The organism is Photobacterium alginatilyticum, assembly GCF_009910675.1.
Classification (GTDB): Bacteria; Pseudomonadota; Gammaproteobacteria; order Enterobacterales; family Vibrionaceae; genus Photobacterium; species Photobacterium alginatilyticum.
The window spans coordinates 1-57,671 of record NZ_RSEJ01000032.1 but is presented as its reverse complement, the minus strand read 5'-3'; the positions used below and the strand labels follow the sequence as shown (position 1 = coordinate 57,671).

Genomic DNA, 57,671 nt, shown 5'->3' with positions numbered 1-57,671 from the left:
CCAAATATACTTACCATCGGCCTCGCCCTGTTAAATGGCTGCTATTACGATCCCGCAATGCCGCTGTACTGGCGTCTGACGTTTAAGGACAAAACACGATTGAGGCAGTCTTTACAGGAAATCCTGACCTGGCCGTTTGATCGGATCATTCTTTCACATGGCCAACTGATTACTGAAAACGGCAAAGCCCGATTCTACGACGCCTTTAAATGGGCGCTTTGAATCCGTTGCACTCCGTCTTGTACCCCCGTCACATTTTGCTCTAAATCAATTTTGCCGCATTCATGCATACAGCAATTATATTTGTATGACATATCTCACAATATTATGCATACCAAGGAGTATATTCAAAGCGTGAAAAATGCGAGGGAACAAACATGAAAGCATCAAAACTTTATTTCAGAGATCTACTTGGCTTGACCTTGGTAGTCTCGGCTATTCTAGTTATGTTAGGTGGTATTTTTGGTGTTCTGGCTGTGCTTAATTACTTCTCCCATGAGGAAGCGCTGGCCAATACCTACATCCATGAATCAATACCTCTATTTATTTTCCTAATTCCCTCCTACTTGCTCGGCAAATTCATCAACCGTCCAAAGTGGGTATCAGAGGTTGAGGAATATCAGCTAGAGGCGGCCAAGAAAGCCAGCCATTAAAGCAAAGTCAGCCACTCTTTTAGAGTGGCTGACTTGCGTATGCCCGTCCTCTTGACGAGCCTGAATGGCTCTGCGAACAAATCGAAGCCTTTTATCAGCAACAAACACATTGAGGACTTACTCAATTGCATGAACATAAGATGAACTAACCTCTCACATCCTATTCAGTCCCTTCAAAGCATAATTCTCTCATCAATTAAGCCAGTTACGAATTTGAGAGGTAATTATGAATCCGATTAGTATTGTTGTGATCACCCTAAACGAAGAGAAACGTATCGGCCGTTTACTGGAAGATCTAAGCAAACAAAGCCACCAAAACTTCGAAGTTATCGTGGTGGATTCCAACAGCGATGACAACACCTGTGAGGTTGCGCAAGGATTCGATAAAGCCTTGCCAGCCCTGACTGTTCATAAAATGGAAAGTAGAGGAACCAGCCTCGGCCGTAATACCGGTGCCAAGCTTGCCTCCCATGAACGTCTGTTATTTCTCGATGCTGATGTGCGTCTCGAACCAACGTTCCTGACTAATGCCCTCCACCAGCTCGAAAAGCGCAAGCTCGAAGTGGCCGGTGTCTATATGAGTGCCGAAGAGCTGTCTCTTGGCTACCGCCTTGGCTACGGGCTGTTCAATGCCGGGCTGTACGCTACATCCTTTTTCTTCCCGACATCAGTCGGTGCCTGCCTGTTTTCAACCAAACGGGCCCATGAGGAAATAAACGGCTTCGATGAAGAAATCGTACTTTGCGAAGACTGTGACTACGTACGCAGGGCATCCGAAACCTGGCGCTACCGAATGCTGCCTGTCAGTTTCTGGTTTGATCCTCGCCGACTTGAACAGGATGGCTTTTTCAAGATGGGACTAACCTACCTGAAAGCCAATGTGCGCCGCTTTTTTTTCGGAGAAATGCGCAATAACGAAATGAGTTATGAGTTCGGCCATTACAAGGACGCAGATAACAAATGCTAAATGCCAGCTGGTGGTGGTTCTTCGGCGGTAGCTTTCTCGATGCACTGATAGGGCCCAACCTCTTTTTTCCCGGAGAGCCCTTCTTGCTTGCAGCAGGCTACCTGCTAAGCAGCGGCGCAATGTACGGTGTCATATCCGTACTCCTCGGCGGCCTTATTGGCGATCAGCTCAGCTATTTCATCGGCCGACGTTATGGCGTTAACGGACGCCGCAGGCTCTGTCAGCGTGTTCCTAAAACCCGAAGACCCATTGCCAGAGCCCGGCTGGTACTGAGAAAACGCGGCCCCTTGGTGGTCGCTATTGCCCGCTTGCTGGGACCGGTAGCCTGGATAATGCCCTTCCTGGCCGGCAGCTACGCACTGCCCTGGCTGACCTTTACGGCATACTCATTAATCGGTCTTTTTCTCGGTGTCGGACAGTTTGTATTTGCCGGTTATTTACTGGCGCAAGGAATCGAGTTAATGCCAGATCTCACCACTATTACCCTGTTCCTGAAAGAACATAGCTTATTAGTCGTGGCTATTTTTATTGCTTCAGTGATCAGTCTGATGCTCTACCGAACCAAGAGCTGGAAAAGGTGGTTGAACATCTGTCTGTGCTGGCTCGCGGTGATGGCCGGGGCGAATTATTATCACTTTTTTGCCAGCGATGCGTATGCATTTGAAACAAAAGAAATAAACAATACCCAACAATCACTGCATGAACTGGATTATACCGTTTATCCGGGTTTGGCTCCTGTATACCAGGCGCAACCAATCAATATCGTTGTTGTGGGAAATACACCGCAACAGCTCATGGGTGAATTAGGCTGGATTGAGAATGAAACATTCTCACGAGATGACCTGACACTGAGTCGCTATTTAAAGCTGCTTTCCAAAGAGCTACCGCCTATCTCCGATCTTTACTGGAATCAACAGCCTCAATGGTATGCCTACCAACTTGCCGGCGATCTGGTTAACAGGAAGCATATTCGCTGGTGGTACGCCGGTAATGAGGAGCAATCAGGAAAGCCCATATGGGTGGGCGCCGTTAGCTACGACAACGAACTAAAACTAGCTCACTATAAAGGGATAATTACCATCTTGCACGGTATCGACCCTGATATCGATGTAGAAAGGGATGAACTGGCAGAAAAAGCCAAAGGCTCTGGGTGGAATGTTGAATACCAACAATTTGGCAAGCCTGTTGCCTATTCAAAAAGCCGCCACTATTTCAGTGACGGCCAGATCGTAATACTCTCAAAAGACAAGAGCACAACATGATTGAACCGCCGCAGTATGAAAAGCGTTCAAGCAGCGGCGACTCGATCATTAGCAAATGCCAACAAAATTAACGAGGTCGGGCGAATACCTGAGTCCAGTAGATGCTATATTGCGCACTTGAATTAGTCACTGACGAAGCGCCCATCTGAGTGTAGTTCGCACTCATAATGTTCTTACAGTGGCCAGGGCTTTTTAGCCAGCTATCCATTACCGAAGCGAGATCTTTCTGACCCGCTGCAATGTTTTCGCCCACTGTGCTCCAGCTATAACCCTGATCGGAAACACGATCACTTGGCTGGTCGCCATTTAAACCGGTATGGCTGAAGAAATTGTAGTTTGCCATGTTGCTTGAATGAACAAAGGCCGCCTGCTCCAGGCTATAATCCCATGTTAATGCAGGTACTGCCGGCATCATCTGCCCACCACAGTCACGAGCCTGTGCACGTGCCGCATTCACTGCCGCTAACATCTGGTCAGCAAAATCACCACTCTGCGGATCGCCGTTGCTTCCGCTATCGCCGCCGTTATTTCCGGAGTTGCCACCATTGTCAGAACTACCACCATTATTGGAACCACTGCTGCCGTCACCAGATATGACTGTTCCGCTCCCTGAATTTGAATCTCCGCCTGTTGCGGCACCGTCATCAGAACCACCGCCAGAACCACAGCCTGTAACCAATAACGTAGAAAGAATTAATAATGATAGTGTGCGCATGGGTACATCCAGTATATGTTTAATTGAATTTATGATTTCCAAATAGACTTATATCGTATCCAAACAACAAAAAAGTATATTAAGAAAACTAAGATTTGTATCTCAGCCAATTCCTGACCAGCCTTAATGTGGTGAACAATATACTGACTCAGAGCTGAACAGTTCAATATGCAACGGTTATATTTCAAACATCCTGACACACTTTTAACAATACAAACAATACAGAAACGCTGTGCACAATCAAATATTTCCCTCTATATTCAGTGATATAAAGCCAGGCAAAAGTGTAACCCACTTTTGTCTAACCTTTATTACAATGATGTACAGAATAACCTATCAATTTAATCGACGGCTGAACTAATACAACGGAAATAAATTTTAGCACTGATTTTATTTTGTGAAAAATGGATAAAAAAGACCACAAACAATCACCAACATTAACTTTATTGTCAGCATTATTTTGTGGTCCATTACTAACCTAGCCAGTAAAACTTTTATTACAGAGTAAGTGCTCGTTTTCTAATTAATTACACCCAGTCATCTTGAGTCACACTCACACCTTTTATTTGAGCAAACACCTCATCCCCAACTTTGATATTCAGCTCATCTGCTGCCCATAGTGTAAGGTTCGCCCATATCTGAGCTTCTCCGACTCGAAGTCTTACAGCGACTTTTTCTTCTTCATCAACAGAAAGCAGCTTGTCCACCCTTGCCGTCAATATATTACGGATACTTGTCTTTTCAGGCTTTGCCTTAGTTATCGAAACGTCATTGGAGTGAATCCGTACTCTTACCCACTCCCCTCGCTGCCTGTTAAGTTTGCTTACCCATAGGCATGCGTCGTGATTTAACATTACCTGAGTCAAAGCATAGTCCGGATGGGTGTGATTTACCCGTGCGTTAATCAAAGAACTTTGCTCCTTGGGCGGTAACCACGGACGCATTTCCGGCGAGCCCCAAACACTGTTTACATTTCCGGCAACAACCACTTTGCCCTGATTAATCATCACCATATGATCGGCAAGTCGCAAAATTTCATCGAGGCTATGGGTAACATAAAGAATGGGGGTATTGACCTGCTTGGCCAGCTTCTCCAAATAAGGCATCAACTCGTGCTTGCGCGGCAGATCCAGTGACGCCAGAGGCTCATCCATCAGCAACATATCGGGCTTTGTCAGTAATGCCCTGCCAATAGCAACTCGCTGCTTCTCACCGCCCGATAGAGATGACGGATAACGCTGTAACAAGCTTTCGATACCAAGTAGCTTCACGACAGCCTCAAAGTGCGCTTGATCCTTCTCTCGGCAGCCATAGGTAAGGTTTCCAGAAACGGTATAATGCGGAAACAAGCGCGCATCCTGAAACACATAACCGATTTTCCTTTTCTCGGGAGGGAGGAAAATCCCTGCGTCACTATCACACAATACACGCTCACCGAGCTTTATCGCCCCTTTATCAGGCTGACTTAAACCACTGAGTACATTGATCAGCGATGTTTTCCCGGTACCTGATCGGCCAAAGATTGCAGTGATCCCCTGCATTGGCAACTCAAGCTTGATATCAAGGTCTAGGTTACCGAGTGTTTTCTGAACATTAATAGCTAGCATTGGGTCTCCAACCGGTTTCGTGCCATTCTCGCCATCCATTCAGAAACCAGCAGCGAGGCCAAAGCGATAGCAATTGCAATTATACAAAGGCGGGCCGCTTCGCTCTCGGCTCCCGGTGTTTCGATAAAGGAAAACATAGCCAACGGGATTGTCTGCGTCTCGCCGGGAATGTTCGAAACAAACGTAATCGTGGCACCAAACTCACCCAACGCACGAGCAAAGGCCAGAATGGTCCCCGTCAAAATACCCGGAGCTGTAAGTGGCAACGTAATGGTCAAAAAGACTTTCAGCGGACTAGCCCCAAGTGTGCGGGCTGCCTGCTCCAATTTAGGGTCAACACTTTCCAGTGCCAGACGAATTGAACGAACCATAAGGGGAAATGAAACCACAGCAACGGCGATGACGGCTCCGCGCCAACTAAAGCTAAACGTCAGTCCGAACCAGTCATAAAGTGCCTTGCCGATCACACCATTTCGCCCCATCAGGGTTAGCAGCAAATAGCCAATAACAACCGGGGGAAGTACCAAGGGCAGATGCACAATACCGTCCAAGATGGCCTTGCCATAGAACCGACATCGCGCCAGCAGCCAGGCACACAAGATCCCCAGAGGCAGGCTAACCACCACTGCCACACCCGATATTTTTAAACTAAGCAGCAGTGCCTGCAGCTCATAATCTGTCAGCACGCTTAGTTAACTCCAAAGCCGTATTTTTCGAAAATCTCGCGAGCCTGATCTGACTGCAAAAACTGATAATAATCTTCGACTTGACCATTCGCCTTATCTTTCACAACTGCAACAGGATAGGTAATTGCCGTATGGCTGTTGTTTGGCAGCTCGGCAACCACTTTTACCTTGTTTGAAATCAGGGCATCTGTTTTATAAACAATCCCAAGCATGGCTTCTTGTTTCTCTACCAGCAACAGCGCCGAGCGGACACTACTCGCACGGGCAAGCAAAGGCGAAGCCTTCTGCCACAAACCTATATTTTCCAACGCCTCTTTAGCATAGATACCCGCTGGTACATGTTTCGGATCACCAGTCGCTAAACGCGTGCCGTCTAACGCCTGTGCCAAGTCCCACGAAGCACTGATAGCAATACTATCGGTTGGGTAAGAATCCGGAGCCACTAACACCAGACTATTGTTTAACAAAATTTTACGCGACTTCGGTTCAATCGCATGTTGCTGCTCAACATAATCCATCCACTTTTCATTGGCAGAAAGATAGATATCAGCCGGTGCGCCTTGCGCAATCTGCCTGGCAAGTGCTGCAGAAGAGGCAAACGAAAGCGTCGATTGAGTACCCGTTTTTTCTTTGTATACCGCCGCCACTTCATTCATGGCATTGGTCAACGACGAAGCGGCAAAGACCGTCACCTTCTCTGACGCCAGCGCCGAACTCGATGCTCCCAGCCCACAACCTATGGAAAACAGATACATAAACAAACGCTTGTTCATACTTTACCTCTAATGTCAGCATGCTCAGTTATCGTTATATAGTAAAGTATATAACGACAACTGAAAACCACTCCAGGTCTCATTTATTCATGGGAAAGAAGGCATAAAACCGGAAACGCACAAAGAAAGCTGGAAGGACTTCCAGATGGCCATTTCACCTTAAAAGGAAATAATATATTTATAATCAGCAGCTTATGGAGGTGAAAATCTGGCAACTCATCAATATGCCAAAAAGCCTTTTTCAAATCCGTCAATTTATACCGTGTGGATGACACATTGTTAAAAATAAGAGATATGGCATTATTACGCGGTCATAAATAGATGTGGCTTACATAACGAAAGACTGAACCATTGAACCATTGAACCATTGAACCAAAAACATTAACTCAGGGCCTGATAGTTGTTGCTAGCTCAGTCATGGACAATTCTGAGTTAAGACCTTTGGGGCACTGTAACTTTTCGGATTACTTCAAGTATTGCAAGTATGCGGCCAGCCTACGTGCAACTAGCCAAGTTCCCTTATCCACTGCAGTGGCTACGATCTTAGTTATGCCAGCGATTCACTAGCAGGAGTGCAGGCAAACCCTCAAGTAAATGGGCAGCTCATCATGGGCTGCCTATCTGATCTAAACCGCTATTTTAGGCTTGGCTCATGGAGAAAGTGGCACAGATGCGTTAAATTATAATGAACCCCCAAACACTAAGCGTTCCATGAAAAAGTACCAAGAACTTGTTCAAGATATAATCAGTAAGATTTGCCAAAATATTATTGATGTTAAATTGCCTTCAGAAAGAGAATTAGCTGAAAAATACGATATTTCCCGTTTCTCGGTGAGAAAGGCAATGTCTAAACTTGAAGCAATTGGTATGGTTAAATCCAAAGCAGGATCGGGATATTATGTTAATACTTCGAGCGTTGACTCACCATTAATATATAATTCAGTAACAGAAAATAAATTTGGTGAGATTTCTTATAAGAAAATAAAACTGAATAAGAGATTACCAACTACTCATGAAATGCAAGTATTCTCTATTGAAGACGATGAATATATTTGGAATGTGAAACGCTTAAGGTTAATTCAAGGTAAAGTTACTCAGATTGAAGAAGCGAGGCTGCCCGTTAAATTATTCCCTATGGTGAACGATACCATTATTGAGAACTCACTTCAGAAGCACGCGCTTTCTCTGGGGTTGGAAATCGATAGCTACCTCACTACCTACCAGGCGATCAGTGTTTCAAAAGAAGATGCGGATTTATTAGGGTGTAAGCGTTCGAGTTCAGCAATGAACATCACTAACCGTGGTTTCCTCACTTCTGGTGAGGTGTTTGTCGTCAGTGACATCATTGATATCAACTACCAGTGTACTTACCACTCCAAGTTTAACCCTGAGAGTTTAAATTACCGAGATCAAAACGACCGTGATTAGCGGTCGTTTTTCTATTTAGATGAAGTGAGCCATAGTGCTATGGCGTATGAATAGTGCCATCAGGCAATCGGCTTTGAGTCCACTCATGTGGACGGTAAGTGACAGGGAAATCTTGTGCAACATCTTGGTTCATTTCAACCCCGATCCCCGGCAGCTCTGACGCATACAAATAACCATTGATAGGCTCGGCAGCATTAGGGAATACTGCTTGGGTATTAGCCTGATACTCGACGTGTTCTTGAATCGCCGCGTTGTGTAGGTGCACGTTTAAGTGAGTATTCACTGCTGCGCTAATCGGCGTCATATCAGGCGGGCAGTGCCACGCAATGCGAACGCCAAAGCTTTGGCATAAGTGACCTAGCTTCAATGCTGGAGTAATACCTCCAATCTGAGATACATGGCATCGAATAAAGTCGATGCGGCGATTAATGATCAGCTGTTTCCACTCTTCTGGGTTGTTGAATAGCTCACCCAATGCTAGCGAAACACTGGTTTGACTGCGAAGGTTATCCAACCACTCCGTTTGGTTTGGCGGCAAGATATCTTCAATAAAATATGGGGTGTATTGCTCTACTCGTTTGGCAAATTGAATCGCTTGATTTGGGAACAGGCGTTCATGGACATCGTGAAGAATGTGGAACTGATTGCCATACTTTTCACGCAAACATTTGAACATCTCAACCGTGTTTTCCATATATTGGTCTTGGTCGTAGTAAGACCCTTCGGTTGGGTTATTTGCCGTGTGGATATTCTCTGGTACACCACCATAAAAACCCAACTGACAGCGAATATGTTTGTAGCCCTGCGCTAGGAATTTTTCTACCTGCTCATACAGGCCTTCCATTGTCTCGCTTGTCGCATGGGTATAGACCTGAATAGCATCACGAGCTTTACCACCAAATAATTGATGCAGAGGCATATTGGCTAATTTCGCTTTAATATCCCACAGCGCCATATCAACACCTGAAATAGCATTATTGATCACCGGTCCATTACGCCAATAAGCGTTAACCATCATCATTTGCCATAGGTCTTCAATATTATTGGCGTCTTTGCCAATTAATAACGGTTTGAGATATTCATCAACCATTGTTTTTACCGCCAATGGTCGTTGCTGGAAAGTCGCACAACCGAAACCTTTCATCCCTGACTCCGTTTCTACAATAACGGTAATCAGGTTATGTCGGTCTGGTTTGGTAATCATGCATTCAATATTTGAAATGATATTTTTATTCACTTTAAAACTAGCTCGGTCAACAGGATTTATTTTATATAAGCGTGAAAGAATGCAGATTTCAAGCGATAAATTATACTGAAAATTAACTGGTTCGTTCCTGTTTCGAATTAGGAGAAAAAAACGAACCAGTTGCTAAAAAACGGCCAAAATTAAATTTTTAGCTGTTTTAATGTGAGTTTTGTCACTGTTTTGTCGATTGGATAAAAACGCTCAACCGCTAAGATTACCGCAGTAAATGAGCAGACAAGCATATAGGAATGTATGATGCAATTGACAGAAATTAACATGGCTATCGGCGATAATGCGCCAGGGAAAGCAGACAGCTTTAGCATGAAATTACAAGAATTGGTCGCTGCCCTCGGTGGTAACGAAAACATCGCAAACATCACTCACTGTATGACTCGACTACGTTTTAAATTGGTCGATGAGTCAAAAGCGAATAAAGGAAAACTCGAAGCCATTCAAGGTGTTAAAGGTGTGGTTCTCGCACAAGGTCAAACTCAGGTGATCATCGGCGTTGAAGTCGAGAAATGGTACTTAGCGCTATCAGGTGCAAGTGCAGCGCCAGAAGACGCAGAGATCGAACAAGAGAAAGGTAAATTGTTCCAAAACGCAATGCGCATTGTCGCTGGCATCTTTGGTCCGGTCGTTCCTGCCATTGCCGGTGCAGGTATGTTGATGGGTCTATTGTCAGGGCTTATTGCGACCAACGTGATTTCGGAATCTTCCGACACCGTATTCTTCTACCGTTCTATCTCAGTGGCTGTGTTCTTCTTTTTGCCTATGTTGGTTTCGTTCTCAGCAGCCAAAGTGTTCAAAGTGAATGAGTACATTGCATTGGCGGTTGCTGCGGCAATGATGTCTCCAAAGCTAGTAGAAAAAGCCGCTTTATTGTCTGATGCAGGCAGCAAAGCCGAGCTTAACGTGTTTGGAGTGGTGCCGATTGAGCTAATGAACTACGGCGGTGCGATTGTGCCAGCGATCCTTGCGGTCTGGGTGCTATCAAAGATAACTCCGATGGTGGATAAGTTTGTTCCGAGTTCTGCCAAACCTGTATTTACGCCACTATTAGCCTTTACCGTAACATCAACCGTTGTGCTTTCACTGGTTGCGCCTGCTGGTATGTGGGTGAGTAATGGTGCTGGCTGGGTGGTTAGCTCTCTACTAGAAATCTCACCAACCCTAACCGGTTTTGTGTTCGGCTTAACTCGTCCAATTACGATTGTGTTTGGTATTCATCACAGCATGACGCCAATCAGCCTGAACAACTTTGCGCTTTATGGAAAAGACCTGCTAATGCCAATCATGTGTCTGGGTAACCTAGCAATCGCAGGTGCGACGATGGCGATTTGGTACAAGCAGCGTAACAGTGTGTCTAAAGAGCAATCATCAATGACAGTGGGTTCAGGTGTGACAGCGATTCTGGGTATTACTGAACCAGCGCTATTCGGTACGCTGACTAAGTACACCAAAGCGTTGTTCATGGCGAGTTTAGCGACCGGTATTATGGGTGCTATCTCAGTGACCATTGATACGCACTTAACAAGCTACATCCTATCGTCAGTATTCAGTCTTCCTGCGTACTTAGCGAGCGGCACTCAGAACTTTGTTCAAGCGGTGTTGGGTGTGACTGGCGTGTTTACTCTGTCATTTATCTTGACCATGATGTTTGTTCGCTTAGACAACAAATAATTCCTCAATAAAACATCAGGCCTGCTCAGCGTAAGTTGGCAGGCCTGATTTGCGACTTAAAGAAACAGTGCGATGAAGACAATTGCCATCATTGGGGAATGCATGATAGAACTGAACGGAAAACCGTTTGGGGAGATGCAGCAGACGTTCGGTGGAGACACCTTAAATGCAGCGATTTACTTATGCCGAAGTCAGCGAGACTCAGCCCCTGATCTGTCGGTGAAGTATGTTACGGCCATGGGAAGTGAGCCTCTTAGCCAAGAAATGACGGCTCGCTGGAAGCAAGAGGGCGTTGATACCAGCTTAGTTCTGAACGATACCAAGCGCTCGCCGGGGCTGTATCTGATTCAGCTAGACGAGCAGGGTGAAAGAACTTTTCTGTATTGGCGAGATCAATCTGCGGCCAAATACCTAGTTCAGCACCCTGTATTTGCGCAGGTGACATATGCTTTAAAAAGCGCTGACATGGTATTTGTCAGCGGCATCAGTTTGGCGATCTTACCTAAGCAAGATAGAGCGCAGATGCTAGCGCTATTGGCGCAGTTAAGAGACTCAGGAGTCGAAATTGCTTTTGATAGCAATTATCGACCAGCACTTTGGCCTGATGACAATCATCAAACCGTCCAGTCTGCCTATCGCCTTATGTATCGAACTACCGATTTAGCCCTAGTGACGTTTGAGGATGAGCAAGCGATTTGGGGAGATGACACGCCTCTTCAAACTTGCGAACGGCTCGCTTCTTTTGGGGTGAAAACGGTAGTCGTCAAACTTGGTGCTAACGGGTGTTTAGTCTCGGAATTGGGCGCAAATGAACTCTACAATGTATCAACAACTGTGGTTGAGAATGTGGTCGATACGACGTCCGCTGGCGATTCATTTAATGGCGGGTTTTTAGCAACTTACCTTGAAACCAGCGACATCAAACAAGCTTGCCATAATGGTAATGTGCTGGCTGGTGAAGTAATTCAGCATAAAGGCGCCATCATCTCAAAGGCGTACACTGACGCCGCAAAGAATAAATTCAAATAGGAACAAAACAATGCTTAACTTAAACGAGCAGCTACAAGCGCTGAAAGTTATCCCTGTTATTGCGATTGATAATGCTCAAGATATTATCCCACTGGGTAAAGTGTTGGCGGAAAACGGCTTGCCAGCAGCAGAAATTACCTTTCGCTCAGAAGCGGCAGTAGAAGCGATTCGTCTGCTACGTGAAGCCCAACCTGACATGCTGATCGGCGCAGGTACAGTGCTTAATAAAGAACAGGCGATGGCGGCAAAAGAAGCGGGCGCAACGTTTATTGTGTCGCCGGGTTTTAACCCAAATACCGTGAAAGCGTGCCAAGAGATTGGTATTGATATCGTGCCGGGCGTAAACAATCCAAGTACCATTGAAGCGGCATTAGAAATGGGCCTAACAACACTCAAGTTCTTCCCAGCGGAAGCGTCAGGTGGCGTAAACATGGTTAAGGCACTGCTGGCGCCATACACGGACGTGAGCTTAATGCCAACGGGCGGAATTAATCCTGCCAACATCAAAGACTACTTAGTGGTACCACGAGTGCTGGCGTGCGGTGGCACATGGATGGTTGATAAAAAACTGATTGAAGCTGGCCAATGGGATGAGCTGGCTAAGCTAACTCGTGAGGCGGTTGCCCTCGTTTCCGAGTAATCAGAATACCCCCACAGCTCCTTCAAGCGCCTCCATTCTGCTCAAGAGGGAGGCGTTTTTGCATCTTATTGACAGTGAAAGTTAGTTTTACCATCGAGTTAATTTCTTAAGCATCTGAATAGTAGAGAGTAACCGAATACCTGGTTGTTCTTAGCATTCTGCTATTAGGGCGTGTTGATCTTTGCTGTACATTTTATACTCAGTAATACACCGACAGCCACATTAACATGAATGCCAGCGATAACATGCTGGCATAGTTTCTTTCTATCTTGTCATATCTACTTGAAATAGCTCGATAATGCTTGATTCTAATGAAAGCATTTTCAACCAAGTGACGGTACTTATATGAGCACCAGTCCAAATCACGTCCAATGAGCGAACTCGCTTGGCCGTAGGTTTATTAGGGTATCTTTGCCAAAGTCTTCCAGTAGGTAGCGGAGAATGTCGTAACGATAACGTATTAATAACGGGGTCAGGTCATTGCCTTTTGCCACTTATTACTTTTTGTATATCAAAATTGCTTGAACATCTTTGTTCGAACGCCGAGGCGTAGCCCATAAAGGGGCAGATCTGCGTTACGACGATCTACCCAGGCAGCACAGAATTGGACATTTATGAGTTATCGTTTTTTCTAATTTAGAAAATCATGAATAACTAGAGGTATAGGAAAGTCACTTCGCTTAGTGTCCAGTATTGATGGTGCGGATCAAACTGCGTTACGATCATCCATCTCACACTTGGCGTGAAATGGGCTGATCGCAAGCATTAGATTATCTGTGATCTCGTTAAAGCTGTTCAAGAAAAGTTCGCCAACCGCCTGTCTCGGTAATGTCGGTTGCTCCTTCAACCCCAATGCTTTCACAGATGAACCCCTTGACCCATTCACCCGAGTCAATTTCAACGCTACCCAACCCCAACGGATGTGGAATTTGCACTAATAAGGCACCTAGCTGATTTTTAGGCACGCGCCAAATCTCAACTTCGATTTTTTGGCCTTGATTTGGACTGCGTACTAGCCCAGGTCTTAAGGGTGGCCCGCCCGCGAGGCAATAAAGAGAATAGTTTTCTGAAGTAGTCGTTTTCTGTTTAAAGTTCGCACCTAACGCAATGAGTTGATGGTTGAGCGCTAAATCTTTCATGTGAGCGCCACAAACCAGCAAATCAACACTCTCGCTACTCTCGAGTTCAACTTGTGTTGCCCCCAGTGGCAAGTTCATCGCTTGCTGCCACTCTTTACCTAACGCAATCAAGGCTTCATCTTGGAAGGCTTGGGCAAATAAGGTGACACCAAACGGCAATCCAGCTTCGGTGAAGCCAGCGGGCATTGCTATCGCGCTGTAGTCGAGCAGGTTCATGAAATTGGTGTAGTAGCCAAGGTTGCTGTTTAGGGCAATCGGGTCGTTGCTCACCTCATCAATCGTGTAGATCGTGCCTGCGGTTGGCGTCAGCACAACATCAACATCGTCCATCAACTGATCGCACTGAACTTTAAATGCTTGCAGTTGGTACATGGCTTTAAACGTATCGGCAGCAGAAAGCTCCTTAGCTCCGCCAACGATGGTTTGAATCACATCCAAGCACTCTTGCTGGTTACTATTGAAGAAGGATTCAATCGCAGCGTATCTTTCAGCAACCCAAGGGCCTTGGTAAAGGAGATTCGCCGCCTCTATGAACGGCGACAAATCAAAGGGAATGACCTCTGCACCCAGAGATTCTAGGCGGGCAACCGACTGAGCATAAAGCTTACGGTACTCTTCATTTCCAAAGAACTTAAGTTGCTCGTCAGATGGCACACCAACTCTCAATCCAGAAAACTGAGTGGTTGCTGCAAGCCCTTGTTCGATAGCATAGCGAGCGTAACAATCGCTCTCATCGTAGCTCGCACCCACTTGATAGAGTGTGCTCAGGTCTTCTGCGCTTTTGGTAAAGAATGTCACGCAATCTAATGTGCGGCATGCGGGTACGATACCACTGCAGCTTAACAGCCCCTTACTTGGTTTGAGACCAAATAGATTATTAAACGCTGCGGGTACACGACCAGAGCCTGCAGTATCAGTTCCTAGTGCAAAACAGACTTGATTAGTCGCTACTGCAACTGCACTACCAGAGCTGGACCCACCGGAGATAGACTGCGGATCAAAGCTGTTGTTTACCGCTCCCCAAGGACTGCGTGTGCCCACTAGCCCAGTTGCAAACTGATCAAGGCTCGTTTTACCCAAAGGCACGGCGCCAGCTTTAATCAACTGCTTAACCACATAGGCTGATTCAGTTGGTTGATAGCGATAGGCTTCGCAACCAGCAGTCGTATCTAAACCTTGCAGATCAATATTGTCTTTGATGGCAAAAGGGACGCCAAACAGGGGTAACTGATCAATGTCCTGTTCTGCAAGCTCGGTTATATACGCGTCAAGTTGTTGGTCGGAAATCACTGACAACCAAGCGTTGGATTGATCAGCTCTAACTTGTTCAAGCTTGCCACGCAGAAACTGCTCTACATTAAGTTCACCATTGCGGTAGGCCTCGCGTAGGCCACTGATGGTTAGTGGTTCTGTCGCTGTTTGAAGCGTTGAATTTAAATTTGTCATTGTTCTATCCTCAAACTGCTACGCTGAACACGTATTGACAACCAGTAGTGGCTCACCAGCGTGCACTTGAGCACCGGCCTCATGGCATATAGAGTCAATGACGCCTGAGACACTCGCGATTACTTCAAGCTCCATTTTCATCGCCTCAAGAATCATCACTACATCATTCTCTTTCACGGTTTGACCAGGCTCTACCAGCACTTGCCAAATATTGCCCGCCACATGGCTTTCAATCGCTTCCTGACCTTCTTCGAGCTCGGTTTGTACGCTCGACTGCTCTATTTCAGTTGCAACAAAATTCGCTTGTCCCGTCTCTTCCCAACGTTGACGCTCCTCTTCGAATGCCTTTTGTTGGCGAGCTTTCGCATGCTTAATCTCATCGGCATGTTCATCCAGAAGTGATTGATAATCTGCTAGTGAAAATTCGGTTTCCTCAATCTTGACTGGGTAATGCCCTTGCGGGTGTTTCTCACGAATATCGAGTAGCTCTTCCGCACTAACTTCATAAAACTTAATCTGGTCAAAGAAACGCAGCAGCCAAGGCTTGCTGAAGGCTTCAGTTTGACGGTAGCGATTCCACATCTGCAGAGTTCGGCCTACAAACTGATACCCACCAGGGCCTTCCATGCCATAAACACACATGTATGCACCACCAATACCAACGGCATTTTCAGGCGTCCAAGTACGTGCTGGGTTGTATTTGGTGGTCACCAAACGGTGGCGTGGATCCATTGGTGTTGCCACTGGCGCGCCAAGATACACATCCCCTAGCCCCATAACCAGATAGCTAGCATCAAACACAATGCGCTTAACGTCTTCTACGGAATCAAGTCCATTGATGCGGCGGATGAACTCAATGTTATCTGGGCACCACGGCGCGTCTTTACGCACTACTTCATCGTATTTGCGGATCGCTAGTCGAGTCGCTTCGTCATCCCAAGACAGCGGTAGGTGCACTACGCGTGCTGGAACGGTCAGCTCATCAATGTTATCGAGTGTTGCTTCAATCGCTTCTAGCTCTTCAAGCAACTGCTCTCTTGGCAATAAGAGGTTATCGTAATGAATTTGTAGGGAACGAATACCCGGGGTGAGTTCCTCGACACCCACCAAACTTCGCTCTTGAAGGCTAAGCATCAGCGCATGAACTCGGAAACGAAGGCGAATATCGAGTACCTGAGGGCCATACTCCACCAGTAGGTAATCTTCACCACTTGGTCGATAAACAACTTGTTCACCATACTCGCTTGCTGGAATAGTCTTGATGATGGGTGAATCGAGCTCTGCACTCGGCAGCGCCATTTCATTGATTGTACCCGTCTCAATTTGAGCAAGCTGTGTGCGCTCTGCAATCTCCGCATCTTCTACTGTGACCGGAGTAAAACGAATTTTATCCCCTGCTTTGAGCTGTCCCATCTTCCAAAGGTCAGCTTTGATGATAGTGGCAGGGCACACGAAACCGCCCAAGCTTGGGCCATCTGGGCCTAAGATAACTGGCATGTCACCCGTGAAATCGATGGTACCAACCGCATACGCGTTATCGTGAATATTGGATGGATGCAGCCCTGCTTCGCCACCATCCGCGCGTGCCCAGTTAGGTTTAGGTCCGATTAAACGAACGCCCGTGCGACTTGAGTTAAAGTGCACCTTCCACTCGGCATCAAAGAAGGCATCAATGTCTTCTTGAGTGAAGAAATCTGGTGCACCATGCGGGCCATAGATCACTCGGATCTGCCATTCGCCATTAAACTCCGGCTGAGTGATGGTGCTGATTTCTGGGGCAATACATAGTTCTACTTGGTTGATATGAAGTACATCGCCCGCTAGCAATGCACGGCCAGCGTGGCCACCAAATTGACCAAGAGTGAAGGTTGAGCGACTACCCAGGTACTCTGGGCAATCAATGCCACCCTGAATGGCTAAGTAGGTTCGAGCGCCATCGAACACTTTGCCCAGCTTGAGGGTTTGCCCTGCTTGAATCTCGACAGCTTTGTTCATTGCAACCGATTCACCATCCAATGTCGCTTGAATGCTTGCACCTGTCAGAGCGATTCGAGTTTGTTGGTTAAATTTAAGCGTTGGGCCAGAAACAATGATCTCCAACCCTGCACATGACCCTTTATTCGCAAGCAGTGTGTTGGCTAAACGGAAGCTCAGTGCATCCATCGGGCCTGAAGGTGGCACGCCAATGTCCCAATAGCCAGTTCGCGCCGGGTAATCTTGTATGGTGGTTTGTGTCCCACCACTGATAACGTCTAAGGTGTTGGGTTTGAACTCGAAAGTATTGAGGGATTGCGTTAGCACCTCGCCTTTCTTCACCAATTCGCTGACCAATAGCTGGCTCAAATACGCTTTGTTATGTTCTATGCCGTAAATTGTACTGTTATCGAGGCTATGCTTGAGCTCTGCTAGTGCTGTGTCTCTGTCATCCGCATGCACGATCACTTTGGCCAACATCGGGTCAAAGAATGGCGATACTTCCACACCCGCTTCAATCCAGTGTTCAATGCGTAAATTCTCTTGTTCTGCCCACTCAACATGGCTTAATAGGCCAGCACACGGCTGGAAATTCTTATTGGCGTCTTCGGCGTAAAGGCGAACCTGAATCGCATGGCCTTGTGATTTGAGATTGGCACCCAGTGCCTCTAGCTCTAGCTGCTCTGCCCCTTGGCGAATCATCCACTCGACGAGATCGACACCAAACACTTCTTCAGTGACGCCATGCTCTACCTGTAGGCGGGTGTTCACCTCTAAGAAATAGAACGCTTGTGTTTGTTGATCTAATACGAACTCAACAGTACCGGCATTTCGATAATTAACCTCACTGGCTAATCTTACAGCTGTATCCAGCAGCTTGGTTCGGGTTTCATCACTGAGGTTAGGCGCAGGTGTCTCTTCGATAACTTTCTGGTTTCGGCGCTGCGCAGAGCAATCACGCTCACCCAAGGCAACCACATGACCTTGCCCATCACCGAAGATCTGCACTTCGATATGACGCGCTTGTTGAATAAACTTCTCGATGAACACGCCGCTGTTACTGAAGTTGTTCTCACTTAGTCGCTTAACGCTGTCATAAGCCTCATCGAGTTCTTGGCTTGTAAAGCAGCACTGCATACCGATGCCACCGCCACCAGCGGTACTTTTGAGCATCACTGGGTAGCCGATTTTCTCTGCTTCCTGCAGTGCTTGTTGTTTGTCATTAAGTAGGTCTGTACCAGGAAGAAGCGGCACGTTTGCTTGAGTGGCAATGTTGCGCGCAGAGTGTTTAAGGCCAAACGATCGCATTTGTTCTGCTGTTGGTCCTAAAAAGACCAATCCTTCTTGTTCGCATCGCTCAACAAACTCTGGGTTTTCACTCAAGAAGCCGTAGCCAGGGTGAATTGCTTGTGCGCCCGACTCTTTGGCTATTGTGATAATTTTGTCTTGATCAAGATAGGTCTCGGTTGCCCCACCTTGGCCTAAAGAGTACGCCTCATCAGCACCGACAACGTGTAAGCTCTGAGAGTCAGCTTCACTGTAAATAGCAACGCTGCCAATATTGAGTTGTTTTAGTGTGCGGATAACTCGGCAGGCAATGGCTCCACGGTTAGCAATTAATACCTTACTAAACATATTTTCGTCCCTAAAATCCGGGTCGTCCCGGAAAAAGTAAGAGCATTCACTAGGGTCGTCCCTTGCTCATTTTTCTCAGCTATTGTGCTGATGTTATTGCCAAATAATTATTCCCAGACAATGACTTCAACCGGGGTTGGGTTATAGGCATTACATGGGTTATTCAGTTGTGGGCAGTTCGACATAAGAACGATGGTGTCCATATGAGCTTTGAGCTCTACGTATTTACCTACACCACTGATGCCATCGGCAAAACTTAAACCGCCTTCTTGCGTGATTGGCACATTCATGAAGAAGTTGATGTTGTGGGTAATATCGCGCTTCGACATACCAAACTCTTCATTCTCCGCAACAGCCAATAGCCAGCTATCACGACATGCGTGCATGCATTTTTTATCTAATGAATAGCGCACAGTATTACTTTCGGTTGCACATGCGCCGCCTAGCGTATCGTGTCGACCACATGTGTCTGCGACGATTTCTAACATCACATTGCCTTGGTCAGATAAGATCTTGGTGCCTGCGGTTAGGTAGACGTTACCCTGCTCGCGAATGGTGTCGATGGCGCTGTAACGCTCTGATGGGTCGTCAGCGTTGTAAAACAGTGTGTCTGCCGCTTGGTTACCCTCGATATCGAGAATGCGAAACGTCTGCCCTTTTTTTACCACCTTCATATAGTAATCTCCGGCTGAGACGACATCACGATACAGTGCTTCACTTGGCTGTAATGGGCTTTCTACGATCATGCTGTACTCCTTTAGCAATGATGATGGTGGTGAGAGGAAGTATCGAAGCCTTGCTGGGTCGACGATGTATAACGGCGATTGTTCTCAAAACCTCGCGCGTTCTCTTTGCGGTGATTCAGACAGATATCACTTTCAAGCATTGGCTCTGATTCAAACACCGTGACCTCAACAGGCTGGTATGGGTAAGCCTCTGCGGGGTTAAGGGGATGCGGGCAGGTCGTCATCACAACTAACGTATCCATTTCAAAGCGCAGCTCAATGCAGTCGTCTGCTTTGCTGTGCTGTGGGTCATAACTCAGGTTGCCAGCTTCATCGGTAGAGACCTTGCTAAATAGATTTAAGTTCGCCGCCAAATCACGCTTACCTAAACCATACTTAGCTACCTCGACCAGCAGCGCATCATAGCCGTTCTGTTTCCATTGGTTACGCTCGGTTTGGTAGTCACGCTCGCCCCACTTTTCAGCGACCTTTTTCTTATTGGCAACGCCACATACTGTATCTATCCAGCCGGTATCATCGCGAACAATTGAGCAGAAGATACGTCCCATATCTGAATACAAACAGTTACCCTCAGTCAGCTTAAAGGTGTGCTGGCATTTGAGTGTATCTGGCGCGTTGTAACGCTCTAATGGGTTCGCTGGGTTGTAAAACAGCACACTTAGGTTTGCGCCGCCTTCTAGGTCTTTGAACCGAACGGTTCGACCTTTGGGCACCACCATAGACCAGTGCGCGGCCCCAGGCAGAGTGTCTGAAAATATCACTTCCTGTTTTGCTGACATGTTTCATTCCTTATGCAATTTTTTGGAGAAGTTGTTCTGGTTGGGTGTGTTCCAACTGTTCGGTTGGAATATCAAACGTCACCTGCGCACCAAAACGCTCTGAAGCTTGCTCATCCTGGCGAGTGTGGTCAAACACCCATAGTCGGTTGCCTAAATGGAAGCCTTCGCTGAGATCGTGCGTGATCATGAATACCGTCAGGTTCTGCTCTTTCCAAAGGGATTTCACTAACACGTGCATGTCTTTGCGAATGCCCGGATCAAGTGCACCAAACGGCTCATCAAGAAGCAAAATTCTTGGCTTCTTAATTAACGCCTGGGCAATAGAGAGGCGCTGCCTCATACCACCGGATAACTCATGTGGGTATTTATCTTTAGCGGCCAGCAAGCCGACCTGTTCCAGCATTTTAAGTGCCTGCTCTTTGGCTTGTTGCTTCTTGGCGCCAAACAGTCGACCCAATAAGGTGCTAGAAACGCTTTTTTCCTCAAACTCATAGCCGAGCATCACGTTCTCAAGTGCCGTCAGATGGGGAAACACTGAGTATTTCTGGAACACGATGCCTCGCTCCACACCCGGCTCTTGCGTCAATGGTTCACCATCCAATAGCAGCTCGCCTCTTGATGGTGTTTCCGTACCTAACAGCATATTGAGAAAGGTGGTTTTACCACAGCCCGACGCACCTACGATGCTGACGAAATCACCTTCATTGGCGGTCAGGTTCAAACGCTCAAGTACGATGTTGTCGCCATACTCTTTCCACACCTGTTTCACTTGGATGATTGGCTGCTTTGTGTCGTTAGTAGCAAGCGAGTTAACCATTGTTCTCTCCCTGAGACTGATGATACCAAGGGCTTAGCTTTTTCGAGGCTAAACGCAGTAGCCAATCCATGCTGTAGGCCAAGATGGTGATCCACAATACGTAAGGTAGAATCACGTCCATGGATAGGTAACGACGTACCAAGAAAATGCGGTAGCCCAAACCTTCGGTTGCCACAATCGCTTCAGCGGCAATCAGGAACAGCCATGCGCTACCCAACGTAAGGCGAACTGCTTCAATGAGTTTTGGCATAATCTGTGGAAGGATTACTCGCATGATGATCTGCCAACTGTTAGCTCCCAACGTCTGAGCCTTGATTAGCTGCTCATCCGGTAAGCTCTGTACCCTAAGTTGAATGTCTCGAATGATGATTGGACACACACCAATCACAATCAACACCACCTTGGATAGCTCGCCAACGCCAAATGAAATAAACAAAATCGGCAAGATAGCCATCGGTGGAATCAAAGACACGGCGGTGATTACCGGTGACAACGAAGAGCGCACCAATGGAATGATCCCAGTGGCAATACCAAGGGATAAACCAATCAAGGCACTGATACCAATCCCCCAGCCCAATCTTGCTAGGCTGGCGAAGGTATCTGTCCACATCAGGTATTCACCGGTTCTTCGGCTTGGGGTAAACGCCATTCTGTCGATAGCGTCGGCAAAACTGCTGAATGCGGGAAGCAACTTATCAGCGGAGTTAGCGGCCAGTCTGGTATCTGATGCCGTCACATAGACGGCAAGCAGGATCAGAAATGGCATCACACCGAGCATCACTCGTCCCAACTTAGACGGATGGCGGTTAATTACTTTGGTCATAACGACTCCATTTACAACGACTGAAGAGTGAGATTACAGCTTGTTATCCGCTGCCATCTGCATGTATTCAGAAGTGAATCGGAGCTTGATGTTGCTTGGGTCACCATAAACGCCAGTCGGTGTCTCTACGCCAATGAAGCCCGCATCAGGCGCACCTTCACCTAGCAGACCATGCTCGAATGAGAACTCACTCACTTTCTGCATGGTTGCCGCTAGTTTAGGGCTTTGCGTGAAGCTCACTGCTTCATCCGCTGAGTAGAACATGTTGGTCGCTTCTAACTGAGACTTATAGCCATCAAGGTCAGTACCTGATGCTTGCGCCATGTAGGATTTGGCTTCATCACCCTGCTCTGATGATTGCATGATAGACATGATTTCATACCAAGCCCCTGTCAATGCCTTACCTAGAGCGGGATTACTTTCTAACGTTTCGGTATTTACAACCAATAGGTCAATGATTTCACCAGGGATATCAGAAGAGTTGAAAACAAAAGATGTGTCTGGCTGAGAGGTGATTTCGCTCAGTAGCGGGTTCCAAGTGACAACCGAAGTGACTTGGTTAGTGCTGAACGCTGCAACAAGGTCAGCATCCGACGTGTTCACCACTCTCACGTCACGTTCACTCATGCCCACACTTTCAAGTGCGCGCGCCATCAAGTAATGAGACACACTCAGCTCGACAAGGTTAATCGACTGCCCTTTCAGGTCTTCTAGCTTCTTGTCCCCTTTAAGGACAATGCCGTCGTTACCATTTGAGAAATCACCGACCACGAGAGCGGTAGAGTCAACACCGCTCGCTGCAGGAATGGTCAATGCATCCATGTTGGTCATTACAGTGGCATCGAACTGACCTGTAGTGAACTGGTTGATGGACTCAATGTAGTCATTAACCTGAACAACGTCTATTTCAATGCCGTACTTGTCTGCCCATTTATCCAAGATTCCAGAGTGGTCTGCATAGTCCCATGGCATCCATCCGACATAGATAGACCAAGCAAGAGTGAACTTCTCTTTCTCTTGAGCTAGTGCGATTGGGGAAAAAACGGATGCGAGTAGGGTAGTACCAACAACAGATGCGAGTAGGCTTTTTTTGATTTGAGCTTTCATTGGAATCTCCTCCATGAGGTCACTAAAACTAAATATCAACACAAGAGACGCAACCAATTGGTTTGGTTTAATCTCCCGGGCTTCTATCCCTCCGTGTGACCTCTCGCGAGGTTGACAACTCTCGACCCAGACACTGCTTACACAGCCGGAACCCTAGATGTCTATTTCCCAAATTGTGAGTTAGCCAGACAATGATGCCAACTAACTTTGCGTTCTTGTAGGTTCACAACACTCACAGCAATCTTCATGCCACCTATAAAAACACCTTAAAATCAATAATTAAAATAAATATGGATTTACTTCTTGCCCTATATGTATGGCCATCTTGGTGCAAAAGCGCTAGTTGGGTGCAACAAAAGTCCTCCAAGTAATTAGGTGTACTTGAGGTATAAGGAAAACTAAGTCAATGACAGCTTTTAGAAGTAAGGTGCGAGTTGGGCTTAACTTCGAATGGGGCAAACATGTGCCAGCTTGAAGACCTTGCACACAACTGGACAAAAGCTTTTAGGAGAGGAACATTAACTATCAAACTATATTGTCTACCGATAATTGAGTTCATAACATGACGAAGACCTCCATGGAGAAGTTCTTGTTCTCTTATTGTCCCATTGTCTCAACCTCAAACGCAACACGTTGACTATAAACAGATGAGCATATATACCCATAAAGCACTATGTCTATGGAGTATATTATGTCGATTGAAAGCGTTGTTGGTTGGGCCAACAATTTGAAGAGAAATCTCTGGTGGCGTCACGCGCTCAGACTAGCCGCAGAGAAAGGCGAACTGGGTGGAGATGATTTACGATTACTCCTGAATGTTGCCAAAATGGAATGTGGTCTTGAAGAAAGAGATGAATCTTTCGAGTCTTATATTGCCCCCCTTGTTCTAACAGGATTTGGTGAAGAAAAGTATGCGGTAAAACTGACTAGTATTAGTCATGTTAATAATGTATCTGCTCTTGTATCTAATGCCTCACTTCAGTTTCAGGATGAGGGTTTAACTGCCGTCTATGGTGACAATGGCTCAGGTAAATCGAGCTATGCGAAAATTTTGAAAAATGCATGTCTTACTCGTGGTAGCACACCAAGGATTCTACCAAATATTTATAGTGACCAAACTGGCACAGCAAGTGCTGAGATTGCGATTACGATTGTTGATAGTCGACAAAATATTGCTTGGGAGTCGACCGATGCTCCTCATGAAGATCTGAAGGCTATTCGTATTTTCGATAACACTTCTGCGGCTCATTACATTTCCGATGAAGACTCGATTGATTACAAACCTGCAGGAATGAAATTGCTATCTCAACTAATGCGAACCTGTGAGTTTGTAAGAAGTGAAAGTGAACGTGAGAAAAGACCATACTTAGAAGCAAACCCACTACCTAAATTCAAACCTGGTGGTTGCGCTTTGGCTTTAGTATCTAGCCTATCCGATAAGACCGAGCAACAAGCTATTGATGCTATTTGCCTGTCTAAAGAAGAGGAAAAATCAATACCTGTTCTTAAAGAGGAACTCATCAAATTAAAGACAAGTACACCAGAGCAACTTAGAAAAAGCTATAGAGACAACTACAAAGAACTTCAGCCGTTATTTGGTCATATAAACAAGCTAAAAGGGAAATTAGGTCAAGAGCGTTTTGATGCCATTAAAAGCGCATATGACGACTTTAAAACGAAGCAAGGGGCTGCTGAGATAGCTCGTAAGCAAGCAATTGAAGGGAGTGACATTTCAGGCATTTGCTCACCTGAATGGAGAGTTATGTGGGCTCATGTTCAGAAGTTTGTGCAAGCACACAACTTTGCCCTTGCATTTCCACCAGCAGAGGGGGAGCCATGCCCTACTTGTTTGCAGCCAATATCCGAAGAATCTGCTGAGAAGCTGAAGTCTTTCAATGACTACTTACAAGACAAAACTCAAATTGAAGCCAACAAGGCAAAACGCATATTTGACACTTATATTGCTGACCTAAAACGATTGTCATTTGACTTGAAGCCATATGAGTTCATTTTGGGCAAGATTGGTGACTTCAAAAAAGAAATCGCTGATGGCATTAAGGAACTAAACTCATCATTTGAAATTATTCGCAATAACCTCATCAAAGAAGAACCTGACTTTTCCCAAATCAAAGTTGAGTTTAATGCGCTTGAATGGATTGGTGGTCAAATTGTTTCCTTGAAACTAAAAGAAGAAAGCGTAAAAACAAACGCAGACCTAGAGAAACAAGTCGCCGAACTTACCAATAAGATTGAAGAGCTTGAAGAAAGAAAAATATTTACTGCATCCAAGCAGAATGTGTTGAAAGAGATTGAACGTCTAAAAATGGTCGCTCTGTTCGGTGCGCTAACACAGACTTGTCAATCAGGCACTATCACAACTCAAACAAGTGCGATTGCGAAAATTGGAGCTATTGGTAACATTGAAGAAGCATTTCATGCTGAATTGCAGAAGCTCGGGTTCAGAAACTTCAATGTAAGCACGGAAACTCGTGGTTCTCGCGGCAAACAAATGCTTAGATTCAGCCTCACAGACAAGACGAACGGCATTGTCGACGTAGCTAGTGAAGGTGAGCAAAAATGTGTTGCCTTAGCCGGCTTCCTGGCAGAGCTTACCGTTGATGAGAGAAAGTCGGCCATCATCTTTGATGACCCTATTAACTCTCTTGACCATAAATGGCGTCGTAAGTTTGCAGAACGTATTGCCGAAGAAGCCTTACACCGTCAGGTTATTCTATTCACCCACGATATGCCTTTCTTGATAATGCTGGAAGAAGCAACAAACAGAGCCAAATCGAAATACAACGCTATCTCAATTGCTAAACGTGGCAAATTATCTGGTTATCCAATGGCAGAGCCTCCATGGGATGTTAAAAGCACAGCTGACCGCGTGAAAGAGCTGAATCTGATTATGCCAGAGCTGAAAAGTCACGAGGATAATGATGAAGTGGAAGCCTATGAACATATGGCCAGATTCACGTATAACAGAATGCGTGAGACTTGGGAAAGACTCGTAGAAGAGTGGCTGCTTAAAAAAGTCGTCGAGAGATTTGGGCGAGGTGTAAAAACACAAAGTCTTCGAGATGTTGTTCATAAAGGCGGTATTACAGCGGAAGATTATGACACCATTGATGCTGGTATGTCTAAATGCAGTACGTTCATGTATGGACATGACCAAGCTCCTGAACTTAGCGATGGCGTTCCAAATTATGCCGAGGTTCAAGGCGACCTAGATGCTCTAAAAGAGTACTTCAAACAGTTGAAGAAACGCCGTTCATAAAAACTGACTAGCGCCTCATTATCGAGGCGCATTTTTGTGTCTATGAGGTGACAAAGTCACAATCAGAGCCCTCGGATAACTTCTGATAGGTCAAAATGAAATAAACAGAACACGCATGAGCTTCTGTTGTAACTGATAAAGGGGCAGATCTGCGTTACGACGATCTACCCAGGCAGCACAGAATTGGACATAAGTGTGTTAGGTGATCTTATCTAGCTATTGCGGCTTGGATGAGAATAAGTATTGCATATGTTTTGTAGATAAAATGCAAGACCAAGGCTCTTTATTTCTTTAATAGTTCGACTACAAGAATGTGGTTTAGCGCAATCTCACATAAAGCTTTTTCCCAATTGTTCAACAGTTTATCTAATTGCTGTAACATATAGCACTTAAGTCAATAGAGTCTTAGCGAATATGTCTTTTAGAGTACTGAAGGTTTCAATAGATGGCCAAGAACATGAGCTTTCCTACCCACTCAATGGTGATGAAAATTACATTACAGTGATGACAGGAAAAAATGGTAGCGGTAAAAGCAGCATTTTAGAGTTTATATCAAGTAACTTTGTAAAGAATGATGATTTTTTACGCTACCACCCAGAACGTTGGTCAAGAGGGTTCAATAAAATAAGTGATGGTTATAATGAGAATACAATCACTTACAAATCTGGTGGTTACAAAGTCGTTGCAAAAGAATTATCCAAAGAGTTAGCAATGGCTTTCATATCTAGAGCCCATCCTGAAAACAGATATGAGGTGTTTCCAACTAAGTTAATATGCTTGTCTACAAGTCCTTTTGATCGTTTCCCAGCAAATAAGCGTCGATTAAAATATGAAAATGATGAGGAAGTTTTAGAGAGCATCTACACATATATAGGCCTAAAGAGTAGCGCGTCTTCACTTTCAGTAAAATCATTGATTAATAATGTAATTGATAGCATTCTTAAGTCGCCCGATAGAATAAGAAGCAATATTGATGTAATTAAAGATACATTGAGTTATCTGGGCTATGGAAAACGGATTCGACTCACTTTTAAATCAAATATGCCTCCTAGCACACTTTTTAGTGGAGATAAGTCTGCAGTTTTAGACTGGCTGATTAACAATCATTGTATTGAACCCAACTTATCATTTAATGAACAAACTGATAAACTGCTTCTTGCAACCTCTACTCTAAGAGCAAAGCATAATAATGTAAAAGGACAATTTTCAGTTTCGATTCGGCTATCTGAAGAACATATCCTTAACGATGAATACATTGCATCAGTACGAATGCTGTTGAGTTCTGGGGTAATAAGGATGATGGGCTTTAAGCTGTCTTTAAAAGAGGACAACCGGAAGTTCATAACGTTCTCTCATGCAAGTTCTGGAGAGCAATGTTTAGCATTGATGATGCTTGGTATAGCAAGTGTTATTGAGAATAACTCACTTATTTGTATGGATGAACCTGAGATTAGTCTTCATCCTAAATGGCAAGAAGAGTTTATACCAATGATTCAAAAAGCGTTCAATTCATATCGAGGGTGTCATTTTATTATTGCGACACATTCACCATTGATAATTTCTAAGTTGAACTCACAGAACTGTAGCGTGTTAGACCTTGATAGAAATGAGCTGGTTAACAAATTCAACACTACAGAGTTCTCTTCCGACTATCAGCTGGCAACTTTATTTAAAGCTCCTGGTTTCAAAAATCAGTACTTGGTCAACGAGTGCCTAGATATCCTCTCGCATCTATCGAAATCAGCTGATGCTGAAGCTTCGATAATGACAAGGTCAAAGAAGGTTATCGAACTGATTTCTACTCTAGATGAAAATGATCCTGTTTATTCCTTAGCTTCAACTATTCAAAAGGTTATTGAGGAGTAAACGATGATAGGTGAAGTAGTTAAGTACTCCGAAGAAGAGAAAAATTTAGTTGACGATTACACTCAACGACAAAATATACAAAGTAATGATTGGTCTGATAAAAAGTTTGAAGCAATAAAGAGCTCAATTAAATCTCATTATAAGGAAGTACAGGAATATACCTGCCCTTATTGCAAAGTTAAGTATCCAGTCAAACATGGTATGGCATGGGACATAGAGCACATTATACCTAAAGATAAGAAGCCTCAGTTTATGTTTGAGCCTCTAAACCTCTGCGTATCTTGCAAAGATTGTAATGGTGCTAAAGGGAATGAAGAGGTGCTCGTAAACAAAAATAGGAAGACATTCCCAAGTGCGAGTAAAGACTACAAACTTGTCCATCCGCATTTTGACCAATATGAGAAGCACATAAACGCGATTACTCCTGGCGATTTTTATAGGCCTCTGAGCAAGAAAGGTGAGTTCACTATTATTACGTGTAGGTTACTGCGATTCTATGGCGTGGTAGATAGAGAGCAACCAGATATTGAGATAGATGAGCTTGCCAAAGCGATGATTAGTAGTGATGGGGCAGCACGGCGAGTACTCGAGGATGAGCTTGTTAAACGAATCAAGCTGAAACGAGAAGAGGCTCTTTGAGAGGGAAGCGTTGGGAGCCTTAAATCGGTGTAATGGAAAATGGCGACAGGTTACGAGTCTCCACGATGCCACCTGATAGCTCCAGAATATTTGATAAAGCGACGCCATTTTGGCCTATCGAACACCATCTTCAAGTAGTAGTATGGATATATCGTACACCGCAACTAAATAGAATAAACACCCATATAATTTCAAATTGGTACTCTTACTTATAGGACTTTATTATGGAATGGCTTAAGTACATAGTTTGGGTTATCACGTTCGGGACAACCTTTGCTGGAGCTTGGATTTTCGAGTTCACATCTCCCAATCAGAGCACTGGTAGAAAGGAAATCACTAAACCAGGCTATGTGGCCATGTTATTAGTTCTAATTGGGGGAGCACTTGGACTGTATCTGACCTATCAAGGCGACCTTGACAAGCAACGTGCTACGAATAATAGCGAGCGGTACCAAAAGCAAAGTGACTATTTTCAGAAAGAGAGTGTGAAGTTTCAAGAGGAGGCTCAGAAAGCATTTGCAAAGGCTAATAAGGATAGAGAAGTAATATTCGATCTACTGACAGTGCTTAACAACAATAAAGACTCTCTAAACATGAACGATAGGCTCCGTGTCGCCAAAGTTGTAAATGAAAGTTCTGAGTTAGAGGCTGTTTACCCTGATTTGGCTAAAAGCCTTGATGAGGCTACTTCTGTTGATGATATAGTTGATATCGCTAAAGAGATAGCCGAACGAAATGTCGAGGTTAGATTTAACACAGATCGTGCTGGTTGCTCTGCACAGTTTGACCGTGACGAGGCTGGCTATTTCACAAACCTTACATCAGGCAGTCTTTTATTGTTAGTTCGAGCCAGCCCATATGAGAGCTACTTTAAATTTATAGATCTTGACCACTATTCGAAGTCACCGGAAGAGGTAACGAATTGGAAAGGAGTTGTCACATTCAACTTCAAAGATCTTTCCATTGATTCACGATGTACCACGCGCACTTCGAGTGACTGTAAAATAACGCTTAGCGACGGCAGTTCTAAAACCATGCGACTTTTCTCACAATTGAGAGATAATAGCCTTCTTTCAATTGAAGCACCTCGCGTAAATGGCGGTAAGTCAAAGTACTCATTTAGCGATAAGGCCAGTGATGAACTCCGAAGTCGTTTTAAATGCATTTTTATTTAAACAGCTCCAACTGGTCGGCTTCAAACCAAGACTACAACTATTACAAAAAGCAAGATAGGCTATATCACGGTTTTTAGGTGCTGACATTAAATTCTGACCAACTTGCTCTAATACAGAGAGCGAGTAAATACAGAAACAAGGACGCACTTCGGGCCAGCGCGGTTATGGTTGCCTTTTAATTGTCTGAAATGATAACCATCACGTTGACAACCGAATGTGATACCAACGAGCGTAGATAACGCTTCGGCAGTAGAATACCATTTTGAACAGAATAAGCTTGGTTTGCTTCCTAACGGTAGTCTTTTTTGAAAAGATAATCATGTATTCGACATCACTGATGCGCCAATGCCTTGTGCTTCATGCTCCCGTTAATCTTGAGGTTCTTCAGAAAAAGTGCGCGTAGTTTTCTTGTGAATCTAGATACTTAAGTCAACATAGCCTCGCAAACACCTCCCAAAATCCAGACGCAGAGTGATTATTCTTCCTGACGGCTTTGGTTAAACTCTCGCAATACAGCTCTGTCACTTTACGCAGGGCGCCAGTTACAAGGCTGATAACTTCAGGCTGGGTTCGCTCAAAAAATTCATCATAGAGAAGAGGTATAGGTAAGCACTCCACTAATGGAATTATGTCTTTGTCACGCAATTTTGCACTAGAGGTGAGCGACTGCAACAGAGCTAGCAATACATTTTCTACCCCACTAGCTATTTCAGATAACAGTGTCTGTTGCACGAGTTTACATAAGCACGATTGTACAAGTGCTTTAATATTGTCTTGTTCCCATAGTGAGGTTGACTGCAATGTTATTAATCTTGCCAGCGCATCTAGCTGCGTATCGTCACCATCGTTAATGATGTCCTCCATACACGCGTAAGCCATAGAGCTAATGTTATTTTGGATGTTTAAGCAGATCAGGTTGTGGATTACCTCAATGCTGGTGCTTCTGATGATCTTCTCTTGAAAGTCGTCAGGATGAAGCGGAACGGAAGAAAACTCGAAGTCACGCAACACTATCCTGGTAAAGTGATCGATACAGAAATGCCCGATATTGAGGCTAACGGCCAGTGCGTGGCTCATTAGGAAGCTATGAGTACATAAATCTCGTAGTTTTAGCTTTAACTCCAATGGTACGTTGAGTTTTGAATCAGAGTGTTGTTGTGTCCTTTCTAATATCAATGACAAGTTAGCAATGAAGTTACTCGGCAATGATATTAGATCATCATATTCCTCAAAGAAAACAGTGTAATGATCGTCATTGTACACGGGCCATTTGCCTTTAAATGTTTCACAGCATTGATTCAGTAACGTGTACACATCATCAGTCATATGCCACGTGCAGTTGTCGAATACATTCGGCCCAAGGCATGCTAGGAAAATGGCGGTCATTTCATCAATGACGAAATCGGTGCATTGTGTGTTAACGGGGGGTTCATTACTGTTGTTGATGACGATTTTTATATCTGGGCACAGCACAGCTAATATCGCTTTTTGAAAATTATCCTGACCGTTAATAAAGCGATACTTCATGTCCACTGGTAGTGGCTGTTCCATTAACGGCTTCAGTTTCTCTCTCGATTCCTTTATTGGTGCGGCTATCTTATTAATTTCAGCCAATACCTCTTCAGCTGTCGCTTTTTCAGGTAGCTTAATGATGTGAAAAACTTCTTTTTCGTCGTCGTCCATTATCTCTGAAGCAATATGGTAAACAGCATGAATGGGTGACAGCTTGTCGGCTAGGGTAAACAATTTTACCGGCAATAATAATGCATCACCCTTTTTAGCATCGATAAGCCTTCTAGCAACTATGCCATTGCTCTCGATGAGATATTGGGGACAGTTAGATACAAAGAGTTTTCGTACCACCAGCTTAATGTGTGATTGATGCTCGCCAGTGTAATTAAAAGCGTGCAGGTACTTCCCAACTTCCATTGGCCAGTTTTGCTCTGGAAAGTGTTGATGTGCGTGGAACACTAAGTTGAAGTAGTATTTAGCATTGTTGTGAGGATCATTGCAGAACCAATCAATGATAGTTTCTGCAACATCCTCAATCCTATGGCAGAAATAAAATAGTAATCGCCAGGAGTAATCTTCGAAGTAATCATCAAAGATACTCAACGGGATTTCATATGAAAGCTCTCTTGCCTTCTCTTTGTCTTCTGTATATACCGACTGAAGGTACTGCCCCCACAAGTACACAAGGTTTCTTTTTTCATAAGGCTCCAAGGATTCCTTTTCTTGGTACTTGTCTATATTGTTACGAAGTAGGCTAGCTGCTAACTGGTAGTCTTTTTGGTTACCAGCAAGTATCGAATAGAGAGTCACCACTTCCTCTCGTTCTTTATCTTCCAGCGCAAGCGCGTCTAGCTTCTCCTCAAGCGTTTGGAACTGCCTTGAGGCATGAAGATAAGATAGGTACGAATAAAAAGGCTCTGAGAGCCAAGGAACGTGGTCGCCAAAGACAATATCTGATAACAGCACAGCAAATTCAGGATAGCCATGCATTGCTAATTCAGGGGCAACGATGTTTACGAATGAAGCATTTAAGGTGATATCTTTAAAACTGCGTATCGCACTTTCGATGTCGTTAAAGGGGAACTCTATTTCTTCAAGAATAGAAGCGCTCCTAGCCGCTAGCGCGATCATGTTAGCTTTAGCCGCAACATTGTCCTTCTCGGCAAGAAGATTAAGGGTTCCTAGGATGAGTTCACTATCTCCGCTTTCATAGAGAAGTTGGCAAGCATGAAAGTTGCAATGGTCTTCTTCCTTTTGATTAACGAGCGCTTGCATCAGCTCTTCTGGTTCGCATTGGCGCAGTTCTTCAAAATCCTTGCTCATCGTACCCAAAATTAGAGACTCAAGCATATCGTCATCAAAGAAGTTCTTCGCCTCTAGGTGCTCTTTATTTCTCTTTAAACAGCTCTCCACGGACACATTCGTCATGTGTGTGTAACGGAACAATTGAAAAAGGATATGCAGTAGCCTGAAATCAGGAAGCTCGCTTTCGTCAATCAATGAAACGAGATCAGTACACAATTTGTCAAATCGGGTTTTCTCTTCGTATGTAAGGCAGTAAAAATCCTTATCAATTTCATTATGATTTGATAGGCACTGGAGAATAAGGCTCTCTCGTTTGAACTCGTGTAATGGTTTGATAAATTGCAATCTATCCAGAACGTTTTTAGCCTGTTCAAACATGGAAAGGTCGATGGATTTTTCAAAGAGTGCGACAAGTTCAAAGTCGGATAAGGCTTCAATACTCTCACAGATTGCCTCCACGTATTCCTTTGTCGCAAGTCTGCGAAGGTAAACATACTGGGGTATCGTTATGTCATTCAGTGTTCCGGATATGTCTTCAAAGCGCTGGTGGGCCGAATCAACGCCTTTTCTTTGCTCGATGAGCTTTAGTAACGCCGCTTCTGCCAAGCCTTGTGTTAGAGGGGCTAATTGCGAAGATTGGCTGTACCCCTCGACTTTTTGAATGTCTTCGGTCGTGACCTCATCGGTCAATATTATTCTAAGACACGAAACGGCCAATCTAGCCTCTTCGTCTAGCGTGGTAATCTCACTGACCATCTCCAGACGCTCTAATGCTGAACCTACTTTGTTTTCCTGCAAAAAATCGAGTGCTTTAATAAGGCTAGGGCGAATTGGTTCCAGACTTACGGTGTCGGTAACTTGCACCATTAACGTGTCTATAAACACGCCATTATTGACGTATTTGTTTCCTTTGAACGCGTCACCTGATCCATTGCTGGTGATATTGCAAGTGCTCATTGATACCTCTTGGAGCGTACACTTTTTTGACTTCGAAGAAAGTGGGATGAGAGAGCATTACCCAGCACATTGCAGTAACTGGGTAAAGGCGGAGCTAACCTATGAAGAGCTAATTTTTGCTATCGCCGCCGTTTACGACAATCTTATCGCCGCCTATTTTATCACCATAGAATGCATCACCATCACCATTGGCCGTAATATTGATGACTTGCTTAGGTTGAGTGTTTAACTCTTTAACAATGGCTTGGAGTTGAGCGTTTGTCTCAATAATTGCCGCTAGTTGCTCCTTAGATTCAGCGTCTTTAAATTCACGCTTATCAAGCTCTTGCGCAATGGCGGCTGCAACTGTGTCATCTAGGTTAACCAAGTTATCTAATGCTGCTTTTACAAAAGCTGCTGTTGGTTTAATTGTTGATTTAACCAGGTCATAAAGTGCACCACCAAGGATTGCGCTTGTAACAAACCCCATAAATTCCTATTCCTTAATCCATATTTTTAGAGCGGCCTATTATACAAGCACTTTTTGTGCAATAGAAAGCGCATCATTTGCGAATTCCGCAACTCGTCAATCGCTCACCGAGAAGTGTCATTTTTTAATTAGAGATAACCACCAGCTTTATCACTCAAGGTTTTACAGAAAAACTTACGAGTATCAAATGAAAGGTATTCATCATTACATTACCATTTTCTCACCATAATGCGTGTAATTAACTTATTTCTAAGAGCGCTGAATTCGGATAACTTTTGGTAGGGCAGGCACACGCCAAGAAAAAGTGAATGAGTATTTACTCTGAATGATGTTGGGGCAAACCTGAGTTAGAGCAATCTGTCAGTTCAGATTAAGCCGGGATTTGAGAGCTGACAGATTGAATGTACTTAGTGTCAGTTTAGCCCTAGCCATCTTTCACCCCTCCAATAATTAATTTGATCACAAGGCGAATATAGATGCCAATCAATTACTTGCAAGTTATTGATTGGTTGTTTTATACGTCAGAGCTGACCATTCATTGTTATGCATGAGGTGTGATAGGTTGGCTGCATAGCAACGGTTGATTCAGAAAATGGAAGCATACTATGCGGTAGCTTCATTCTCAGCATACCTATCTCTATAGTCGCAATTTGATTTGTTTTTAGCTGTCGAGACAGATAGAGCAAGTTACTGTAGTTCGAAGCTTTGGGGCACATTACAACAAAAAGCGAACTGTACTCTTCCTATACTCTAAAGTGATTTGGCTCTATCAAAATCCTGTAGGGAGTAAGCTATGGGTCGCTCTTTATTTCTATTTTTCACCTTCATCGTATTCGGACTCCAGCCCCTAGCAGCATTGGCCGCGAGTGATTCCGACAAGTATGCCCGTGCCCGAGAGACAATGGTTCAAGACCAGCTAATCAAGCGCGGCATCGTCGACAAGAGAGTGCTAGCGGCAATGAACAAGCTCCCCAGGCACCTTTTTGTACCGAAGGTTCTGGCGTTTAAAGCCTATACAGACTCCCCTCTGCCGATCGGAGAAGGACAGACCATATCACAGCCATATATTGTTGCCCTGATGACGGAGGTTCTCGAACTCAAAGGCAATGAAAAAGTACTCGAGATCGGGACCGGCTCTGGATATCAGGCCGCGGTGCTTTCCGAGGTAGCCAAAGAAGTAATTAGCCTCGAAATCAAGAAAAAGCTCTGTGTTAAGGCCAGCAAGCTCCTTGACTCGCTAGGCTATACCAATGTTGAAACACAGTGTGGTGACGGCTATTTCGGTTGGAATAAGGGAGCGCCCTATGATGCGATTATGCTCACCGCAGCCATAGACCATATCCCTCCGCCTTTATTGGCGCAACTCAAGGATGGAGGGCGGCTAGTACTCCCCTTGGGAAACCCCTTCAGTTATCAAAACCTTGTGCTCGTCACCAAAGAGAATAATAACTATAGGGTTTGGCAAATTGCCGGTGTTCTCTTTGTTCCCATGACCGGACACGCAATGAAGCCCTTCGGGAAATAACAATGAGTCTCCCGGCAGTTTTCCTGGTATCCCTTTCTTCGCTCGCCTTTGAGGTACTACTGGCCAGGATCTTCTCGATTAGCCAGTGGAATCATCTCTCCTTTATGGTGATCAGCATTGCGCTATTTGGCTTTGCTGCCAGCGGCACCGTACTTAGTATTCTCGATTCAAGAAAAACTAACTGGGTAAAGCGACTTGCGGCAGGGAAAGCAACATCTATTTTAGTACTACTCTACAGCTGTTCTACACTTGTTTCCTTTCTTATCCTTATAAAACTTCCCCTTGATTACTTCAGGCTTCCACTGGAGTCAATCCAGGCATTTTATCTTTTTCTCAGCTACACGCTTCTCGCGATACCATTTTTCTTCGCCGGTTTTATTGTGCTTTCAGCCTATGTCGAACAGCCAGAAAACACGGGCTTCATTTACTTTTCCACTATGGCAGGCTCTGCTCTGGGCACAATTCTTCCCTCCCTGTTGCTGCCTTTTATCGGAGAAGGAAAACTTGCCGTGACCGTTGCAATAGTTCCTCTATGTTATGTAACAGCAGCCGCTTTAATAATAAATAAGAAAACTGTTGGCTGCCGTTATCAGCCCCGGAACCTATCTTTATCTCTCGTCAGCACCTGTATTATGCTGCTGACTATGCCCCTACTCTTCACTCCATGGGGCGCTACTCAGCTGGCTGTCACCCCATCACCGTATAAATCTCTGAGTCAGCTTTTGCAATTTCCTCAGTCAACAGTCACAGAGTCGAAGAGCAGCATAACGGGCAAAATTGACACAGCGACCAGCCCCTATATTCGCTACGCACCAGGCCTCAGCCTCAAATATAGCGGCAGCCTTCCTTTGCAAAGCGCCATTTTTCGCGACGGAGACGAGCAACTGGTTCTCTATGGCGCTGATAGCAGCTCGAAGACGTTCGAGTTTGCGAGGTTCACCTTGCCATCGGTAGGTTATGACTTTGTCACCCTTCCCCAAAGCGCACTGCTTGTTATACGAGGCGGAGGAACCAGCATACCGACAGCACTTGCTGCCGGGATCCCGGATGTAACTGTTATTCATGAAAGCCCAAGTATATCTCGAGCCATAGCAGAGCATTATAAGTTGCGTACAACGCCCGAGAACCCTCGAATATTCCTCAGACACTCGCATACAAAATACGACATCATCCACATTGAAAGCTGGGGCACATCTCTGGCTGGCTCTGCAGCGCTTAGTCAAAAGTACCTATTCACAACGGAAGCCTTCGAGGAGTATCTGAACCATCTTAATGAAAAGGGAGTCATTATCGTTTCGCGCAAGCTGCTGCTTCCTCCTTCCGACTCGATCCGGTTATTTTCTACGGCACTTCAGGCCCTACACGAGAGCGGCAAAAAGGATCCACAGCATCACCTTGCTCTATTTAGAAACTGGGGAATATTCACATTAATCGTTAGTAATGATCCTATTAAAAATATTGAAGTTCCGATGAGCTTTGCTGAAAGGTTGAATTTCGACATTGTCTATATCCGGGATATGCAGTTATCTCTTGCCAATCGCTTCAATATTTTCGACGTTCCCCATCATTACCTTGCCGTCGAAAATCTTCTCCAGCATTACAGCGAAAAGAGGGAAAAACATTTTTTCGATGATTACCTTCTGGATGTCGCTCCACAGAATGACCACAGACCATTTCCTGGCCGCTTTATCAAATGGGACAGATTAGGAGATTTGTACCAGAGCATGGGAAGCAGACCCTATTCAATGCTACTTTCAGGTGAGGTCGTCATTGCTGTCGTTTTCATTGAAGCACTGGCTGTCTCTGTCCTACTGTTATTGCTTCCCAAACTCTTCGCCAAAGGGAAACAAAGGAAAGTCCCTTTATCCCAGAAGCTCTATTTCTTTTCCATCGGAGCGGGATTTATGTTCGTGGAAATCTATTTCATCAAAGCCTATATCCAGATATTTTCCAGTCCGGTGCTTAGCTTTACTTTTGTCCTGGCAGGTATTCTGCTCTCATCTGGGATCGGCGGATGGTGGTCGCAAAAAATGGGAAGAAATGCTGTTACCTATTCCCTGTCGGGTCTTTTCCTAATGCTTCTTAGCATCCTTTATTTAATGGATTTGATAATCGAACACCTTCTGGGCTTACCCGTACTTCTTCGCTATCTAATTGCCCTGCTTATACTTTTTCCTCCGGGATTCATCATGGGAGTGCCGTTTACTCTGGGAATGCGCTGCCTCCTAGAAACCCCACTACAGCGGGCCTATGCCTGGGCGATGAACGGATGCGCTTCGGTTCTCACCTCGATTGTCGCTGCTGGGCTTGCACTTCAGTTCGGAATCCTGTCCATTATGCTTTGCGCAACAGTATTTTACTTATTAGCGGTATTTTGTTCGAGAACCTCGGTAACAGATCAAGCTGGCTCGCTCCCTTAAGTTAATATCCCGAGAGCCGATATCATCTTGGACAGCATATGCACGATTGATAATTCAAGCAGTGAGTTGTTAATAATTCATCGCTTTATATTTCTTGGCCGGAGTAAAAAGAAATGATTATCACAACTCACTGTTTTTCTTATCTCAGGTGTCACAATAACTATTTGAATCTAAGCTGTATTAAACCGCAGCAAGGCTGATGCAAAAGCCTGCAATAGTTGCCGCCATCAGGTTAGATAGTGTACCCGCAGCCACGGCTTTCAGACCCATACGTGCGATGTCGTGACGGCGGTTAGGTGCAATCCCCCCCAGACCACCAAGAAGAATCGCAATAGATGACAGGTTGGCAAAACCGCAGAGCGCAAATGAGATAATTGCCGTTGTCTTTTCGGTCATGACTTCACCTGTAGCAGGTACAACCTGACCATCCTCCCCAAGGTAAGGGACGAAGTTAACGTAGGCGACAAATTCGTTCACTATGGTCTTCTGACCAATAAATGAACCAGCCAGTGTTGCTTCTTCCCAAGGAACACCAATCAGGAAAGCCAGAGGAGCCAAGAGCCAACCAAGAATAAGCTCCAGACTTAGCTGCTCGTAACCGAACCAGCCGCCGATACCACTGAAAATACCGTTAATAAGTGCGATAAGACCGATAAATGCAATAAGCATTGCACCAACGTTTAACGCCAGGCTAAGACCCGCTGAAGCACCGCTAGCTGCTGCATCAATAACATTAGCTGGTTTCTCGTCTTCACCCGCAATTTCCTGGTCAGGGATTTCATCTTTGAAGTGGTCAGCTTCAGGTTTGATAATCTTGGCAAAGAGCAGACCACCAGGTGCAGCCATGAAAGATGCCGCAACAAGGTATTCTAGCGGCACACCCATCGACGCGTAGCCTGCCAATACCCCACCAGCCACAGAAGCCAAACCACCACACATTACCGCAAACAGCTCAGACTGTGTCATACGAGAAATAAACGGACGGACAACCAGAGGTGCCTCAGTCTGACCGACAAAAATATTAGCTGCCGCAGACATAGATTCCGCGCGGGATGTGCCCAGCGCTTTCTCCAGTGCACCACCAAGGATCTTGATTACCCACTGCATCGCACCAATGTAGTAAAGCACAGAGATCAATGCAGAAAAGAAGATAAGTGTTGGAAGAACTCGGAATGCAAAGATAAAACCACCACCACCAAATACTTCAAACATCTTGTCAGAAACGAGACCACCGAACAGGAAAGACGTACCGTCGTTACCGTAATTGATAACATTGGCAACACCATCAGAGAAACCACCTAACAGGTCTTTCCCCCAGGGGACATACAGAACGAATGCTCCAAGTGCAAATTGAATAGCAAAAGCACCTCCGACAGTTCTAAGGTTTATTGCCTTTCTGTTGTCAGAAAGGAGTACAGCTATGGCTAAAAGAACAACCATACCAACTAGACTCATTAAAATGCTCATCGTGTAAGGTATCCTTATTGCTAGAAAATATTGAGAACAGCTCCATCAGCGTCGATAAAAACTGTTTCTCGGCCAGAAAAAGGCATTAATATATTTTATATCTAATAAGGACAGATGATTCTCATGAGACCGGTTTTCAGGTAGGCCATGCTGGCCTACCTAGTTGACAGCAAAATAACAGACAGGATTGTTTGTATAGTTAGGCAAATAGAACAGTAAAAGCATTACCGACTAACTTTCAGCTATGCAGGACAATAGCTTAACGGTAATGTCAGCCGATAGAGGTGGATTTAACAGTTATTTTCTACCTTATTTGTTGGAGTTTGGGACTAAATGCTCTTGTAGAGAAGCTACAAGCGTTTCATATTCTACGTCATCTCCTGGTTCTGGGAAGTTAACGCCTGATATTGATCTGGGTGAAATGAAAATGTAGGTTCGTTTATCAAATTCCCATTCTCTAATAATACCTTTGACAGGTTCATCCTCTGCTGTATCAAGAATTTCTGCCATCCCTTTATCTTCATTAACCGGGTTCCCATTTGTTGTTCTGCCTTTGCCATCAGGTGATTTAAGTGTCACTACGACAGCACTGACCATTGGTAGGCCCAGTATGTTTTCACAAACAAAGAAGATACTGCCAGCATCCCCCTCAAGCCCTGCTCTCTTAGCCTCCTCTAATCGGCTGGACATCGTACGAAACAACCCACGGGAAAAGTGGAGTCTGCTTTCGCCGAACTCTCGCCCTAAGATGCTTTCGGTGAGTTCCTTGCTCATTGTGTCACCGACGGCACTCGACGACGCTTTGATTGACTCACGTTTCGCTTCAACAAAGAATTCAGATTTACCGAGTATCTTTAGAATGGCATCAGAACTGTAAATAGAGTTGGCTTTGCCTTGAGCGCCCTTGTGGGTAGCGATGGCTTTCGTCATCGCCGCAAAGAAAATGCTCATATCAGAAAACATATGCTTCAAGGCATCACTGACTACCTCAGCCCCTTCATTGGTAGTGCATACCATTACATTACCCGTCTCATTGAAGGCATAGTATTTGCGTAACGGAGCATAATGAGAGCTCTTAGACTCACTTCGCTTCGAACGAAACAGCCAACTGAACATACCCATGGCTTAACCCTTTGGATTATCTGCAGGGGTGGATGTACCTGAAGAGCCCTCTGTTCCCTCTATGCTGCGCTTCATCGATTCAACTAAATTGTTGAACTCGGGATCAGACATGGCCTCGTTAAGTTCACTCGCCTGACGAATAAAATTGGGTGGCACAAATAAATGCACTTCCTTTTCAATATGAAATATTTTCTTTTGATTGTTGGCATCGAAACAAGGTCCAAGCTTAAGGCCTCCTTCAGATAAACTCGCATCAATAGAAAAGACAAGCGGGGTAATTGAAACCGCACCCATTAGATACTCACAGACAAAAATGATAGTGCCAACTTTCTTATTTGATGTCACTTTGTTCTGTGCAACTTTGAGTCCTTCACTTCCTACCGATGCAATCAGTGAACGCAAGGAGTGAGATAATGCAGCCAGGTTTCCGCTCAGTCCGAGAAGTGCCTGAATAAGTTGATTCGAAAATGTAACCCCCCAGCTACTGCTTTCAAAATTGATCGTACTTTTCGTCACATTAACAAAAAGCCCCGAGCCCATGATCAACTCATTCAATGCATCATAGTCATAAAGTGATTTTCCTGAATCTGACATCGCCTTGGTTAATGCGGCAAAAAATACGCTGACCTGAGCAAAGGCTTCCTTGGCCTCCTCCGAGATATTTTCAGGCGTATCAGGAGAGCTTAGCGTTGTAGCAATAAATAGGTTTCCAGTTGCATTGATGACAAATTGCTTCGTAGCAGGAATATTCGCTTGATTATTCGAAATCGGGTTCTTGGCGCGAGAATCATCTGTACTGATTTCTACCATAGCATCCTTAGCCATTTTTCTCTCCCTCTAAATTGATGGTGTTATACTGCCTGTATTGAGCCAAAGGTTTTTGTCACGCTATATAGGGAACATGCGAGCTGTCATTATGAATAATTTTATATAAGGAACTCTTCTCTATACCATTTCCACATTAGGCTATATTTAAAAGTTTTAGATGTTGAATGTTTCAATAGTTTACTTTGATCACAACAAATACATTATAGGGCTACTCTCAAAACACTTTTTTGCGTGATCCATGTGGTATGTAAGGTAGATCACAGGTTTTATAATTACCAAGTGCAAAACCTAATAAACATATCCTGGGTCAACTCCACATGAACTAGATCCAGTATCTCTGCTTGCAAATAAAGAGAGTTACCCGCCTTGATCTAAGAGGTAACTCTCGTTCTTCATATTCGCAATCAATAATATTTTCACAGATTGCTTAACGCAAACACAACTATCTAAATCAGCTTAATTCCGTTGTCTTTCACCACCGCCTCAAACGACTCATCAAGGAATTTCACGTTTGTATATCCCTTATTTATTAACGTGGTATAAGCGAGTGACGCGCGTGCTCCGCCTGCGCAATGTAAAATAACAAGGCCGGTTTTGGGAATACGGTCAAGGTTCTTATCTAGCTCTTCAAGAGGAATGTTGATCGCACCTTTCAGGTGACCATGGCTTACTTCATCAGGAGAGCGCACGTCAATGACTGTTGCAGTTCCTGATGTCACAGCTTTAACAAAGTCTTTCTCATCAATAGCCCCTTTAGCCAACTTTTTGACATAATTGAGCTCTTCTGCAATCTTGCCTGTCTCAACAGGTAAATTCGCCTGCTTCCACGCCAACACGCCACCATTCAATATCGAGACATTCTTGAACTTCCAGAAAGTCAGAATCTCATAGGCTTCTATTGCATCGTCACTTGAGTCACTTTCAGCAACAATGATGATCGGAGCCTTTTTATCCCTGAGATCGAAAATAGTTCGCTTATTAGTCGGGTATTTGTCTTGGTTCCACTGTTCGTGCATCTCCAGCAGCTTCTCTGCAGGCAGGTGAACAGCTCCTTTGATGTAACTCTTTGGTGACGTTCTGACATCCAGAATAATATGATGAATATCCAGATTCTCTGCTAGCCATACTTTATTAACATGTGAAGGGTATACCTCTTCTTTCCATACCGGATAACCTTCAACATATGCCTTCACATTTTTATATCCATTAGCCTTGGCAATTCTTAGCGCCTTGGGACTGAGCGGGCATGTTACCCCTCCGCAATAGAACACCAATGGTGTCGCCTTGTCTTCTGGTAACCAATGAAGGTTTTGTTGTAACTTATTGGCAGGTGTCGCCTTGGCCCCGGGAATATGGCCAGTCTGGTATTTGCTAACCGGGCGGGCATCACCAATAAACAGTGGTTGTCCGTCATCAATTAATTCATACAGTTCTTCTGTATCGATTACTTGCTCTTTAGGAAGCTTGACCAGAATCCGTTTTATTTTTCTAGCCACGCCATTGCCATCAAGCGTTGCCTTAAACTTTGTATTGGCTGTGAGCTCTGTGAATGAATTGGCACTTTCAAGCTTCGTCTTATCGGTAAACTTTATTACATTGACTTCATTTGTTTTCGGGTTGAGGTACTGAATGACTTTCCCTTTCACTGATATCGATTGGATTTTACCGACAACATCTTCCGCCATCAGTGAAAACGGCATCCCAAATAAGACGAGTAGTATAGCGGCTTTCTTAAACATGAGTATTCTCCATTAATACACAGCAACAAATCCTTTATCCAGCCTTTCACACATAGGAAGCTCCCGATGTGAAGATCTTTTTTCATTAATTACAACTCGGTAGTTCCCCGCTATCCGCAGCATACTTCACAGCAAAATCTTTAATGTGCGGTGCAATTTCCTGAAACTTGTCGCTGGCCAGAAATTCCGCTGCGTTCGGATGTTTTTTACTGTACTTTTTGATGAACCTTGCTCCATCTTTCTTGAAATAGCGTTTCCACTCGACTTTCAAATGCTGTTCAGCAAACTCCTGTCCATTGTATTCAAAGTAAGGCCGCAGATATTCCAGATAATATTCTTGTCCTTTGGCGGCATCTGCAGATACGCCAAAGGAAATTAGAGCGAACATTAGTCCCAAAACATATTTTTTCATTACATTTCCCCTTTAATCGTTAATCTATAATCTGTCATTCATCGATAACTTCTTTCCCCGTTAGCATCGCTTTGAGGTGACTTGAAAGCTTGGCTCCCAGGGTAATCAAATATAAATGCACAATAAGAAACGCGAGTATGGTATAGGCTGTAAAGGTATGTATCACAGCCACAATACCGATCTGTTCGATATACCCGGCTGCACGTAATTCAGGAAAGAAATAGAAAATCAGACCTGTCGCGATCTGAACCGGAATCAGAACAAATAACAGCCCCAAATAAGCTATTCGCTGAAGTGGGTTAAATTTATTGTCCGGTGACATATGGTGTGGGTGTGGCTCACCAACAAACACCCCATAAAGGTAATAGTGAAGCACAACGTCTATCCCTTTTTTATCAGGCACATACTGCTTCCATTCTCCAGTCGTAAACACCCAGGTAAAGATCAATACAACGATTGTCATCCACAGAAAGCCTCCCCAATGATGAAGGGTTGAGCTTTGCTGAAAACCAAACAGGTTCATAACCCCGTGGAGCTCCAGCCCGGTCAAAATAAGCAGTAACACCAGTAACGCCTGTCCCCAATGCCAGAAGCGTTCAAATCGCTTAAAAATTACAATTGTTTTTTTCATCACCTTTCCCCATTTTCATTACTTCTGGTTACTGGCAGATTGGGCTTTCCTACGGCGAATCGTCACAATACGGGTAAGCGCATGTATAATGACCGCGGCTAGCCCTCCCCATATAGCAATCATGCCAAAATACTCAACGATGGAATTGCTATCACGTCCAACCAGATAGAAGTCATTCAGCCCGGCCAGCCGGCTATCTCGACTGTGGCAAGCTTCGCACGCTACAGCGTGATCTTTGGGAGCAACCATATGCTTGATTGGCCAGTAACCATTTGTTTCAATGAAGTCATATTGACCGCTAAACGCCACCCCGTTCAGTCTGGCACCAGCAGCCAGAGCTTTATTCCAGTCATATTCAGTCCAGAACGCACCTGAACCAGGGCGACCGTATAGCTTGATTGGTAACATACGATTTAGCTCTGTATCGTAAGGTTGTTTGCCTCGGTGGATTTTAAAAGGCCAGATCCGCGCATCCGGATCGTTATAATTGCCTGTTGGCGGATTGATATCTATTGGTGCTCTATCGGGGGCAATTGTGTCTAGCAATGTCATCTGCTTCAGTTCACCTTTGTACCAACGATATTCCGGTACGACATTACGCCCCCAGGTAAACGAGCCTTTCTTGCTCATATAGGCATGATTAACCACGCCATCGAACTCCTGATCGATGGTCATCGGCTTACCATTTTTCATCTGCCCGGCTGTAGACCAGTCCCAGGATAGTTTAGTTAGATATGGCCCTCGAGCCATTTCCGGAATATGACAGGATGCGCAGGCCACTTTAGCCGTGTGATTATCGAGTACACGCTCCTGGTGCGGCGTGGCACTGTGGCATGATTCACAGGAAAGATTATTGCCTTCCCGCGACACCCGGCCTTTGTCCATTTCATAATCTAAGAATGCAGATCGATCATTATAACGACCAGCGATTTTATGTTCGCTGGCGGTATGGCAAGTCTGACAGCTAAAATTCAGTTTTTCCGGACTCATATGTACGTCCAGCTCAAAGGCAGGATCGACTAACGACAGATCTGTATCACCATGCTTGACGCCGTTTCCGCCACCACCCACCGCATGACAAGCCAAGCAGTTCTCGCGATCCGGGCTACCTACATGCTGAGCGACATATTTCAGGTCAACCGCTTTCTGAACCTTGCCTGCCACCTTTGTGTCTTCATAATAAGGGTGACCGGAGGAAGCTGCCGATTTTCTATAAGTTTCTGTTTTGTCATGACAAACTAGGCAATCAACATTCTCCTCTGCATCATGCTCAAAATCTTCATTACGCCAGCCATAACCAATATGACATTGGGTACAGCTCTCGTTCCCTCGGGCTGAAACACAGTAGTTATTTAACCCATTTTTCCCTTTACCGACTTCAACGCCGTCTATTTCCTTTGACCATGTCCAGTGGAAAGTCTTATGGATCTGCTTAGAAGCTTCGGTATGACAACTAAGGCAAGCTTCGGTCACATCCGGTGCATAATCAAAGTCCTGATCCAGGATCTCAAATGTTGAGTGATCTGCGGTACTGGCTATCGTCGGAATATTACGCTTAGTAACATCCTCTTCGCTAATAACACTAGCTAAACCATTCGAGCAAAGACCCAGCAGTAGCAACAAAAATAGTTGAGTTTTCATTAGTACGAGCCACCTTCAGCAATATGATTCCAACCAGCGTGATTACAAAGTCACTCTCATCGCCAGCATGAAGGCCACAAACTAGAATATTAGACTTCAATAATAATCTAATATAAGTATGTAGACTTAGCCCTTAACGCTAAACACGATTGGGGCCAACTCTGGGTGAAAGCACTAACCAAACATGAGTTAGAAAAAGCTAAAAAACAAAACGCTTATTTACTTATTGCTAATGTAGTACCCATATACCTACAATTGACAAGGTTATTAGCCATTCCTATAACCTAGATCACAATATTTATTTTCATATTGTTTTCAATGCATTTGCTTTTTATCAAAGAAATTTATTTTTTATACGAAAAACAGATGATTAAAAAATAAGCTAGTAAGTGGGCTCAGTAGGCGCTCTCTCTACGGGCCTTGCCTTCAGGTCAGGCCTTTCTATGACAACTTAAACGGTGTACTACCTCACATTCACATTAAAGCAGGTGCCGAAACATAAGCTAGCGTGTAAACTTGAGCCAGTGATTAAATCCCAGCTAAAACAGGTGAATCAGAAATGACTCATGAAACTAAAACAATGGAAGTGCCAGTAGCAATCGCCGATAGAGTGCAGACTTTAATTGATGCCTATGAAGCCAAAGAGAAATTCAATGCTGAGCGTAAAGAGGTAGTCAACAACTTACTTTCTATGGATAACCTTAGTTGTGAGATGGCTGTTTACAGTTTGCCTCAAGGCGAATTGCTAGATACTCTCAGATTTGTGTACGAATTATCCGGTACTAACAACAGATTCATCAAAAATATACTGACACAATCCAGAGAGAACCCTAAGAAGGTCTTATCTGATTCCCAAAGATCGTCAGCAAAGAGCTTGTTATTTAATCTGATCAATGATCCTTCAGTCATTTCAGCGATGAAAGAGATGTAGTAAGTCCCTTGCATTAAATGTGTTAACCATAAGATCAAACAGTGCCAAGTATTAGCCAATACTTGGCACAATTTTTCTGAGGGTCCCGGCCCCGGTACAACGTAAGAATTCCGAGCATTCACTTCTTCCTCGCACAGAGAACAACCAACTTTTAGATTCTTTTTTCGCAGACAAAACCGGCAGCCGTAAAGAAATTATCAAATCGCGACATAGCGCGTTCTGCCAGCTACTATAAGGTGCTGTTGACTCATCGCACCTTAATAAAGGTTATAAAACAGGCGCTAGGAGATTTCTAACGCCAGCAGGTAATGAATAAAGCCCAATTAATCGACAACACTGCTATTTATAATATCTCGGTGCAATTTCCACTGTCCGGCCTCTTTTTTCCAGATAACAACATACTTGCCATTATCCAGCATGGTTCCACCGTCACCTTCAAGTATATACTTACCCACTTCAGTGGCTGTATCACCATAATCCTCGACTTCGAGTGTTTCTAACTGGATAGATTTAATACCAGAATCCATAAGAGTTTGAAGTGTTGACTGCAATGCTTCTCTTCCTGTTACGAAGTCGCTGTTTGGCAGTAAGAACTGTCCATTCTCTGTATACAGGTTGGCCACACCAGCAGCATCACCCAGACTGAAATTATGAGAATATTGTTTGTTAGCATTAACAATATCTTCAAAAATAGGATTGACCTGGGCCATGTTCTTCTCCTTTGTTCACGTTTCACCTAAGTATACGTAATGGGCGCAGGAACATAAGAATTCTTTACACGCTAGTGAAACCTCGATAGCAAACTAAATAGCAGCAATGTTGACACTGAGGTTACAAACAGGCGAGTCTGCTTTCCTCTGAGCATGTCGTTAGTCAAACTGTGCTTAACCGTTACCCAAAGCCGTTACTGCTTAGCAATAGTCAGTATCCCGACTTCAAGGAATTTCACTGGCAAGAAATCCAGCAGCTCTGGCCAATACTGTTCCACTTCTTCAAGAAAATACTGTGGCTATCTTATGGAACTAGAAGTCTGATAGCCAATCTGTAAATTAAGCAGATTAGAAAGTGACAAACCTGTCAGTCTAGCCAACAATGGCTTAGGTTTTAGGTGTAATGACAAATCAGGCTGCATAATCATACAGCCTGACAAGATCGTTCAGACAATAAGTTTGATATAACCTTATGACTCTTTTCGCTTAAAAAGCTTTTTAAAGAAGGCACCAATACCGACTACAATAACCAAGCCGAACTTCTTAAGGAATACCATCGCAGCAGCTAAGAGTCCCGTTTTAGTTGCGACTTTACCTGCCACTAATGCACCCAACCCATACGCAGCCATTTGATCGGTACTGGAATCAAAGTCGATATACCTTGACCCTTGATCAAATTCTGCCAGTGCTAACACTGAATCTAACTGTGACTCAATAAGGTCTTTCTGATCCATTGCCGCAATGAAATTTAAAACCAAGACACCTTTACGGCCCAACACTCTGATATTGTAATTAAGCGTGTTAACATCATCCTCACCAAACTTGAGCTCTTGAGCCCAATATAATTTATGCGTTTGCGCATCATAATGAGGTGCAGCCGCCCAGCCAACAAGTTCAATCGACTCGTAACCTTGATCGACACGAACCTGACTTTCCGCCACTGTATCGGCCTTCATCTTCTCTAATAGCTCGGAATAATTGATATCATTTGCATCACTATCAGATACATAACCGTCTTCCTCGTAACGAATCGTCACCGCCCATGAGTCATTATCAAATGGTGTCGAAGCAGAAGGAAAAATCATACCCAGCGTATTCTGACCTGGAGGATTCCCCCAAACATCAACTAAAACAATTTCTGAGTCGCTGGGTGATAGATAATAAAAGTCTTCCGGGATATCTAGTGTTGCAATAGCACTGGGTAGTTGTATTTTTCCTGTCTGGCGGTCTAGCGAATCCCAAACTTTCGACGCCCACTCATAATATGCATCTTCATCAGATTCGTTGCTTGCGGTTTCTGCAAAGGCCAGGCTTGGCAAAATCAAAAAAACGGACAAAAATAAAGCCCTAAGTTTCATAATTACTCCATTAATACTGCATAACACGAACACATCTCCGCAGGACACAAGCGCAAATGTCTATACTTTTGATTGCAAAACCAACCTGTTAATACAGCAGCTACGCAATGCTAGAGGTCGGTTTATTCGCGTTTAGAATGAGCGCGGTATAATACCAACCAGTTGAATATGAAATTTGATATTCGCCAAACAAATCATACTTAATGAGAAATTATTTAAGTAAATACATTCCTGCAAGCCATACACCTCTATGAGGCCAGGAAGTTCATCTGTCTTCGAGCAAAACAATAAGAAATCACAACCGTATAGTGATATCTCTACGCCGAAAGGTTAGAATCGCCGCCTAACTGCCTGGGAGCGGCTTGCTCCCTGGGTTCAACATCCATCACAATAGATCAGCATATGCACTCCCCGGAACAATGTTTTACGCCGTTTAAAGAACCTATTGATACATACAGCTTGCCGGAACGTTTTACGTTTCCGTTCTACTATGAGCCTCACCCTCTGTGCCTGCTGGCAGCAGAAGAGCTACAGCACCACCTGGAAACACAAACGGCGTGGCAGCATAACTTCGGCCTTTCCGAGGACAGTAGCGCACCTATAGGCAAGATGTTTGGCGTATTGCTGGTACAAAACCAGCAAGGTGAGATTGGCTACCTGTCAGCTTTCTCAGGAAAAATGGCGGATCAAAATCTTCTACCACACTTTGTTCCACCGGTGTTTGATATGCTGACTGAAGATAGCTTCTTTCTAAGCGAGCAGCTGGAAATCAACAGACTCACCGCTGTTATCAAAGAGCTAGCGAGCAATCCCGAAATTGAGTTAACTCGCCAGACCCTAAAACAAGAACAAGCCGAAAGCCGTAAACAACTGGAAGCTCACCGAAGCCGTATGGTCGAAGGACGCAAAACACGGAAGGCGCTACGGGCCAACGGCGCCACCCTTTCATCAGATGAGCTTCAAGAGCTGAAAAAGCGACTTAGTCAAGAAAGTGTGATTGAAAAGCTGCAGCTGCGAGATCTTAAGCTACATTGGGAATCACGCCTAGGTGCTTTGCAACAACAGCTCAATGAGCTTACTGATGAAGTAAATGAGCTCAAAGCCAAGCGTAAGTCCCTCTCATCTGAACTGCAAAAGAAGCTGTTTGCTCAATACCGTTTCCTTAACGTAGACGGCAACGAGAAAGATCTCAATGAACTGTTTGTCGATACAACCCGCAAGGTTCCACCTGCAGGTGCCGGTGAGTGCGCTGCCCCCAAGTTGTTGCAGTACGCTTTCAAATGGGGAATGAAGCCGCTGGCAATGGCTGAGTTTTGGTGGGGCTCATCACCAAAATCTGAGATCAGGCAGCATAAAAACTTCTACCCGGCCTGCAAAGGTAAATGCCAACCGATTTTGGAGCATATGCTGGACGGTATTGAAATGGATGAAAACCCGCTACTGGTTAATCCTTGCGAAGGAAAAACCGTCGAGGTTATCTACCAGGATAAAGATATGGCTGTAGTCAACAAGCCAGCTGAGTTCCTATCGGTACCGGGAAAAACCATTGAAGATTCTGTATACCTAAGGATGAAGCAACAGTTTCCAGAAGCAACGGGGCCGCTTATTGTTCATCGACTCGATATGTCTACCTCCGGGTTGATGGTTATTGCATTAAGCCACCGGGCAAATAAAAGCCTTCAGAAGCAGTTCATCCAGCGTACCGTGCAAAAGCGCTATGTTGCCTTGGTCGACGGCTTGATTGAACAAGACGAAGGCATTATTAAGCTGCCTTTGCGTGGTGATATTGATGACCGCCCTCGCCAGTTAGTTTGCTACCAGCACGGCAAGCCAGCGGAAACCAAATGGGAAGTTATTGAACGAAAGAACGCACGCACTAAGGTCTATTTGTACCCTAAAACAGGGCGTACCCATCAACTTCGCGTTCACTGTGCCCATATTGAAGGCCTGCATATGCCGATGATTGGTGATGACCTTTACGGCAAAAAAGCCGACCGTCTTCACCTGCACGCAGAAAGGCTTGAACTGACTCATCCCATTACCAATGAGTTCATGCAATTCCAGGTTGAAGCTGAGTTTTAAATCGCACCATTAGCAAATCAAAACCTGCCACTAAAACTGAGCAGTAGTCACAAAAAAACCCAACCAGTGTGCATTCACCGGTTGGGCTTTTAGTAATCAGCTCAATGAGTCTGTCGATTACTTAGAATCGGCACGGCTCATGAATTTATGCTCGGCAGTGTTGACCTTGATCTTTTCACCGCTGGCAATGTACTCAGGCACCTGAACAGTAAGGCCAGTTGACAGTACAGCAGGCTTGGTACGAGCACTTGCCGATGCACCTTTGATCGAAGGATCGGTTTCAACAATCACCAAGTCAACCGTTGCAGGCAGTTCAATCGCGACTGGAGAACCGTCTACAGTCAGAACCTGGATACCTTTGGTCTCTTCAGTAATGAACAGAAGTTCTTCGGCAATCGCCTCTTTATTGAAGTTGTACGGTGTATAGTCTTCATCATCCATGAAGACATACTCATCACCGTCAATGTAAGAGAAAGATGCCTGATGACGGCTGAAGTCAGCCAGGTTGATCATCTCATCTGCTTTGAAGCTTTCATCAGCTTTCACGCCTGTAGCAACATCATACAGACGCATTCTGTAAAGGCTTGCACCTGCGCGGCCGCTTGGTGTCAACTTGCTGATCTCTTTAACAAGGTACACTTTGCCGTTATGTTCGATAGCTGCAAACTTTTTAATTTCACTTGCCTTTGGCATGGTAGTCATCCCATAAATAAACAGTGAGGAGAAATTATCACGAACTGGATGTTAGGCAAGTATTATTGGAAACAAATGCTGATTTTTTAACCGCTTAATCCATTCTTGCAACTCGCGTCGCGCTACAGATGCCTATTATCCGTCCAATGATGCAACAGCTGGCCTGAACGTGTTTCCAGATACTCTCCGCCAGCCACTTTCCGGCAACCATTGACCCATAGCTCTCTTAGCCCGCAGGCGACGGCATCCGGTTGATCTATTGTCGAATGGTCACTGAAATCAGCACCAAACAGACTGATATCAGCATAGTAGCCAGATGCAATTTTACCACGCTTGCGCAACCCGAATGTCTCTGCACTCAGCGCTGTCATCTTATGAATAGCCTGCTCTAAGGGGAGAAGCTGCTTATGTTTAACAAACTGATTAAGAATTCGAGGGAAAGTCCCGCTTACCCTTGGATGGATCTGACCGCCGAAAATGGTATCAGTACCGACCATCCCCCTCGGGTGGGTAAAAATACGCTCTACCAGCGCTTCATCCATGAAGTAGTCAATCATTCGTACATTGCCGCGCTCACTGACAAGAAGATCCAGCACAAAGTCTACCGGGTGCTGATCCGTTTGCCGGGCACACTCTGATACCGATTGCCCCAGCCATTGCCTTGCTGACGGTGTTTCTACCTCGCATATCAGAATGTTCTCCCACCCTACCAAAGCAGGCAAGTTATCCCATGGTTCACCCGCCTGAGGTAACAGTCGCTCTGAAAACCAGTCCTTAACCTGCCGTCTGATTGGTTGAGTATTCAATGCATTCATTAACTCATCCGGTGCATAGGTACGAATAAGTGCAGGAGGCAAAATCGAAAACAACGTCGTACTGCCGTAATGATATGGGTATTGGTCAAAGGTCAGATTGTGACGATCGATCAACGCCAGTAACGAGTCAAGTTTGGCGGCATTACGTCGCCCTATCAATTTTAGGTGGGAAATATGTAACTGGCAGCCCGCTTGCTGTGAGATGGCAACCATCTCTTGCACTGCTTCCAGTATCTCGTCACTCTCACTACGCACATGAACAACAAGCGGTTTGCGATGTTGAGCCGCAACCTGTGCAACAGTGAGTAATTCTTCTTTGTCACTGAATAATGCCGGATGATAAATCAGCCCAAGGCTGATCCCTCTGGCCCCAGCAGCCAGCGTTTCATCGGTAAGCTTTGCCAGCTGGCAGCGCTGCTGTGAACTCATGGGGAAATGGCTATTGCCGCAGATTTGATAGCGCAACAAGCCATGGGGAAGAAACGCTGACAGATTTACTTCAAGCCCATGCTGACTCAATGAATGGCAGTAACTCGCATAGTCATCCCAGTTCCAGTCAACTGGTGGGTTCCCTATGATAAGCCGGTCCCGGAGTTCTGGCTGCAGATGTTTGGGCAAAGGAGCAACACCCAAACCACAAAGACCCACCAGCTCGGTTGTTATCCCCTGAAGCACTTTAGGCTTAAAACCCTTGGGCACGAACGTGGCCAAATCTGCATGGCTATGGACATCAATGAACCCCGGGGCAAGGTAGGCACCGTGGGCCTCAATCACCACATCAGCCCTTTCATCGATGCGTGGTGCTACCGAGGCAATAAACTCACCATCAATCAGCACATCCCCGGAAAAAGTGTTTCCGCCACTGCCATCAACCACTACCGCGTTTTTTATCAACTGGCGCATCGCATACTCCAAGATAATTCAACTGTTACATGCCTTTAGCTATGTCTGCTCATTTTATACCTCACAAGAACATAAGCAACAGGTTGATATCCCTTAAGCGCTTCTGATCAAAGCTAAAAACCACCCCGGACCGAGGTGGTTTAGTGTTAATCAACATGGATAATGCTACGAACAATGTCTTTCTATGGCCTAATCTTGCTAAAGTCCGTAAAGCGACTAGTATAAAGCACACCTTGTGGCTTCTCTTCATTGTCTGCCAGCGTTACGACCTTCGGTGTCTTTGCTGACGCATCAATAGCATTGATAGTTCGGTCATAATTAACGGTATAGAGTACATCATTGGCAAATCCATTAGGCTCCTGCCAGTACCAAACCTGAGTATTCTTGGCGAAATCATCAGAACAATCCGAACTTAGGAACAATGTCCCTCCCTCGGTATCCAGGCACTGATCGATATTGGCAATGCTACGGTAGCGTTTCTCCTGATCGTAAATAAATGATTGGGATTTTGAGCCATCAACACAGTTTTCAAAAGCTAATGCCCCACCCTCTTTCACCGTCAGGCACTGGGCACTGTCCTGGCTAAGGTAAGTAGATTTTATCGTTACAGAATCAGCTCCGAGGAACCACGGGCTTTCCCAATCCACCAGCAAAGAAAACTGATCGCTATAGGATAACTTTTCATAATCAGTCGATTCTTTCCAATCACGGTCAGCACTGGTATTAGCTGTCCATAACTGGCTGCCCGATGCGTAGCGACGTCCCAAAATCCAACGGTTATGGCCGAACAATGCCAAACTGTTCACGGTTGTCTTGACAGTAATATTGGACGAACCAGATGTCGTGTCTTTTGCCGCAATTTTCGCAACAAAATCAGGACGCAGCCCGCTGATAGCGAGTGGGTTATTTGATCTTAACTTGTCAAAGTTCCACGGATTGCCGCGGCGCTCGTCATAATCCCAACACCAACCATCTGCCGTGCCTAGATTACAAAAACCATTAACAGGCTTAATCGCTGATCCATATTTGTTGTTTACGTACTTGATATTATAACCATCACTATTTGTTTGGGTTACCAAGCCAAATTCTTTCTTGTTAGTAATGCTGTACTTGTCGGTAAAGCTATATTCAATATCCTTAATCGGGATCTTAGGTGAAAAACCCAAACCCACTTTGATACTAGTACTGGTTTCTTTTTCGATTTTTGACTCAACTTGATCCTGCATTCTCGGGTATAAGTCATTCAGGTAAATTTGGCCTGCCTGCAATTTTGCTTTGTCATTGACTTTGATATCGACATCTACTGCATCCAAATATTCATTATAAACGTAGCTAGAGTTGCTGTTGTGGTACCAACGGCGGTAAATATCTGACCAACTCCCCTCCATGCCCATATCGACACCAGATCCTTCGGCCAGTACTATCTCAACATATTTATCCTTGTCACCTGAGCGGGCATAAAACGGAGATTTGCTGTAGTAGCGTACTTTATATTTTAAAGTCACATTCCCTTTGTTCTGGCGTTCGACATTGAAACGACGATGAATAACAAACTCCATCACACTGCCGCTATCCTGAGCAGTCGATCGCCGGCTTCGGCTCAACTTACTGAGGTCATTAACCAGGCTTGAAGCAATATATTCTTCATCCATGTTATCAAGTAGGTAGATTTCCCTTTTCTTGATATCGTTCGGCTTAGTGACCAATACAACGTCGCTTTCTACCCCTAAACCCAACAGCTCATAGGTGAATGTCTTTCTCTGCTCTTGGTTGATATCAGCCAGGTTTAGGACATAGTAATTACAGTTTTCCGGTAATGAGCTTTCGTTTCCGTATAAATGGCACTCTTGCTGAAAATAGGGTGTTGTCGACTGAATAATATCGGATAATGTATCTGTCTGATCAATAGTTGATGAATGACTGACTGTACTAAACGTCATGAAAGTCATAGCTGCAACTGGATATAGAACCTTGCGCATCTCATTTCCTTTTAATGATTTATTTCTTATTGGTTGAAATGATGTTTCGCGCGCATTCTAAAAATAAAGTAAATACTCAGCCATAGCTAAAACTGATTATTGTGTTATTGAGTCGGAAAATAACACTTTTTTCAACAGGCTGAGCTGGGATGAACGTTATTTATAAAATCAGTATGATAAAAGAAATTACCTTTAAATTCTTACCTGTATTTAGACCGTGAATATTCTTTCATAAACTGCATTTTCAAACCTATTTCTCTAGGAAAAAACAATAAGGAAATGTGTCGATATTGTCTCATTTGGGTTATGGGAAATAGTAATCCAGCTATAGCAAGCGGCAATTCACAATTTCCCATTCTCCAGCCAAGTTATAGTTGGAAGGAATATCTCAATTCTGACGTCCATTAATTGAACACACATATTCAACTCATAACATACCACACACTTTCATAATGAGACTTAAGCATAGTCCCATGCAATAGATCGGGAATTTCACCTTATGAGCTTTAAACACCTGTCAGTCGGTAGAAAGATTGGCGCAGTATTTATGGTCATCTCTATCGCAGTCGCTGCGTTGGGAGGCTTTCTTACTTCTGAAGTCGGAAAACTCAAAGACAGTGTATTGGTACTAACGGATACGTCATTACCTAGCATTGTATTAGTTAAAGACATGCAGACGAATGCTGCTACCATCCGTAAAGATCAATTTTCTCTTATTCCGAATATTAACCACCCCAGCATGAATATCTGGATCGGTGACTATGAAAAAATGATAAGCGAAATGGATCACAAGCTCGCACAATACGAAGAAACATTGTGGAGTGACGATGACATCAAACATTTTAATGCCGTTAGCGATGCATGGCAGGGTTATAAATCACAGCAAGCCGCCTTTATTTCGGCCATTCGAGCCAAGGAAACATCACGTGCAAACCAGCTAGTACTGGACAGTTTTGACAGTTTTCTCAAAGTAGACGAAAGTCTTCAGGCATTGTTCGAGCTCAACCAGTCCTATACAGCCCAAGATAGATTAAAAGTGCTAGATCGCGTTTCACAAGCAAACCTGCTGACAATAAGCGGTATTGCCATCATCCTGGGCTTTATGATTGCCATGACGATCTTCCTGACTCGCCAAATCTGCCAGCCACTTAAGACAACAATCGAAATGGCGCAACGTATTGCCGCAGGCGATCTCACCTATCAGCTTGATCTCAATACTATGGGCAACGACGAACTGGGCAAGCTAGCATCGGCCTGTGTCTCGATGCAAAACAGACTTCGTGATTTGATCCACGAGATATCAAGCGCCGTCACCCAGCTTAGCGCAGCTATCGAGGAAGTTAGCGCAGTATCAGAGCAAACATCGCAAGGCATGAAGCAGCAACAAGACGAAATCAACATGATTGCTGCGGCCATGAACCAAATGCAATCTACCGTCAACGAAGTGGCCAGCAATACTGAAGATGCCTCTCACTCGGCCACAACCTCCACTGAAAATGCCAATCGAGGCAGCAAAAATGTACGGCAGAATATGCAAAGCATTCAGCAGGTTGCCGGCGTTATCGAAGATGCGGGCAAGATGGTTGAGCAACTAGAGAAAGACTCAGCCAGCATTGGTATGGTTGTCGATGTGATCAGCGGAATTGCCGAGCAAACCAATCTGCTTGCCCTGAATGCGGCTATTGAGGCTGCCCGTGCTGGTGAGCAGGGCCGCGGATTCGCTGTTGTTGCCGATGAAGTCCGCTCACTGGCAGGCAAGACGCAGGCATCAACCAGTGAAATCATCACAATCATTGAACAGTTGCAAAATAGAGCCAAAGAAGCAGGCGAAGCAACCAAACAGAGCTGCACCTTAATTCATGAGTGTGTTGGACAATCACAAGAAACAGGCAATGACATCGCTCAGATCGAACAGGAAGTTGGCCAGATAGCTACAATGAGTATGCAAATTGCCAGCGCCTGTAGCGAGCAGAACTCTGTCACTGAAGAGCTCGGACGCAATGTGGAAAACATCAGCTTATCGTCAACAGAGGTGGCTTCTGGTGCCGGGCAAACAGCCC

Annotated in this window: 44 protein-coding genes, 1 pseudogene and 1 riboswitch (1 of these 46 running past the window's edge); of the genes and pseudogenes, 18 read left to right on the top strand and 27 right to left on the bottom strand. The window is 44.7% G+C overall.

The window, feature by feature from the left end:
• The 4 genes from EIZ48_RS23955 to EIZ48_RS23940 all read left to right on the top strand — a co-directional run.
• Positions 1-222, top strand: partial view of a DUF4336 domain-containing protein gene (locus EIZ48_RS23955; protein ID WP_160657360.1) — the end only. 456 nt of this gene lie to the left of the window's left edge; only the last 222 of its 678 coding nucleotides appear in the window; its start codon lies beyond the left edge, outside the window; the stop codon is at positions 220-222.
• Positions 223-377: 155 nt separating this feature from the next.
• Positions 378-653: a D-fructose-6-phosphate amidotransferase gene (locus EIZ48_RS23950; protein ID WP_160657358.1), complete on the top strand. Its 276-nt coding sequence runs from the start codon at positions 378-380 to the stop codon at positions 651-653.
• A gap of 226 nt (positions 654-879) precedes the next feature.
• Entirely contained in the window at positions 880-1,620 is a 741-nt protein-coding gene (locus EIZ48_RS23945) for a glycosyltransferase (protein ID WP_160657357.1), read from the top strand.
• Positions 1,614-2,882, top strand: a complete 1,269-nt coding sequence (locus EIZ48_RS23940) for an LssY C-terminal domain-containing protein (protein WP_160657355.1) — start codon at positions 1,614-1,616, stop codon at positions 2,880-2,882. The genes EIZ48_RS23945 and EIZ48_RS23940 overlap by 7 nt, the downstream gene beginning before the upstream one ends.
• Positions 2,883-2,949: 67 nt before the next feature.
• On the opposite strand, the gene EIZ48_RS23935 is transcribed toward EIZ48_RS23940, so the two are convergent.
• The 4 genes from EIZ48_RS23935 to modA all read right to left on the bottom strand — a co-directional run bounded on the left by EIZ48_RS23935 (position 2,950) and on the right by modA (position 6,663).
• Positions 2,950-3,597: a CAP domain-containing protein gene (locus tag EIZ48_RS23935; RefSeq protein ID WP_160657353.1), complete on the bottom strand. Its 648-nt coding sequence runs from the start codon at positions 3,595-3,597 to the stop codon at positions 2,950-2,952.
• A 527-nt stretch (positions 3,598-4,124) separates the two neighbouring features.
• Complete coding sequence (modC, locus tag EIZ48_RS23930) at positions 4,125-5,204, bottom strand: molybdenum ABC transporter ATP-binding protein ModC (RefSeq protein WP_160657351.1); 1,080 nt, start codon at positions 5,202-5,204, stop codon at positions 4,125-4,127.
• Positions 5,198-5,890, bottom strand: a complete 693-nt coding sequence (gene modB, locus EIZ48_RS23925) for a molybdate ABC transporter permease subunit (protein ID WP_160657349.1) — start codon at positions 5,888-5,890, stop codon at positions 5,198-5,200. Before modB ends, modC begins: the two co-directional genes overlap by 7 nt.
• A gap of 2 nt (positions 5,891-5,892) precedes the next feature.
• On the bottom strand, positions 5,893-6,663 hold the full coding sequence (modA, locus tag EIZ48_RS23920) for a molybdate ABC transporter substrate-binding protein (RefSeq protein ID WP_160657347.1): 771 nt from the start codon (positions 6,661-6,663) through the stop codon (positions 5,893-5,895).
• 711 nt (positions 6,664-7,374) lie between these two features.
• Here modA and EIZ48_RS23915 point away from each other — a divergent pair.
• Entirely contained in the window at positions 7,375-8,091 is a 717-nt protein-coding gene (locus EIZ48_RS23915) for a GntR family transcriptional regulator (RefSeq protein ID WP_160657345.1), read from the top strand.
• 37 nt (positions 8,092-8,128) lie between these two features.
• Here the strand turns inward: EIZ48_RS23915 and EIZ48_RS23910 are convergent, their stop codons facing one another.
• Positions 8,129-9,328, bottom strand: coding sequence for an enolase C-terminal domain-like protein (locus tag EIZ48_RS23910; protein ID WP_160657343.1), 1,200 nt, complete (start codon positions 9,326-9,328; stop codon positions 8,129-8,131).
• 285 nt (positions 9,329-9,613) lie between these two features.
• Here EIZ48_RS23910 and EIZ48_RS23905 point away from each other — a divergent pair, with 285 nt between their 5' ends.
• The 3 genes from EIZ48_RS23905 (at position 9,614) to EIZ48_RS23895 (ending at position 12,689) form a co-directional block, all read left to right on the top strand.
• Positions 9,614-11,020: a PTS transporter subunit EIIC gene (locus EIZ48_RS23905; RefSeq protein ID WP_439126594.1), complete on the top strand. Its 1,407-nt coding sequence runs from the start codon at positions 9,614-9,616 to the stop codon at positions 11,018-11,020.
• Between the two features lie 72 nt (positions 11,021-11,092).
• Positions 11,093-12,049: a sugar kinase gene (locus EIZ48_RS23900; protein ID WP_160657342.1), complete on the top strand. Its 957-nt coding sequence runs from the start codon at positions 11,093-11,095 to the stop codon at positions 12,047-12,049.
• 10 nt (positions 12,050-12,059) lie between these two features.
• Positions 12,060-12,689: a bifunctional 4-hydroxy-2-oxoglutarate aldolase/2-dehydro-3-deoxy-phosphogluconate aldolase gene (locus tag EIZ48_RS23895; protein WP_160657340.1), complete on the top strand. Its 630-nt coding sequence runs from the start codon at positions 12,060-12,062 to the stop codon at positions 12,687-12,689.
• A 199-nt stretch (positions 12,690-12,888) separates the two neighbouring features.
• On the opposite strand, the pseudogene EIZ48_RS23890 reads toward EIZ48_RS23895, so the two are convergent.
• From EIZ48_RS23890 to EIZ48_RS23855, 8 genes and pseudogenes are all read right to left on the bottom strand, one after another.
• Positions 12,889-13,050 (bottom strand): annotated as a pseudogene (locus EIZ48_RS23890) (IS5/IS1182 family transposase); the annotation flags it as partial.
• 424 nt (positions 13,051-13,474) lie between these two features.
• On the bottom strand, positions 13,475-15,274 hold the full coding sequence (gene atzF, locus EIZ48_RS23885) for an allophanate hydrolase (RefSeq protein WP_160657338.1): 1,800 nt from the start codon (positions 15,272-15,274) through the stop codon (positions 13,475-13,477).
• Positions 15,275-15,292: 18 nt separating this feature from the next.
• Entirely contained in the window at positions 15,293-18,883 is a 3,591-nt protein-coding gene (gene uca / locus EIZ48_RS23880) for an urea carboxylase (protein WP_160657336.1), read from the bottom strand.
• Positions 18,884-18,990: 107 nt separating this feature from the next.
• The gene (locus EIZ48_RS23875; protein WP_160657334.1) at positions 18,991-19,629 is read right to left on the bottom strand and encodes an urea amidolyase associated protein UAAP2; all 639 of its coding nucleotides are present in this window, start codon (positions 19,627-19,629) and stop codon (positions 18,991-18,993) included.
• An 11-nt stretch (positions 19,630-19,640) separates the two neighbouring features.
• Positions 19,641-20,408, bottom strand: a complete 768-nt coding sequence (locus EIZ48_RS23870; protein WP_160657332.1) for an urea amidolyase associated protein UAAP1 — start codon at positions 20,406-20,408, stop codon at positions 19,641-19,643.
• 10 nt (positions 20,409-20,418) lie between these two features.
• Positions 20,419-21,225 (bottom strand): ABC transporter ATP-binding protein, encoded by an 807-nt coding sequence (locus tag EIZ48_RS23865; protein ID WP_160657330.1) that lies wholly within the window; start codon positions 21,223-21,225, stop codon positions 20,419-20,421.
• Positions 21,218-22,048 (bottom strand): ABC transporter permease, encoded by an 831-nt coding sequence (locus EIZ48_RS23860; RefSeq protein WP_160657328.1) that lies wholly within the window; start codon positions 22,046-22,048, stop codon positions 21,218-21,220. The genes EIZ48_RS23865 and EIZ48_RS23860 overlap by 8 nt, the downstream gene beginning before the upstream one ends.
• 33 nt (positions 22,049-22,081) lie before the next feature.
• Positions 22,082-23,155 (bottom strand): putative urea ABC transporter substrate-binding protein, encoded by a 1,074-nt coding sequence (locus EIZ48_RS23855; RefSeq protein WP_192928716.1) that lies wholly within the window; start codon positions 23,153-23,155, stop codon positions 22,082-22,084.
• 70 nt (positions 23,156-23,225) lie between these two features.
• Positions 23,226-23,323, bottom strand: a riboswitch (guanidine-I (ykkC/yxkD leader).
• Positions 23,324-23,846: 523 nt separating this feature from the next.
• Between EIZ48_RS23855 and EIZ48_RS23850 the strand changes: the two genes are divergently transcribed.
• The 4 genes from EIZ48_RS23850 (at position 23,847) to EIZ48_RS23835 (ending at position 30,112) form a co-directional block, all read left to right on the top strand.
• A complete protein-coding gene (locus EIZ48_RS23850) occupies positions 23,847-26,432 on the top strand; it encodes an AAA family ATPase (protein ID WP_160657324.1) in 2,586 nt (861 codons plus the stop codon).
• Between the two features lie 414 nt (positions 26,433-26,846).
• Positions 26,847-28,298 carry an ATP-binding protein gene (locus tag EIZ48_RS23845; RefSeq protein WP_160657321.1) on the top strand — a complete coding sequence of 484 codons (1,452 nt, stop codon included), beginning with the start codon at positions 26,847-26,849 and terminating at the stop codon, positions 28,296-28,298.
• 3 nt (positions 28,299-28,301) lie between these two features.
• Positions 28,302-28,937, top strand: coding sequence for an HNH endonuclease (locus tag EIZ48_RS23840; RefSeq protein ID WP_160657318.1), 636 nt, complete (start codon positions 28,302-28,304; stop codon positions 28,935-28,937).
• A gap of 224 nt (positions 28,938-29,161) precedes the next feature.
• Entirely contained in the window at positions 29,162-30,112 is a 951-nt protein-coding gene (locus EIZ48_RS23835; protein ID WP_160657316.1) for a hypothetical protein, read from the top strand.
• 429 nt (positions 30,113-30,541) lie between these two features.
• On the opposite strand, the gene EIZ48_RS23830 is transcribed toward EIZ48_RS23835, so the two are convergent.
• Positions 30,542-33,886, bottom strand: coding sequence for a hypothetical protein (locus EIZ48_RS23830; RefSeq protein WP_160657313.1), 3,345 nt, complete (start codon positions 33,884-33,886; stop codon positions 30,542-30,544).
• 109 nt (positions 33,887-33,995) lie between these two features.
• Positions 33,996-34,355: a hypothetical protein gene (locus EIZ48_RS23825; protein ID WP_160657312.1), complete on the bottom strand. Its 360-nt coding sequence runs from the start codon at positions 34,353-34,355 to the stop codon at positions 33,996-33,998.
• Positions 34,356-35,148: 793 nt separating this feature from the next.
• On the opposite strand from EIZ48_RS23825, the gene EIZ48_RS23820 reads away from it, so the two are divergent.
• Together EIZ48_RS23820 and EIZ48_RS23815 are read left to right on the top strand one after the other, a co-directional pair.
• Positions 35,149-35,880 (top strand): protein-L-isoaspartate(D-aspartate) O-methyltransferase, encoded by a 732-nt coding sequence (locus EIZ48_RS23820; RefSeq protein ID WP_160657310.1) that lies wholly within the window; start codon positions 35,149-35,151, stop codon positions 35,878-35,880.
• Positions 35,881-35,882: 2 nt separating this feature from the next.
• The gene (locus tag EIZ48_RS23815; protein WP_160657307.1) at positions 35,883-38,300 is read left to right on the top strand and encodes a spermidine synthase family protein; all 2,418 of its coding nucleotides are present in this window, start codon (positions 35,883-35,885) and stop codon (positions 38,298-38,300) included.
• Positions 38,301-38,480: 180 nt separating this feature from the next.
• On the opposite strand, the gene EIZ48_RS23810 is transcribed toward EIZ48_RS23815, so the two are convergent.
• The 7 genes from EIZ48_RS23810 to EIZ48_RS23780 all read right to left on the bottom strand — a co-directional run bounded on the left by EIZ48_RS23810 (position 38,481) and on the right by EIZ48_RS23780 (position 46,140).
• On the bottom strand, positions 38,481-39,767 hold the full coding sequence (locus tag EIZ48_RS23810; protein ID WP_160657305.1) for a NupC/NupG family nucleoside CNT transporter: 1,287 nt from the start codon (positions 39,765-39,767) through the stop codon (positions 38,481-38,483).
• Positions 39,768-40,076: 309 nt separating this feature from the next.
• Positions 40,077-40,889: a hypothetical protein gene (locus EIZ48_RS23805; protein ID WP_160657302.1), complete on the bottom strand. Its 813-nt coding sequence runs from the start codon at positions 40,887-40,889 to the stop codon at positions 40,077-40,079.
• Positions 40,890-40,892: 3 nt separating this feature from the next.
• Positions 40,893-41,714, bottom strand: coding sequence for a hypothetical protein (locus EIZ48_RS23800; RefSeq protein ID WP_160657299.1), 822 nt, complete (start codon positions 41,712-41,714; stop codon positions 40,893-40,895).
• A 449-nt stretch (positions 41,715-42,163) separates the two neighbouring features.
• Positions 42,164-43,456 carry a rhodanese-like domain-containing protein gene (locus EIZ48_RS23795; RefSeq protein ID WP_160657296.1) on the bottom strand — a complete coding sequence of 431 codons (1,293 nt, stop codon included), beginning with the start codon at positions 43,454-43,456 and terminating at the stop codon, positions 42,164-42,166.
• An 85-nt stretch (positions 43,457-43,541) separates the two neighbouring features.
• The gene (locus tag EIZ48_RS23790) at positions 43,542-43,868 is read right to left on the bottom strand and encodes a hypothetical protein (protein WP_160657293.1); all 327 of its coding nucleotides are present in this window, start codon (positions 43,866-43,868) and stop codon (positions 43,542-43,544) included.
• 34 nt (positions 43,869-43,902) lie between these two features.
• Positions 43,903-44,499, bottom strand: coding sequence for a cytochrome b/b6 domain-containing protein (locus EIZ48_RS23785; RefSeq protein WP_160657290.1), 597 nt, complete (start codon positions 44,497-44,499; stop codon positions 43,903-43,905).
• An 18-nt stretch (positions 44,500-44,517) separates the two neighbouring features.
• Positions 44,518-46,140 carry a tetrathionate reductase family octaheme c-type cytochrome gene (locus EIZ48_RS23780; protein WP_160657287.1) on the bottom strand — a complete coding sequence of 541 codons (1,623 nt, stop codon included), beginning with the start codon at positions 46,138-46,140 and terminating at the stop codon, positions 44,518-44,520.
• Between the two features lie 559 nt (positions 46,141-46,699).
• Here EIZ48_RS23780 and EIZ48_RS23775 point away from each other — a divergent pair.
• Entirely contained in the window at positions 46,700-47,071 is a 372-nt protein-coding gene (locus EIZ48_RS23775) for a hypothetical protein (RefSeq protein WP_160657284.1), read from the top strand.
• Between the two features lie 323 nt (positions 47,072-47,394).
• Here the strand turns inward: EIZ48_RS23775 and EIZ48_RS23770 are convergent, their stop codons facing one another.
• Positions 47,395-47,781 carry a YybH family protein gene (locus tag EIZ48_RS23770; RefSeq protein WP_160657281.1) on the bottom strand — a complete coding sequence of 129 codons (387 nt, stop codon included), beginning with the start codon at positions 47,779-47,781 and terminating at the stop codon, positions 47,395-47,397.
• A gap of 137 nt (positions 47,782-47,918) precedes the next feature.
• On the opposite strand from EIZ48_RS23770, the gene EIZ48_RS23765 reads away from it, so the two are divergent.
• Positions 47,919-48,119: a DUF3404 domain-containing protein gene (locus EIZ48_RS23765; protein ID WP_139310490.1), complete on the top strand. Its 201-nt coding sequence runs from the start codon at positions 47,919-47,921 to the stop codon at positions 48,117-48,119.
• A gap of 132 nt (positions 48,120-48,251) precedes the next feature.
• Here the strand turns inward: EIZ48_RS23765 and EIZ48_RS23760 are convergent, their stop codons facing one another.
• Positions 48,252-49,139 carry a DUF2167 domain-containing protein gene (locus EIZ48_RS23760; RefSeq protein ID WP_192928715.1) on the bottom strand — a complete coding sequence of 296 codons (888 nt, stop codon included), beginning with the start codon at positions 49,137-49,139 and terminating at the stop codon, positions 48,252-48,254.
• A 369-nt stretch (positions 49,140-49,508) separates the two neighbouring features.
• On the opposite strand from EIZ48_RS23760, the gene EIZ48_RS23755 reads away from it, so the two are divergent.
• Positions 49,509-51,221, top strand: a complete 1,713-nt coding sequence (locus EIZ48_RS23755; protein ID WP_205298613.1) for an RluA family pseudouridine synthase — start codon at positions 49,509-49,511, stop codon at positions 51,219-51,221.
• Positions 51,222-51,338: 117 nt separating this feature from the next.
• Here the strand turns inward: EIZ48_RS23755 and efpL are convergent, their stop codons facing one another.
• From efpL to EIZ48_RS23740, 3 genes are all read right to left on the bottom strand, one after another.
• The gene (efpL, locus tag EIZ48_RS23750) at positions 51,339-51,914 is read right to left on the bottom strand and encodes an elongation factor P-like protein EfpL (RefSeq protein ID WP_075765988.1); all 576 of its coding nucleotides are present in this window, start codon (positions 51,912-51,914) and stop codon (positions 51,339-51,341) included.
• A 122-nt stretch (positions 51,915-52,036) separates the two neighbouring features.
• On the bottom strand, positions 52,037-53,632 hold the full coding sequence (locus EIZ48_RS23745; protein ID WP_160657276.1) for an N-acyl-D-amino-acid deacylase family protein: 1,596 nt from the start codon (positions 53,630-53,632) through the stop codon (positions 52,037-52,039).
• Between the two features lie 182 nt (positions 53,633-53,814).
• A complete protein-coding gene (locus EIZ48_RS23740; protein ID WP_240153080.1) occupies positions 53,815-55,611 on the bottom strand; it encodes a ricin-type beta-trefoil lectin domain protein in 1,797 nt (598 codons plus the stop codon).
• A 499-nt stretch (positions 55,612-56,110) separates the two neighbouring features.
• Between EIZ48_RS23740 and EIZ48_RS23735 the strand changes: the two genes are divergently transcribed.
• A partial coding sequence (locus EIZ48_RS23735; RefSeq protein ID WP_160657273.1) for a methyl-accepting chemotaxis protein occupies positions 56,111-57,671 on the top strand: 1,561 nt, incomplete at its 3' end.

Bases quoted from the DNA above. Each gene is read 5' to 3' on its own strand.
- EIZ48_RS23950 (WP_160657358.1), top strand. From the start codon at position 378: ATGAAAGCATCAAAACTTTATTTCAGAGATCTACTTGGCTTGACCTTG.
- EIZ48_RS23945 (WP_160657357.1), top strand. From the start codon at position 880: ATGAATCCGATTAGTATTGTTGTGATCACCCTAAACGAAGAGAAACGT.
- EIZ48_RS23940 (WP_160657355.1), top strand. From the start codon at position 1,614: ATGCTAAATGCCAGCTGGTGGTGGTTCTTCGGCGGTAGCTTTCTCGAT.
- EIZ48_RS23935 (WP_160657353.1), bottom strand. From the start codon at position 3,597: ATGCGCACACTATCATTATTAATTCTTTCTACGTTATTGGTTACAGGC.
- modC (WP_160657351.1), bottom strand. From the start codon at position 5,204: ATGCTAGCTATTAATGTTCAGAAAACACTCGGTAACCTAGACCTTGAT.
- modA (WP_160657347.1), bottom strand. From the start codon at position 6,663: ATGAACAAGCGTTTGTTTATGTATCTGTTTTCCATAGGTTGTGGGCTG.
- EIZ48_RS23915 (WP_160657345.1), top strand. From the start codon at position 7,375: ATGAAAAAGTACCAAGAACTTGTTCAAGATATAATCAGTAAGATTTGC.
- EIZ48_RS23905 (WP_439126594.1), top strand. From the start codon at position 9,614: ATGGCTATCGGCGATAATGCGCCAGGGAAAGCAGACAGCTTTAGCATG.
- EIZ48_RS23900 (WP_160657342.1), top strand. From the start codon at position 11,093: ATGAAGACAATTGCCATCATTGGGGAATGCATGATAGAACTGAACGGA.
- EIZ48_RS23895 (WP_160657340.1), top strand. From the start codon at position 12,060: ATGCTTAACTTAAACGAGCAGCTACAAGCGCTGAAAGTTATCCCTGTT.
- atzF (WP_160657338.1), bottom strand. From the start codon at position 15,274: ATGACAAATTTAAATTCAACGCTTCAAACAGCGACAGAACCACTAACC.
- uca (WP_160657336.1), bottom strand. From the start codon at position 18,883: ATGTTTAGTAAGGTATTAATTGCTAACCGTGGAGCCATTGCCTGCCGA.
- EIZ48_RS23875 (WP_160657334.1), bottom strand. From the start codon at position 19,629: ATGATCGTAGAAAGCCCATTACAGCCAAGTGAAGCACTGTATCGTGAT.
- EIZ48_RS23870 (WP_160657332.1), bottom strand. From the start codon at position 20,408: ATGTCAGCAAAACAGGAAGTGATATTTTCAGACACTCTGCCTGGGGCC.
- EIZ48_RS23865 (WP_160657330.1), bottom strand. From the start codon at position 21,225: ATGGTTAACTCGCTTGCTACTAACGACACAAAGCAGCCAATCATCCAA.
- EIZ48_RS23860 (WP_160657328.1), bottom strand. From the start codon at position 22,048: ATGACCAAAGTAATTAACCGCCATCCGTCTAAGTTGGGACGAGTGATG.
- EIZ48_RS23855 (WP_192928716.1), bottom strand. From the start codon at position 23,155: ATGAAAGCTCAAATCAAAAAAAGCCTACTCGCATCTGTTGTTGGTACT.
- EIZ48_RS23850 (WP_160657324.1), top strand. From the start codon at position 23,847: ATGTCGATTGAAAGCGTTGTTGGTTGGGCCAACAATTTGAAGAGAAAT.
- EIZ48_RS23845 (WP_160657321.1), top strand. From the start codon at position 26,847: ATGTCTTTTAGAGTACTGAAGGTTTCAATAGATGGCCAAGAACATGAG.
- EIZ48_RS23840 (WP_160657318.1), top strand. From the start codon at position 28,302: ATGATAGGTGAAGTAGTTAAGTACTCCGAAGAAGAGAAAAATTTAGTT.
- EIZ48_RS23835 (WP_160657316.1), top strand. From the start codon at position 29,162: ATGGAATGGCTTAAGTACATAGTTTGGGTTATCACGTTCGGGACAACC.
- EIZ48_RS23830 (WP_160657313.1), bottom strand. From the start codon at position 33,886: ATGAGCACTTGCAATATCACCAGCAATGGATCAGGTGACGCGTTCAAA.
- EIZ48_RS23825 (WP_160657312.1), bottom strand. From the start codon at position 34,355: ATGGGGTTTGTTACAAGCGCAATCCTTGGTGGTGCACTTTATGACCTG.
- EIZ48_RS23820 (WP_160657310.1), top strand. From the start codon at position 35,149: ATGGGTCGCTCTTTATTTCTATTTTTCACCTTCATCGTATTCGGACTC.
- EIZ48_RS23815 (WP_160657307.1), top strand. From the start codon at position 35,883: ATGAGTCTCCCGGCAGTTTTCCTGGTATCCCTTTCTTCGCTCGCCTTT.
- EIZ48_RS23810 (WP_160657305.1), bottom strand. From the start codon at position 39,767: ATGAGCATTTTAATGAGTCTAGTTGGTATGGTTGTTCTTTTAGCCATA.
- EIZ48_RS23805 (WP_160657302.1), bottom strand. From the start codon at position 40,889: ATGGGTATGTTCAGTTGGCTGTTTCGTTCGAAGCGAAGTGAGTCTAAG.
- EIZ48_RS23800 (WP_160657299.1), bottom strand. From the start codon at position 41,714: ATGGCTAAGGATGCTATGGTAGAAATCAGTACAGATGATTCTCGCGCC.
- EIZ48_RS23795 (WP_160657296.1), bottom strand. From the start codon at position 43,456: ATGTTTAAGAAAGCCGCTATACTACTCGTCTTATTTGGGATGCCGTTT.
- EIZ48_RS23790 (WP_160657293.1), bottom strand. From the start codon at position 43,868: ATGAAAAAATATGTTTTGGGACTAATGTTCGCTCTAATTTCCTTTGGC.
- EIZ48_RS23785 (WP_160657290.1), bottom strand. From the start codon at position 44,499: ATGAAAAAAACAATTGTAATTTTTAAGCGATTTGAACGCTTCTGGCAT.
- EIZ48_RS23780 (WP_160657287.1), bottom strand. From the start codon at position 46,140: ATGAAAACTCAACTATTTTTGTTGCTACTGCTGGGTCTTTGCTCGAAT.
- EIZ48_RS23775 (WP_160657284.1), top strand. From the start codon at position 46,700: ATGACTCATGAAACTAAAACAATGGAAGTGCCAGTAGCAATCGCCGAT.
- EIZ48_RS23770 (WP_160657281.1), bottom strand. From the start codon at position 47,781: ATGGCCCAGGTCAATCCTATTTTTGAAGATATTGTTAATGCTAACAAA.
- EIZ48_RS23760 (WP_192928715.1), bottom strand. From the start codon at position 49,139: ATGAAACTTAGGGCTTTATTTTTGTCCGTTTTTTTGATTTTGCCAAGC.
- efpL (WP_075765988.1), bottom strand. From the start codon at position 51,914: ATGCCAAAGGCAAGTGAAATTAAAAAGTTTGCAGCTATCGAACATAAC.
- EIZ48_RS23745 (WP_160657276.1), bottom strand. From the start codon at position 53,632: ATGCGCCAGTTGATAAAAAACGCGGTAGTGGTTGATGGCAGTGGCGGA.
- EIZ48_RS23740 (WP_240153080.1), bottom strand. From the start codon at position 55,611: ATGCGCAAGGTTCTATATCCAGTTGCAGCTATGACTTTCATGACGTTT.